The organism is Clostridium sp. KLE 1755 (assembly GCF_000466465.2).
Lineage (GTDB): Bacteria > Bacillota > Clostridia > Lachnospirales > Lachnospiraceae > Eisenbergiella > Eisenbergiella porci.
Window position 1 is genome coordinate 851 of record NZ_KE992737.1, and the last position, 40735, is coordinate 41585.

The following is a 40735-nucleotide window of genomic DNA, read 5'->3' on the forward strand; positions in this document are numbered from 1 at the left end:
GGCAGCTGTCTGAGGAGCCTGCGACGAGTTCCTGCCGTATCAGGGTTGTAAAAACTTCCTTCGGTTACTTTTAGAAACAGCCCAAAACTGAATAGTATCGATGAATCCCCCTCCCCGCCGCCCTCTGCCCCAAGGTCCCATACACCAGGACAGGCCCCCCGCACCGCCGGTAACAGACAGCCCCGCCGCACAGTCCATTGGCTCCGGACATCACCGCCTCCCCCTCAGGAATGAATCCGGCTGCCGGTGTTTTTCTTTTCTATGAAAATCTGGCTGCTTATTCTTTCCTGCAGTTCAGGCACATGGGAAATAATCCCTATCATCCTGTCGCTCTCCACCAGTCCCATCAGCGCGCTGCAGGCCTGATCCAGGGACTCGGAGTCCAGCGCGCCGAAGCCCTCGTCGATGAACAGGGCTTCCACCCGGATTCCCCCGCTCTCCGCCTGGATGACATCGCTCATGCCCAGCGCAAGGGAAAGGGAGGCCTTGAAGCTTTCCCCGCCGGAAAGGGTTTTCACGGAACGGTATTTGCCGGTGTAATAATCCATAACCCGGATTTCCAGGCTGTCCTTGCTTCGTCCGTCGCCCGCCTCCTCCACTCTGGACAGCTCGTACCTGCCTCCCGTCATCCGGCGCAGCCGCAGGTTGGCGGCTTCCAGGATATCCTCAAAATAGCCGGAAAGCACATACTGCTCAAATACCAGCTTGCGGGCATTGTTCCCTGAAGCCATATTGTCCAGATCGCGGATGATGCCATAGGCCTTTTCCCGCTTCTCCATATCGTCCTTTTTCGCCTTCAGGAGCCGCAGGGTACGGGCGGCGTCTGAGGCGGCAATACTGTAGTCCGTGCGCAGACGCTCTCCTTTTCTTTTTTCTTCCCTGAGTTCGTCCCGTTTTAGGGCTAAAGGCGCGGTATCCGTCTCTTCCTTTCCCTTCAGCTCCTCTTCCATATGGGCGCAAAGCTCCGTCAGAGAAGCGGCCTCCATCCGGTAACGGGAGATGCTCTCAGACAGACGCCTTCTTGCTTCTTCCTCAAGAACTGCTTCCAGATAGGCCTCTTCCCCGGAAAATCCGCCGTTTTCCAAAGCAGCCTGCCATTTGCCGCGGGCTTCCCGGCATTCCTTTTCCAAAGCCGCCTTATCCGCGGCCAGCCGCTCCAGATTCTGCCTGCGCACTGTCTGCGCGGTTACCAGGCCTGCATAGCGCTCCGCCTGCTCCTGCACCTGCGCCCGGCTGTGCTGTCCGGCAAAATCCGCCAATGTTTCAGGAAATGCTTCTATCTCACTGTGCAGACGTTTTTCCTCCTCCGCAAGCTGCCGGTTCTGCTCCTCCTGGGCTTCCAGCTCCGCCCGGGCCGCCGCCGCCAGGCCATGTAGCAGGGTCAGCCTGGCGCTGCTTTCCTCATAAGCCTCCTGCAGCCGGTTCAGCTGCTCCTCGTCGGGCACGTCCTCCTCAGCGTGCGCTACCTTCGGATGTTCCAGGGAACCGCAGACAGGACAGGGCTTTCCCTCCTCCACCAACCGGGCCGCAAGCCCGATTACAGCCCTGCGGTACCGGTTCTGCGCCTCGGTCAGAGCCTGCTGTTTCTCCCCTGCCTCCTTTTCCTGGGCAAGGTAATCCGACTGCTGCCTAAGAAGCTTATCCTCCAGCTGTTTCTTACGCTTCTCTCCTGCATCCTGCCGGGCCTTCTGCTCCGCCTGCGCCTGTATGATATCGTAAAACGCAAGCAGCCGTTCCCTGTTTTCATAAAATTCCCTGCAGGACACAAGCCCGGCCTCATCCCTGACGATAGCCTCCTGCTCCGCCTGCTGCTGCCTGGAAAGCGCCGCAACCTGCTTTTCCAGGGAGTTTACCAGCTGGTATTCCGCGCGGATTTCCGCCGCATGCTCCGCACGCTTCAGCCGCTCCTCCTCCTGCTTCATTTCCTCTGCCTTTTCCTTCAGCCTCTCCAGCTTTTCCCGCGTCTCCTGCAGCCTGGCAAAGGATTTTCGGACGCTCTCCGCCTGTTCCATCTGCTTTTCCAGCTCCACAAGCTCCCCATCCACCTTCTCTGCCTGCTTCCCGGCTGCCTTCTCCGCCTCCCGGTACTGTTTTTCCAGCTGTCCGAGCCTTTCCATCAGCAACTCATAAGAATAACCGCCGCCTTCAGTGAGTTCCTTCCAGATCTCATCCTCCGTGGAAAACTGGCGCACATCCTCATCCATCCGGTGACGGTACTCCATCACTTCCTTATACAGGTTATTGGCGTCCTCCCGCAGTCTTGCCGCAAAACGATCATAGAGCGCCGTATCAAAAATCTCCCGGAAAATCCGCGTTTTTTCATTGGGAGAGGCCGTGAGCAGCCGGGCGAATTCGCCCTGGGCGATCATGGAAATCTGCTTGAACTGCCTGTAATCCAGCCGCAGTATTTCCTGGATTTTCCTGGTCACCTCGCTGCTGCCCTCCACAGCGGTCCCGTCCGGCAGTGTGAGCACCGCTTTTTCCCGCTCCTTCGTCATGGCGGCTTTGCCGTTTTTCCGCTTCTTCGGCCGCAAGTATTCCGGGTTCCGGTAAATCCGGTAAACCTCTCCGTTATGCTGCATCACAAGCTCCGCGAAGGTGGGCGTGTCATCCTCCGCAAAGTCGCTGCGCACACTGTTTTTTTCCCGGATTTCCCCGCTCATGTTTCCGTAAAGCGCATAGGTTATGCCGTCAAAAACCGTTGTTTTTCCCGCTCCGGTCTGTCCGGTAATGAGAAAAATGCCGTTTTCCGACAGCTTTGTAAAGTCCACGGTCTGGCTGTCCCGAAAAGGACCCCAGCCGCACAGCGTCAGCGTAATTGGTTTCATTCCTATCCCTCCTGCATATCACAGGCCCGCCTGCAATACTGCATCATCCAGCAGCTTAAAAATTCCTTTCAAACCTGCTCCACCCTCTTCACCGTTTCTTCCGTCACCTGTTTCCTCGCTTCATCCATCTCACTGCCGCGCACCAGGCTGTAAAAATCAGCAAAAAGCTCCGCCGTACTCTTCCTGCGGATGGCATGCCGCTGCATCGCCGACAGCCGAATTTCCTGCTCCCTTTTGGAAAGCACGATCTGACAGATATTGGGGTATACGCTGCGCAGCGTCCCGATGGGATCAATCAGCTCCTCTTCGTTGGTGAGTACGGCCTGAATATAATCCTCCGCCTGCGCGCCCTCCGCGCCCCCCTGCTCCATCAGTTCCTCCAGGCTTCCCCTGATTTTACGGAGCCTGTGAAGGGGAACAAGGGGTCTTTTTTTCACCGAAACCTGTCCCTTTTCCAGAAGCTCCACCACATTGATGCTCTTTTCATGCCCGCATTCCGAAAAGCTGTAGGCCAGCGGCGCTCCCGCATACCACACATTTCCCGGCCCCATCTGCTGCGGCTTGTGAATATGCCCCAGGGCCACATAATCAAAGGGGGCAAAGCAGCGTCCGTCCACGTTGTCAATGCCTCCCACATGAATGGTTGTTTCCGCGTCGGAAAGCTCCGGCTCCCGCTCCTGCCAGGTTACAAAAAAATGGGTGATCAGCACATTTCTTTCCCGCTCATCCAGCTCTTTTGGCAAAAGAGAGGCCACCGCTTCCTCCGTCGTCCTGCAGCCGGCCGCTGCTGGGCGCACAAAGGGCATCAGGTAAAAATTCACCGGGCCGTATTCATCCGTAAGCGTCACCTGCTTCAACGGAGAACGGCTGGCCCCTGCAATATAAAGTCCCTGCTTTTCCAGAATTGCCTCGCCGAAGCCAAGACGCTCCGGCGAATCATGGTTACCCGCGATTACCAGCACCGGAATGCCCTCTGCAAGCAGCTGCGTCAGAAATTCATCCAGCAGCTTCACCGCCTCCGCCGGAGGCACCGCCCTGTCGTAAACATCCCCGGCAATCAGAAAGGCATCCGCCTTTTCCTCTCTGGCCGCTTCCAGCAACTGGTCCAGGATATAACGCTGATCCGGAAGCTGTGAAAAGTCATTCATGCTTTTCCCGATATGAAGATCCCCTGTATGAATCAGTTTCATCTGATTTCTCCTTCCTTTGCCAGCAGGGCAGAGAAGCACAAAGGCATAAGCCCGCCTCCGCTGCCTGTGCAGCGCGTATCTTAACCACGCATCAGGCTCCGGCCTGCACCAGCAGCCGGCCATCCTTCGCATACCAGCGGACGCCGTCCGTAATCACGTAATCCTCGCCGCCGCGCAGTGCTTTTATGAAATCCTGTCCATCAGCCAGCTTCCTTGGAAACGCTGTCCCTCCTCCGAAAATCGTAGTGGAATGGACATCCGATCCGCCCGTCACAGGAAGCCCGTGTTCCTTTGCATAAGCCCTGGCCTGTCCGTCCCAAACCGTGCTTTTATGGGATAAGCTCAGCGGACTGGTATGGGTTGCGTTCAGCCCCTCCACACCGTCCACAAACTCAGGGAACAGCCGTACCTCCGGGATATAAGCCTCCTCCCGGAACGGATGTGCATGAACCACCATGCCGCCCCCTTCCTTTACCAGGCGGTACTGCTCCTTTACATCCGCTTCCTTTATTTCAGGATGCGCCGCCAGCCATTCCGGCGTCAGCCCGTAAACCAGGAATTCCGTCCCGCAAAAGCCGGCCTCCCAGCCGAAGAAAACATCAAGGCCAAGCCTTTCCCCTTCTGCCCTTGCCTCCCGGTAGCCCTTTGCGAATTCCGCCGTCCACTCCTCCCAGGGAAGCGACCTGTCCACCGCCGTATTGCCTCCCCAATTGTGATCCGTCACAAAAATCCCGGTATAGCCCGCCGCCTTACAGGCCCGCGCCATCTGTGCCCCTTCCGCTTTCCCGCAGGCGCTTCCCTGCGAAGTGTGAAGGTGTGTCTCATATAAATAAGGATATGCTTCCCTTATCGTTTCCGTTGTCCATTCTGTCATGACTCTTCCTCCTGTAAAACCTGATGTCCGTTTATCCAACCATTTTTCCTTCTGGCCTGCGCTATCGCTCCACGGCGCTCCAATCACACAGAGCTTCATGTTGTGTAACCCTGCGCAGCTCATCCCGCACTTCCATCAGTGCAAAGCCCAGAAGGTTTTCTCCCCGCCATTTTAACGGGTCCCTGGCCTCCGATGAAGCTGCCGGGAGACGAATCCCCCAGATACCATCAAAAGGACTGGCCTCTGCCAGCACGCTGTCCCCGGTGGAAAGCAGGAAATCGCGCAGCGCCCGGTTTTGACTGAATTTGCACCAGTTGCCGTTCAAAACAATGGAATATTTTGCCCTGTCCCACAGGATCTGATCGAAATTCCGTACCTTCCTCCCCAGCGCCTTAATCCGCTTCGGATCCCGGCTGTCCAAAATCTGTGCGCGAATCTCCCCATCACCAAACAGCTCCGCTTTCGCCGCCATCATGAATTGCTCCATGCAGCAGTAGGTATCCACAACTGACCAGAAGTCCGCCAGCCACCACTGGCTGAAGCAGCTTTGGGTGATATCTCCATTTTCTGTGGGCTGATGTCCCCAAAACAGACAGAAATCATGCTTTATCCCTTCACTGCTTTCCTTTTGAAGCTGAGACAGTGTATATTTGGGCGTCCCTTTGGCTCTCCACAGGGGTATCCAAAACTCACCATGCTCCAATACTTCACCTGTATCCTCGTCCTGCCACCAGCCCTTCCAGGTGATCGGTTCCGGGAACAAAGCCTGATACTCCATCCGTTCCTTCGAAGAAAGGTCTTCCAGCCAAGAGAAAAAACGGTCTATATAATCTTCCCCATAGCCCATTCGCCAGCCAATAGAGTACCGCTCAATTTCCGGATAGGCCAGCCAGGGCGGAGGCATCAGTTTTTTATCTTTTAAGTACATGTACATCATCCTTTCATGTGCCTGAACACTTTCTATTTTATTTTTTCCTGTAAAACTCAATAAGCTCTCCCACATGCTCAGAAAAAATATTTGTACAATAGTATCCTGTTATCATCTTTTCACCTTTTCAGAATCAACTATTCTTTTGCCAGGAAGCCAACTTTTGTACAGTAACCTACGCACAGACCAGCCTGGCTATACGATTCACTGATTCCTCTGTCAGCAGGAAGAAACTTTCATCATTCTATACCCCGGAAATTATACGTTGCCTGTGTTCACGATAAAGTGGCGCAAAAACCAATGTAAATCCGTTTTATTCTTTCAAACTCCATCTAACATAGGCCCATTGTCTTTTCGTATTATCAACATTTTCATCATCTACAGGAGTTCCACATTCCTGATAGACATAAAAATCATAAAGTTTTTCTCTATGCTTATCAAAATAATACTCCGTTCCGTTAATATAAGCATATTTTATTTGTTCCTCTGTAAGTTTACCGCCGTACTCATAACCATCTGGCAGTTCATTAGCGATTGAGGCAATATCTGCAAAATACTCATTGCCATTTATTACAATAACAGGGGCGCTGTCATAAGTTTTTTCATCTTCGTCTGGTTGGCTTATACTACAGGCTGCTGCTGAGAATATCAGGCATAAAATCATCAGTGTACTAATGATTCTTTTCATAGTTAACCTCCGTGTATTTCAATTTTTTGTTCTCCTGACGTTCAAATATCAATATATTACCTCCCAGCAATTCAATTTTTTCTCCCCAATAAGCTGCAAGTTATCACTCTGTAAACTTTCTCTCTATTTCTGCATCTGTTTTATAAAATCCAAAAAGCAAAAATCCCACTCCCACACAAATACCAACAATCAGGGCAGCACTAATTGAGATGTGCAGCCCCAAAAACACTACACTTAAAATTATCTCGATTACTCCCAATATCTTCCCGAGAGAGATGTAGTTATATGGTACTATATTCTGTGCATAGTCCCAGTGCTCCTGGGATTTTCGTGAAGCGGGTGTGTTATACCCATTATGCGACTTCATATCCATTACAGGATGTTTTTTCAATATCCATCCAACCAAAATCATTACAAATGGTATTATTAAATTTAATAACAATAAGGAATACATCGTTTTTCTCCACAAATGCTGGTTTGTCCCGTTTTTGCCGTCCAGTCTTCCATACCGGTCTGATTAAATTCTGAGCCAGCAGCGTTTGGCAATGCTGCAAACTCAACTATCACTATCTCGTTTCCGTCAATATCTTTTAATCGAACCTCATATAATTTCCTGTTTTGAACATTGTTTCTTTCCTTCAAATTAGAAGTTATTGGTAGAATACCATTTCGACTTTCTCCTCGTCCTGCCCACCTGTAAAGGAGAATCCTGCACATAGCCAAAGCCTTGATAAGCCTTGTCAGTCATCATGTGCCAAACTTCTGATTGGATACTTCAACAAACCGCTTGATTAATTCCAATCTATGTATTCTTATAACAAGAAAAACCGAATACTCCACAAAACCAATAAATGTACCGGATAATAAAAATAAAACAACCATTTGTTGAAGAATACATATTTTTCAGACTTTTTTCCATTATAGAATACCTGGATTACAATTCCCGCCAAAATCCAGGAAATTATCGCATAAAAACCATGTAATAAGGCATATCCTGACAAAAATGGATAAGGTGCGTCAACAGGCGCATATCCCGGCACGTTCAATACAAAGAAAACAGCACACATTATTATCCACGCCTGTATTTGTTTTTTTCTATTCCCCCTGCTGAATTTGAATAAGATTGTGGCTATGGGAAGAATCAGGGCACAATCGCAGAGTGTTGATAAAAAAATCAACCCTAAAACAGATAGTATCTTCTGAATTTTATTTAGTCTGCTGTCTAATAGTAATAATATACAGAAACAAATCAGGAAAGTAAAAATAACATTCAACTGAAAGTAACCCATGGCTAACAAATAAGGTATCTCTGAAATTAAAGCGAAAAGAAACAAACGCTTTGCATAATCTCTTTTTGAATGTGTATAGAAATAGCCTTCCACCAGAAAATAGCACATGGTAATTGAAGTAAAATACCCCATATCTTCAAACACTTCATATACTACTGTCCCAGGTGTCATAAGGATATGTGCAATGTGGTTGAACGTCATCAAAACGATTGCCAGATATTTTATTTGGTCTCTATTTAAGATTTTATAATTCTTTTCCATGATAGCTTACCTGCCTTTATATGAAAATTCATTAGGCTGCCTGCGGACAGAATACAGAAAATGAAGCATATCACCATTATAATACCGGGTGATGAATTCATCTTCCCTGCTCATACCAATGCTTTCAGCTACTTTAATCGATGCAAAATTATCTGCTTTAATTATTGAATACACCTTATCCCTGTTCAAATGTTGAAAAGCGTATTCCTTACATCCGCAGGCAGCTTCTTTTGCATATCCATAGTGCCAAAATCTTTCTTTCAATAAATAGCCAATTTCAAGTACTTCTGTATTCTTATATGGCTGTACCGTAAGTCCTGCCTGCCCTATTATTTCATTGGTATCTTTTAATACGGCTGCCCACAAACCAAATCCGTATTTCCTATACCTGTCTGCTTGCCTGTCAAGCCATTCCTGAACATCACTTTCAGAAAAATCATGTTCATAGGCATACATAACTTTTGGATCCTGCAAAATCTCGGCTAAATCATGAAAATCAGCCTGCCCCATTTCTCTCAAAATCAGGCGTTCTGTTTCTAATATCATTATATTCCCCACTTAAAATTCTAAACTATGCCCGCAGCTGCTATCAAGTTTCAGCCGGCTCCTGGTTTATAATCCCGTAAACCGGGAAAAGCGGCTGTTCATTCGACTTTGATATCATACTCCGGCGGAGATTTTATATCAATCGTACAAAATCTGTATTTTTCCTTATGCCCGTAAGCTCCGGGACATATGTAGCAACCGCCTGCAATTTTAACGGCCTGCTTTCTGAAGATTCTTTTCAGTTCATCATACAGCTGTTTAACCGCAGTATTATCATAATACATCGTCGAAATTTCTGTCGGGAAAATAGCGCAGTCTTTGTATATCCCATTAAGATCAATACAAATAAAGGCTGAATTCCCTGCATCTAAAGCGCTGTATCTTTTTATCTCCTGTCCATCAGCGTCCTTGTATTGGTACATCCGCCACAGGCATTCCGCGGACTTGAAAAAAACAAGTATATGCCTGTTTCCCTGGTGGGAACCATGAAAATTAATACCCAGATTTTCAATATCCATGATGTTATTATAAGAAATTTCCCCCGCGTCAGAGTAGGCCGGTACGTAATATATTTCCCATTTGCCTTGAAGCTCCTCAAATACGTTCTGTAAATCTTTTTTTTCTGCAAAAGCCCGAAAACGTCTTATTTTCATATTGATTTTTCCAGCCCCCATAGCCTGATACGCCTTACAGCAAATTATGAACCTTTTAGCCACTTTTCACTATCCGGGAAAATAACAACTCCATACTGGTCCAAAAAACAAGCTCTCAAGTACACCTCTCCCACAGAGGTAAACAAACTCTAATCAGCCCGACTCACCGGGATTTGTACCAATCTATTTATTTCCTAACATTTCCAAAGCGTCTTTCATAGTGATACATCTGGCATATCTATCAGGCCACATAAAATTGTTATAATATTTATAAGCCGCCTCTTTTGAGAAATACTTATTATCAAATGTTGAATTTGTGTACTCCGGAACAATCATATCAAAGCCATGTTCAAAACCACTTTTAATTGTCGCATCAATACAAAAATCAGTTTGCAATCCGACTATCAGAATTTGCTTTTCTTCTCTTTCCTGTAAATATGCAAGAAGCCCCGTTGATACATGAAATGAACTGTTCACAGTCTTACAAAAAATTTTCTCATTTACTTTTGGCTTGAATTCCCCATATATTTCATATGCTTCATCACCTTTTGTAAATCCGGTTCCCGGACCATCATCATGCTGGACATATATGATTTCAACTCCATTTTGTCTTGCTGTTTCAATCAATAGCTTAATATTACGTTTTACCTTTTCAAATTCATATAGTCTATTATCAGTAATTCCATTTTGCGTATCCACAACTAATAAAACCATTTATTTTCTCCATCAAACTCAAATTTTTGCAGTACATTCCGGAATTAAGATTTTTTTTGCAAATCTACCAACGATTTCCGTAACATGACGGTCTTGGGCTGCAAACCCGATAATCTCTTTCATAGCTTCTGTTGTATATCCTTTTGCCCAATATCAACATGTTTCAATATCATATTTTTCATAGCAGTTTAGCAACACTTCACAATCACAATATCCACCCATTTCATGGATTTCTGCTATTACACTTTCTATTTTTTCTGGTGGCAAATTATTTTCAAGCCACTGTTCAGTAAAATGTAAGGTATTATCACAGGCGGTTTTCAATAGTTGTGCTTCCAAATAACGAAAAAGGCTCCGTACCTTTGTTTTACTGAGAATATATTTTTTGTTTTGAGCTGCTTTCCATTTTTTCAGTAATGCTTTTTTCTCTTCTTTTGACAGTTCTGACATGGTATAGTACTCCTTTGCACCAAAATCAATCAGACGGATTTAATCTGTCTATTAAACTGGAACTGTTATTTCCAGAAATTATTTATTTTATCTGGAAGCAAATTTATATCATCTCCCAAAACAGTTACATCATCTTCATCCATTATAGCCGGAACATTAAAATAAACTCCATCACTGTCAATTCCATAAAGTTCTCCATTACCGTTTGAACCTATTATAATATGATCAGGCAAAAAATCCTCAATACAATAATCATCATTAATTTCCTGCAAATCTTCCAAAGTGAAAAATTCAAGCCATGTTTCACCAATATCACCTTGACCACCATTATGCTTTTTCATAAATTCCAAATATTGTTTTGGCAAAACAACATTGTTTATTTGCTTAATCTCATTCCCAATATAAGGTTCATTAAAAACAAAGTTTCCCCATTTATCCATATTTAGGTTCTCCGCTATAATATCAAATCTCTCTCTTGCGTCTCATCTGCCAGAAGACAACTTCTATTGTTTAATCAGGAAATGCTATAAATGAATCCAATTCGTCCTATGGTGCATCTTTGTGTAAAATCTCATATATTTCTGTACACAAACTGCCATAATAATTTTTCATCATTTCTTCCATTTTAAGCTTCGCTCACTTAATATACGCTGTAATTTGAATCGTTCCATTATCGGAAGTCATTTGGAGATATCCCCAGTCAAACAAAAGTGAGCCGTTGTCATCCGTACCTGTGGAAGTCGTTTGATAATGCTCCAACAGTGCGGTATAGTCCGCGTCCGTTGTGTCCTCAAAGGTCACAGTTAAAATAGAATCGTAATCTTTATTATCTTTTATCCCGGAAGAATAATAGGTGTTACCCAATGTGCCAACCGTCATTTCCAAAACATCCGGAATATCTGCATCATCCACCCCCGGAAAAGTGCCGTCCGTTTTTTCATTTCCGGCATTGCAGGCGGTAAAGCTAAGTATTGCACAAAATAAAAGCAGAGTGGCCATGACCTTTTTTCTAACAGACTTCATAAAAATTCTCCTGTTCCCATATTATATTTTGTCGTCCGGCATTCGGACATTTCGCTGTTTTTCCAGTTCAAAAAATATGCCTGTCCGCTTATTCTTCAAGCCCTGGGGAATATTTCACACCAGATAAAAATATCTGCTGAAAAATTCATTCAACCTTTTTAAAAATAACTGTCTTCTCTTTCATGGATATTTTCCCTACCTGATAACCATATTCCGTAAGTTCTTTTTTATAATTCAGGAAAGAGTGATCAAGTGGTATTCCCACAATATCCTGTATTTCTTCAAAAGTCAGCTTAAATGACTGACTGCCTTTTTTCTGTACATACTCCCATAAAGAATCGTATTTACTCATGATTCATTTTCCTTTCTTCTACCAACAATTGTTACATAAAGTATCAAAGGGTGTGTAGATCTTCAAGTATAACTCTATATCCGTCCCCCTCTTTCAAAAATTCTACTTGAATTGTTAAATCATTCCCTACACCGTTTGTTGTCAGGTCATAATCCAGATAAAAACCTCCGCCATCGCTAAAAGGCGCCAAACACTCCTCCTGATACCTGTTTGTTACCAGAACCGGATTGTCCACTTTCAGTACAGGGCGGGTCTCATCTAAGTATCTGAGCGCTAAGATCAGGTCCTGCTCTGATAAGCGGCTGCTATCAAACTGCGCTAAAAAAGAAGAATAATTTTCCGCAGATAATATTCCCAATGCGTGTTCTATAAAAGCAATAAAACTTTCCTGTTCCTTTCCTTTCTCAGCGTATACCATCGCCTGTCCCTCCTTATCACATTTTAAGTAGTAATTCTTCCACTTACGGGCACACCTTCAGCCCATTTCCTACAAAGGAAACCATATCTTCATGGCATTCCGTAATAAGCCATTCATATTTTACACAAACATCATAGCACAAAAAGTCATTATGTTTTGCCGGAATGATCTTAAATTCAGTATCCCTGTATCCTCGTTTATAATATATTTTTTTCGCAGGCAGCGAAGCGTCCAGTACAATCTCTGATTTGTTGAATACACTTCATCCCCCACAGATAAAAACGCAGGGTCAGGATTATTCCATTTTCCCCGAAATCATTTCAGTTCTACAATGACAGACCCCTTCATTGCATCCGCATCCTTCAGTAAACTGCTGTACAGGCTTTTCGATACAGCTTCAAAGCTCAGGCTTTTATCATCTGTCAACACGACAAAGCAGCTGTCTTTCTCAGCATTAGGCATTCTCCCGTTTAACTCCAGCCTGTACTTGTATATGGTATCATCACATTTCCATGTGCCATCCTTCATTTCATAATATGTCTTCATTACTCCGCTGTCTTCGGATTGTTCATAGGTATTAACAATCTCATTTTCTCCGCAGCCGACAAACAACATCAGGCAAACGGCCAATATTGCAAATATTTTTTTATTCATTTCATCCTCTCTTTCCTGCGCTTAATGCCTAAATACCAAACAATCCATTGGATTCACTGCCGCCCGGACATTACAATTTACATATCATTATATATTCTTCTTCATTTTCAGCAACCGTTTGAAATCCGACATTTTTATACATATTCACGGCATAATTGGCTTTTTGGACTGCTAAAGAAGCCTGTTTATAACCATTTTCCCTTAGCAGGGCAAGCATCCTTTTCATTAAAGCCGTACCGATTCCATAGCCTCTGTACTCTTTATATAAGGAAATCGCAAATGACGGGGTTTCGTTATCTATATGGCCGTAATCATCCATAATACGGACCCAGGCGGCGCCGATGATCTGAGCATTCGCCTCTGCAACCAGGCCAAAATCTCCGGCCCTTTTTCCAAACCCGGCTACATACACCTGTAATTCCGGCTTCTTTATTATATTTTTTTCCGGTGGCTGTACTCCCTCCGGAACAAATATTGCCTCATATAAGAAATCCTCTAAAACAGCTGTCTCATTTTCATTTATTTCCCTGATTATATAATTCATTCCATACCTCCGATTATCTGCAATTTAGTAATCCATTCCTGTTTTATCCCCAGATATCTGTAATATCAGAGACTTTCAAAGCTTTCATTTCTTTTTCCATTCAGCAGACATTCAATATCATCAAGCCTTTTATAATATGACTGTCTTGTCCTCTCTAATTCCCTTAGAACGCAGCTTCACGTTCTTTTGCCATTTCAGATAATAAAGTTGGCAGGTCGGGAAAGGTTAAATCTTCTGCGTATTCTGCCCGTTCTATAAGTACTTCAAAATCCATGCTGTCAATCATTTTCCTGCTCCATTCCCGGTTTTCTTCCTGTTGCGAAAGCGCAGGCACACTTTCCTCCGTAAGTCCCAAATCACGGCCGAAAGACCACAATTTCCGCTCCGCCTGTAAGTCAGTAGAACCTTCATAGGGAAAGAAAGAAATAGACATATAATTTTCTCCCTCTTTTGTGCAGTGCATTGTCACTTTGTTAAATTCTCTGTTTTCATCCAGATAAAACAGTAACTCCGCAAAAGTTATTTGCTGCCCGTCTATCTGTGCTGCGGGGTACTCCGCTTTCAGCAAATTCTTATGGTCAGAAGCCATAGGGATATATTTACAGGTAAGTTTTACATCCTCCAGTTCTAAAAGTTGACGGGCAAGGTTCCATTTTTCCTTTGCAAAATTCTCTGTTTCAAGTTTTTCCCACTCCATATCACGATAAAACAGCTTGTCATCGGTATAGTAATACAAACGCCCGTCATACCAGACAGAATAATCTTTCCCGCTTATTTCATAATAGGCCAACGTATATTCTTCTGTTTTATAAACATCAACTATAGAATTAAAATCACTGGAAACAGAATAGCCTTTCCAGTCCCCAAAATCAATTTGATACATGCTTGAAGAAATATCCTCATAAATTGCCTGCGCCTTTTCGCCGGAATATGTCTTTTCTCCAAAAGGCTCCTGTCCCGGCAGCGCAATACAGCCGGTAAGGAAGCAGAACAGACCGCAGATAATACAGATTGCTTTTATTCGCATTTGATTGAATCCTCCAAAGTTTTTGCTTTTTTCCACCGAAAACGGAAGTTAACTGCAAATTGCTCTCAGCCGCAGAAGAGATATCCCCCGATATTTTCTGATTCTTTTAGGGCATACATTTTGCGTCTATACCAATGGAAAAAATCAGCTTTCTCCGTTCATCAAACATTCAATATCAAAAATATGACAACACAATATTCATTATACAACACTCCCCCCGCCATACACAAACTTTTCCTGTAAACTGTTGGAACCATAGAATTTCCATATAATTTTATTATGGATTTCTTTTCCAATCAGTTCTTCCTGTATTCATTATTTCGTGCTATACTAAGGATTTGAGTGAAATGCTAATCAGAGTTTGGAGGGAAAGAAATGTACTCACTTTTACTTGCGCTTATTTATGTGGCTTTTATCAGTCTCGGACTTCCCGATTCGCTTCTTGGTTCGGGCTGGCCTGTTATGCACAGTGACCTGAATGTGCCGATTTCCTTTATGGGAATCGTTTCCATGGTCATTTCAGGAGGAACGATTATCTCAAGTATCCTGTCCGACAGGCTGACAAGAAAATTCGGCACCCGGATTGTAACTGTTGTCAGCGTATTTCTGACAGCGATTGCTTTATTTGGTTTTTCCATTTCAAGCCAGTTCTGGATGCTGATTATTTTCGCAATTCCTTACGGTTTCGGCGCCGGGGCAATTGATGCCGCCCTGAATAACTATGTAGCTATTCATTATACGTCAAGACATATGAGCTGGCTGCATTGCTTCTGGGGCGTGGGAACGATTGTCAGCCCGTTCGTCATGAGCTATGCTTTAACAAATTCTACCTGGAACAACGGCTACCGTATTGTCTCATTCCTGCAGCTGGGCATAGGGGTGCTTTTGCTTGTAACCCTCCCTGTCTGGAAAATTAACGGGCAGAATGCAGATGCGAATGGAGAAAGCATCGGAATAATCGGTGCACTGAAAATCAAAGGCGTTCCGTTTCTTTTAACCGGCTTTTTTGCCTATTGCGCTGTGGAAGCAACTGCGATGTACTGGGCCAGCACTTACCTGGTTGAAGTAAAGGGCATAACAGTAGACCGGGCAGCCCAATTTGCCTCGCTGTTTTACATAGGGCTGACCATCGGCCGGTTTCTCGGCGGTTTTATTATGAATAAGCTTGGTGACAGAAGGATGATTCTTCTCGGCACCTGCATTTTATCCTGCGGGGTTATTTCTTTGATGTTACCCACAGGGAATCAGCTCGTCTCACTTATTGGCTTTATCATTATCGGCTTCGGCTGTGCGCCGGTCTATCCCTGTATTATTCATTCCACACCGGATAATTTCGGCGCGGAATATTCCGGGGCGATTATCGGGATCCAAATGGCAAGCGCCTATGTGGGCTCCACCTTTATGCCGCCGCTGTTTGGGCTTCTGGGCAGCTTAATCAGCTTCAGAATACTTCCCGTGTATCTCGCTGTTTTTATTATATTAATGATAACCATGACAGAACTGACCTTCAAAATCACAGCCAAAAAAGACGGTGGGAACCGTTCATAGGGGCCGCTGCATAAGCCTCCTCGGTGAAGGCTGGTATTGCACTGAAACCTTTCTACAGTAATGCTGAAATTCCCGTTTACAATGCATTCCAGATAAAACAAAAAGCAAGGACACAGCCCCATGCGTTCCCTGTTTTCTTCTTCACTATCAACATTCCGTAGATTGCAATAAAAGTAGTAATTAATTCAATGATTCCCCAGAAAGAAAAACTGAGCGGATGAAACAGCAGACAGATTATTCCACAAGTGATGGCGCCATAGTCTAACCATTGATTTTCTGAAGGATATCTTCTGTCAATTATTTCACAGATAACAGCATAGTTAAAGCCTTCAAAAAACCCCCAGACAATTACAATGAGCGCCATCCCCAGGACCGACACCGGAAAACCGGCCGCCAGCACATCATTGGTTACCAAAATGCTGAAAGGCCGATAACCGTCGAACTGTCCGCTGGCAAAAATATAACAGATCGAGGGGATAAAACATAAAAACGTTCCCACTGCTGCCTTGCCAGCATTCTTTCTGGTTAATCCAAATGCTGTAAATTTTTCCTTCCGCAGAATACAGACAATGGTAATTCCCAGTCCTGCAATTCCAAACTGGACACCTGCATTCAGCAGCAGACGTGGAATAATTGAAATATCACTGTCTTTGACAAAACCCATCAACTGCTCTCTCATTACCGCAAACAAAAGGAAAACTCCTAATGTAACAATTGTTACAATCCACAAATCCACATCCAGTTTTTTCTGTTCTGCACTTAACTGCTTTTTGGCCATACTGCCTCCTCCCAAATATCATGGTTATACATCTTCGCAATAATTCCACGCCGCTTCCAACCTGCCACAGCTTAAAACCATTTGCTGGGAATTGTAAGAAAATAGTCATTTTTCTGCCTGAAACCAAGCTTCTCATAAAATCCCCTGGCCATATCCGTCTGCACCAGCCACTCAGAGCCTTCACAGGCCTGCCTGCATCTTCGCACCAGTTCACTGCCGATGCCTTTGTGTTGAAAAGCAGGCAGCACGGCCAAATCGTAAATGACAGACCTAAAATGCAGATCACTTAAAACCCTTACACATCCAACCAATTTTCCATCCGCCCACGCAGAAAACACAAATGTGGAATGAAGGAAGCCGATATTAAAATTATCAATCATCTCCTGCGTCGTCTCTTCCTCTTTTGCCCAGCCAACCGCAAGAAATAATTGATATAACTCATCACAAGGCAAATTCTTATGCTGTTTATATTCTATGTTCATTTTTATCCCCCTGACCGCAGGCCGCCCTGCGATACTGCATTAACTTATCCTCCAAATATCACTCAAATACCGCTTCGCAGGCAACGGGGCATCAAGCCACAAACCCCTTATAATGGAATCTAAATCCATACTTACTGCCATGCCGGCCTACTTATTTTAAAATACACTTTCCGTTTTTTGTTGCTCCCAGATATTCAACGATTCCCAAATCTTCAAGTTCAGCTAAATATCTTTTTACTCTATCATAGCCAAAACATCGCTGAATAGCTGGTAGTTCTTTTTTACATCATCATCAAGATTATCGTCTTATAAAAGAAAATTTAGTTTTTGTCAGGATCATTAAATAATTTTTGAATTTTTTTCAATTGTTCCAATAACAGCATTATATGTTGATTGATAACCTAATTACGCCTCCCTTATTTTTCAATTATTCAATTACATTGTAATGTAAATAAAAATCTCAGTAAAGAATTTTTTATATAGCATTGTATTTTTCCAACATTAAAATGCAAATTTAATTTTCTAAATTATAAAATGCCGGAATTATCAAAAAAAACGATGTCCGTTTATTCGCACCTGCTCTTTCTAAAAAAACGTGACAAAATATTTATTACGGGGTGACATGCTATTTTACCCTTACATGATATGTTCCATAGAAGGTGGTATCTCAGAAGTCTGTTACATAATTGCTCGCTGAAATAAATCACCTTCTGCTAAAAAGGACTGACACACCACCTTACGTGCGTCAGTCCCAAGAAAATCTTTTTATTCATAAATAGAACAAATAAATATCAGGATATCCATAACCATTCCACAACACATGTTACAGGATAGTCCTTACCCATCCTTCCGGTCCTTCAATTCTTCCCATCTGGATTCCGGTCAGCGTATCATACAGCTTCTGGATAACCGGCCCCATCTCGTCCATGCCGCTGGCAAAGCAGATATCCCTGCCGTGATCCACTACCTTTCCCACGGGGCTGATGACTGCTGCCGTACCGCAAAGTCCGCATTCCGCAAAGTCCTTCAGTTCCTCCAGCTTTACAGGACGTTCCTCCACTTCCATTCCCAGCATATCCTTTGCCACGACTACCAGGGAACGTCTTGTGATGGAAGGCAGGATGCTGTCTGATTTGGGGATGATAATTTTGCCGTCTTTATCTACAAACAGGAAATTTGCGCCTCCTGTTTCTTCCACATAAGTCCTGGTGGCAGGATCCAGATAGAGGTTTTCGTCAAAACCATTGGCATGTGCGGTCACACATGCATGAAGGCTCATGGCATAGTTAAGGCCGGCCTTGATATGTCCGGTTCCATGAGGAGCCGCACGGTCAAAATCACTTACGCACAGGGTCAGAGGCTTTGCGCCGCCCTTAAAGTAAGGCCCTACCGGCGTTACAAAAGCACGGAACTGATATTCCTCCGCAGGCTTAACGCCGATTACCGGAGAGCTTGCAAACATATAGGGACGGATGTAAAGAGTGGCCCCGCTTCCATAAGGGGGAACCCATGCTGCGTTGGCCGTCACAACCTTATCGATGGCGTCCAGGAATCTTTCCTTGGGAAATGCAGGCATCTCCAGACGTTTCGCACTGTCAATCATACGTTCCGCATTCAGATCAGGACGGAAGGTTACAACACGTCCGTCTTCGGTCGTATAAGCTTTCAGCCCCTCAAATATTTCCTGGCAGTACTGCAGGATTCCTGCGCATTCATTCAGCTGAATGGTAGGATCCTCTGTCAGAGTTCCTTCATCCCAGGCCCCGTTCTTATAGTTGGATACATAGCGCTTATCCGTTATGTGATAACCAAATCCCAGATTGGCCCAATCAATATTTTTCTTTTCCATCGCAGCTCACTCCTTTGTTATAAACTTTACTGATTTAATTCATTGAATCCTATTATAGCACTATTTTTTTATCAGTCAAAGATTTTTTTCATCACATAATTCGTGAGCTTAACTCCCTTTCGCACCACCTGCTGTTCCTTCATCACCCGATACCCTCTTTTTTCAAAAAAGGGCCTGGCGGTAATGGATGCATGTGTGGTGAAATACGCTGCGGCGCAGTTTTCTTCCAGCCGGTCACAGAGGGCGCTGGCAATCCCTTTTTTCTGATAATCCTTATGTACATAGAGCCGGTCCAGATATCCGGCCGCATCCATATCCGCGAATCCGACGATTACGCCGTTTTCCTCCGCGACAAAAGTATCATGCTCCAGAAAGGAGCGGTTCCAGGCCGCGGTATCCACCTTGCCGCCGGCCCAGGCATCCAGCTGTTCTTTTGTATAATCCGCAGCGTTTACCTCATGTACCGTATCGTAAAAAAGCGCCGCCATTTCCCGGCAGTCCTCCGGCCGGTATTCCCTGATCTCCATTCCATCCTCCTGTATGCACTGCTGCTACAGCATCTTCCTTTTCCGCAGAATCCGTATCACAATCAGGCACAGCCCCAGCGTAATCAGGCAGATGATCCCGAAGCCAAAGGGCGTATTCGCCAGCGGCATCCATTTTTCATCCACGTTCATTCCGTAAATCCCGGAAATAATCGTGGGGATCGCCATAACGATTGTGATGGACGCCAGGTATTTCATCGCGGTATTCAGCCGGTTGTCAATCACCGCCGAAAGCAGCTCCCTGGTGCCCTTGATGATATCCCGGTAAATCTGGGTCATCTCGATGGCCTGCTGGTTCTCCACCACCACGTCCTCCAGAAGCTCCTGATCCTCCGGGTACTTTTTTATCTTACTGTAGCGCACCAGTCGCTCCAGGACCATTTTGTTGGCGCGCAGGGAGGTGTCAAAATATACCAGGTTGGATTCCAGCTCATGCAGATCGATGAGGTCCACATCCTCCGTATCCCCGCCGATATGCTCCTCAATCTCCTTCCGCCTGCGATCCACAATCCGCAGATAGGACTGGTACAGCACACAGGTCCGCAGAAAAATCTGGTAAATAAAACGGATCTGCTTTTTCGTGCTGAATTCCTTTACCATGTTATCCGCAAAGGATTTTAACACAGGCGTATCCTCCGCACAGACCGAAATCAAAGTATCCCCCGCAAAAATCAAACCAAGAGGGATGGTGGTATACGCCTCCCTCTTGTGTCTGTATTCTATGGACGGTATGTCAAACAGTATCAGTGTATAATCATTGCTCACATCCACACGGGAGCTTTCCTCATCATCCAGCGCCGCCCGGATATCCGCGATATCCACCTGAAATTCCCGCGCCACCAGAAGGCATTCCTCCAGAGAGGGATTCACAAGATTCACCCATGCGCCGGGTCTGAAATCCGTTACTTCGCGAAGCAGATTTTTTTCCGTTACATATCTTCTCATCATAGCCAGGTTCCCCGCTTTATAACTTTAGTAACTGTTCAGTCCCCCTCACAGTTACCATTTTTCTATAATTTCAGAACCATCATAACACAATTATATGTTTTTTTCCAACCGGATTTTACGGGACACGGGCACCTGACGGCAGAACGGAAAGGGACAATAACAGTTCTCAATGCACCTGCTTATCCCTCCGTCCCCTGCTCCATCTGCGCCAAATCCACCATATAAATACAAGGCTTCCCCTCTCTGTCCGATACAAATATCACATGCCTGTTATCCTCCGTAAAGCAGGGATGGGGGTGGGAATCCTGGGGATTGCCGTGCACCGCCCTCCAGGACGTCCCATGGTAGCACAGCTTCCTTTCTTCCCTCTTTTCCACATCCACGAGGTAAATGAAATCATTCTTGATTTCGCCGCCTTCCTCCGGCTGATCCTTCAGCAGATGAATCGGCACATCGCTGCCCTGGGCATCTCCCACCATGTACCGGTTTTTCCGGTCACAGATAAAATGGGCGTAAGGAGAGCAGGGCATAAAAATCTCCTCCTCCATGGTATCCGGATCGATCATACGGATATTCTCCACCTTTTCTCCGGTGGTTTCCCGATAGACAAAGGCCAGCTTTGACCCGTCCGGAAGCCAGAATTCATGAGTCAGAATCAAATCCGAAGGCTGCTGCCTGCAGCAGCGGTAATTGCTCCCATCGCTCTGGACCAGCCACAATCTGGCATCAATGAGATCGTAAGGCCCCTCATGGCAGAACATGATGGTGTCCGGATCCCCGGGACGGATCTGCGCATGCCCGAACCAGCAGTCATCCTCCAGCACCGTATGGAAGCTGCCTGTCTGCAGATCGCAGTAAACGATGCGGCAGTGAGGCTTCGCCTTACAGGTAATCGCAAAAAAGTCCCAGTTTGCCCCCTTCTTCTTCTCCGGCAGGGAATCCCTGCGTGTCTCCACAATGGCAAGGAAACGGTTGTCCTCGCTCATTCCCCAGTTTCCGCCGTTCCAGCCCTCCGGAATGCGGTATACACACTCTCTTTCCAGCGTTTCCAGGGAAAGCTTCCAGATCGCCTGCTCCTGCTGGTAAAAAATATGCTTATCATCCGCCGCAATCAATCCGCCGTAATCGTCCAGCCCTTCCCCTTCCGTCAGCTGCACGGCATCACCCGATGCCAAATCCATAAGATAAAGCTGACGCTCTCCGCTAATTTCCGCACAATACAGCAAATGAGAGCCATCCGTAGTCGTCATACGGTTATAAAAATACATATGGTGACTCACATGATCCGGCTCCGTGAGCCTCACCACCCTCGTCCCCGTCTGTTCATCCGTAAACTCCTGAAACCGATTCTTAATCATATCTCCTGCCGCCATCTTTTCCTCTCCTTATTCTCCCACCCACCGTTTTTTCTATACTCCGAAGGATGTATTAAATGAATATAATATTCCGTAACCGCTCAGCCCGCAGTTGCCTTTCCTACCTCTCCCCGCCGGGATACAGCGTGGATCTGTAAAGTCTCTTTTCCTGGGGCACCGGCTTCCCGGAAGGCATTTTCCCCGGTTCAGGCTCCGTACCGCTGTAAACCCAGGCCGTTTCCCCGGAATAGACGATCACATCCTCCTTTCCCCGGCCGAACAGATCTCCATGCAGCACATAGCCGTCATTTGAAAATGTCACCGCCGCCTCACCGTTTCCGTCATACAGCGCAGGCATCACCCCGCCGCCTCTGCGGTATGCAAGGATATAATCCTTCCCGTCGCCGTTCCAGTTGGAAAGCGCGTCCACAATGGTAAGCCATCCGCTGGTTTTCCGGTCCTCCTTCCAAACCTCCCGGCCGCAGCAGTCCAAAAGGAACATCCCGTCCTTTCCGTCCCACTGGCCCTTATAGCCGTCGCCCCGGCGGATTCTGTCAAGCCCCGCCACCTGCAGCCCCGGCTCTCCCGGCAGGAATTTCCCCAGCGCGATATGCTGGGATTCTATGGAGCCGTCATACCGCCACAGCTCCTCCCCATCCGCGCTGTACAGACAGGTCACGCTTCCGCCCACGGCGATTTCCGGCCTGCCGTCGCCGTTCACATCGCCTACCCAGAGACAGTCCGCATGATCCTCCAGATCATGGCAGGACCACAAAACCCTTCCGTTATGATCCAGCAGATCATAGCCTGCCATCACCTCGTCATAGCCGTCCCCGTTCACATCGGCCGCCCAGGGAAAATGCCCCAGGTTCCCTTCATGGGTCCACAGCACCTCAAACTGCCGGTTCAGCGCCCACATATGAAAATACCGATCCTTTAAAATAATATCCTCCGGCTGCTCCTTCCCCGTCAGATTGGCAATGATGATGCAGTCATGGGCTTCCTCTGCCGGCAGCTCATGGCTCTCCTTCACCGAACCGTCGGCGCCGTCCAGAACCAGGAACTTTTTATCCATCACACACAGGATTTCCAGCCGCCCGTCATGATCGATATCATAAATCTGCGCCGGGAAATCCGAACCGAAGTTTCCAGGCTTTCCCGAGCTGTCGCCCCTCTGCCACAGCAGCTCTCCCGTAAGACGGTACGCGGTGACACAGGTGATCTGATGCGGTACAAAACGATCGTCAATCCCGCTGTCCGCCTGTACAAATACTACCTCCATCCTGCCGTCCCCGTCAATATCCCCCAGAAGGCCCTTGCCGCCTCCTGCTGCCGAAATATCAAAACTGTTTATCAGCTTCGCTTCCATCCCTGCTCCCTTCCGCCTGCTTTAACAGGCATAAAATCCACGTCCGGCCCCGCTATTCCAGCCAGGGCAGCACATCCTTGAAATCACAGTCATCCGCGTAATAAAATTTGGTATAGCAGGGCTGGTTATAACAGTTATTCTGCCAGGCCACCCCGCAGCGGTACATTGTATCATGCATCAGCGTAAATAGCTTGTGCCGTGTCAGCTCTGTATTGATATAAATGCGGATGGCGCTGTCATCCTTTTTCCGAAGCAGCAGCTCCTCCCTGAAATCCCCGAAAATATCCGCTATAAGACAGGGATTTCCCTTCGTGCCGTTGTTTGTCATAGTATCCTCCGGATCCAGCATCACGCCATGGGTATTGTCATTGATTACCCCCGGCTGTACCGTTCCGATGTACTGCGGGCTGTCCAAAATCTGCGTGCTCATATCCGCAGCCCAGCGGATATTGGCGTTGGTTCCGGGCAGCGGCACGTCCAGCTTGTTCCCCTTACAGTCAAACACCTCGTTCACCCACACCTGAAGCCCCCTCGTGTTGGGATCGATTTTCCCCACCATACACCGGCCCAGGTCTTCCGTGGCATATTCCCCGAAAAAAGCCTCCCCGCTGCAGGCATCGCGCAACGCAAAGCCATAAGGCACATGCTCCCCGCCCTCAAACACATTGAAGATCTGCAAGCCCGGCCGATCCGGATCGATTTTTGCCACATGCATGGCGTCCCCGTGCCCCAGCTTGATGCGCAGCCCATCCGGCCGTATGTCACTGCTGCTGTAAAGAAGGGAGCCGTCATGGTCTATCACGGCCGCGCCGTATATGATCTCCATGCATCCGTCGCCGTCCACATCCGCCGTGGAAAGGCTGTGGTTCCCCTGCCCCGCCAGACTTCCATATTCCGGATCCGTCCCTTCCAGCAGATGGACTCCTCCGTCATTAAAAGGATTTGACATGGGCACATGCCCACTGTCCACAAAGAACGTTTCCCGGAACCGGTTTTCAAAAAAATCATACGCAACTACCGTTGTCCTGGTATAATATCCCCGGCAGACGATTAAATACGGACGTTCCCCGTCCAGATAGGCCACGCCTGACAGGAATCTGTCCACCCGGTTGCAGGGTTCTATCCGGGGCATTGCATAATCCCCCCAGATAAGCCCGTCATCCTGCCTTCCCACAGGAAAACGGATCGTCTGCAGCTCTTTGCCGTCCCCTGCAAACATGGTCAGATATTCCGGCCCTTCATAAATGAAGCCCTCAAACTGATCCAGCCTGTTCTTTTCACTTCTGGAGGGCGCATATTCCCTGATAAAAATATCGGCAAGCAAATGCGCATCCTCCTTTGATAAAGGATAAGACACCCTTGGCTTCATGCCCCAGCATTCCTCCAGCGTCCGCGGCCATTCTCCCCTCTTTACCTCAGGGCGCTCCTGCCAGAGCGCGAAAACCTCCGCCATATGCTCTCTGTAATCCGCCGCACTGCAGACATAATTATCCTCATGGGAACAGCCGGCCTCCAAATCCTCCGGCAGCATGGTAATATATTTTTCCTCTTTTACCCTGCCGTCCGCAAAAAAGGTGGTCATCTTCGTCCCTGGAGCCGTTTTGACAGCCATTTCCGCCTTACCGTCCCCATTGAAATCATACACCATAAACTGGGTATAATGCGCGCCGGCCCGGATATTGACTCCCATATCCAGCCGCCATAAAAGCGTCCCGTCCAGCTTATAGCAGTCCAGGTAACACCTGCCTGTATAGCCTTTAATCGATACGTCATGGGAATTGGACGGATCCCACTTTACAATATACTCGTATTCTCCATCCCCGTCCACATCTCCAACGCTCATATCATTGGCATGGTACACATAGCTTTCCCCTGCAGGGGTCACGCCGCCCTCCGGACGCTTCAGCGGCAAATCCAGATATTCCTTCTCCCAGGCCTTCACTTCCTCACAGCGGGCGCCCTCACAGCTGTCCCTGACCGGAGCCACCGCATACCCGTCCCCAGCGCTGCCCGCACTATCCAGATAATTGGTGCTCGTACTGACCTCGGCAATCCGTTCCCCATTCCTGTATACATAAAAATCCGTCCCCGTCATTCCGGTGTCACAGTATCCGGATACTTCCCCCAGAAACAGCCGCCAGCTTAAAAAAATCCCATTTTTTACCGGAACGGCGACCAGTCCCCTGTTCAGCTGCTCCAGCTGCTCGTGGAACACCTTTTTTACCGGCGTCCTGAGAACCCTGCTGCATTCTCCCTCCACGCCGTCCTTCACGCAGGACACCTTCATGTAATGCGGGACATGTGTCGCCCTATGCAGCGTATAGGAGCAGTCCGCCGTCTCCGCCAGCCTGCGGTATTCCATGGACGGCGTATCGCTGTCCGCCCAGTAAACCCGGTAGCACTCCGCCCCGTCTTCCGGCTCCCAGGCAATTGTTGCCGAAGAATCCGTTATTTCCTGTAATCTTATTTCCATCCCTTTTCCCTTCCTTATGTATTTAAATAAGAAAAAAGGAGGCTGCAGAATTCTTCCGACCCTGCAGCCTCCCCTTTATCCGGCCATCCGGCCTGCATTACTATTTATTTTGTCTGATCCGCCTGATACATTTCATTGATTTCAGTAATCAGATCCGCGCCTCCGCGCTGTTCCCAGACTTTAAACTGTTCCTGTAAGCCATTTTCGTCAATCTGTCCGCAGATATACTGGGTTCTCGCCCTGTCCAGGATATCCTTCAGGTCGGTTCCCACTTCTGCGTTGATTTTTGAGCTTACCAGATATCCGGAAGCCGGGTTAAATACCGCAATATCAACGTTTGCAGCCTTAATCGCTTCTTCCTCAATGAGGCGGTCTGATTTTTCCACGGTCTTCATATCCGGTAAATCAGGCACATAGGCAACGGACTGGTTCAGGCCGATTTGCGGTTTTTCCTGAATTTCCTTGTCTGCAAGCAGGTCAACAATATAGCCCTCTTCATTGATTTCATGATCTCTTCCTTCCAGGCCGTTGTCCGCAAGAATTCTCATGTCTTCATCGTTCATCTTGTCCAGATAGGTCAGGCAGTTTTCCACATCCTGCTCTGTCTTGGCTCCTGCCTTGGTAATCAGGAAGCAGCCTGCCGCACCGGAGGTAGCCAGCGTATGAGGCTCTCCGCCTTCTTCCGCCGCAATGCCGCCGATCAGCTTCATGCTTGCATTGCCTTCGCCTGTTACGGAAGGAATCCCTTCTGTTTCAAAATAATCCCATATTCTTCTGGCGTTGTCAAGAACATCCAGGAACATGCCGCACTCGCCATTCTTTACGCCGTCAGTCCAGGTATTGGTCTCGCGGGTTGCCCAATCCTTATAGATAAGGCCGTCATCATACATTTTCTTCATCCACTTCAGGGCTTCCAGATATTCCTCGGTCTGATGGACGGGAACCAGCTTTCCGTCAACTTCCTTCCACTGGTTGCCTGCGCCGAACCATGCCTGGATGATGTCCAGCGGCCCTGTATATTTGCACATGCACAGACCATAGGTATCGTCCTTGCCGTTTCCGTCAGGATCGCCGTAGGTGAACTGATACATCATGTTATAAATATCTTCGATGGTCTTAGGCTCTTCCAGACCCAGCTTCTCAGCCCAGTCCGCACGGTAGCCCAGCCCGTTACGTCCGATGGGCCTGGAACGGTAAACGCCTACCAGCTGACCGTCCACGGTAAATGCCTTACATACATTTTCATTCATCTTGGAAAGGTTGGGGTATTTTTCCTCATCCCATACAAAATCATTCAAATCCCAGAATGCGCCGTCCTTGGCCGCCTGTACGATATTGGCTCCCAGGTCGCTTCCGTAGGTGATTACCATGGGCATATTCGCTTTGTCCATCAGGGTAACGCCCAGGATATCGCTGTAAGAATCGTTGGCTACCCAGTTGAAATCAACATTGATTCCCGTATAATCCTCGGCTGCCTTCAGCACGTCTTCGGAACCAACATTCCCCATGGCTTTTCCATAGATATCAATGCACATGAAAGTGATAGTAGGATTTTCTGTGCTTTCCGCCGCAGCGCTTTCCGCTCCGCCCGCTTCCTGCGAAGCGGCCTGTGTTCCCTCCGCTGCCTGTCCGCTGCCCGTTTCAGCCTTGCTGCCGCAGCCTGCAAGCATGGAAACCGTCATCGCGCCCACTAACAATAAGGATAATAATTTGTTTCGTTTCATTGTTTTCCTCCCTTAAATTATAAACGTTTATGTTAAATCAGCCCTTCACCGCGCCGACCATAACACCTTGGGTAAAGTACTTCTGTACGAACGGGTAAATCAGCAGGATGGGCACGGTTGCCACTACCGTGGTTGCCATCTTAACCGCTTTTTCCGGCGGCTGTCCCATCATTCCCCAGTCAATCGGGGTTCCGTCCGTATTGATTCCGCCGGCCAGGAAGATAATTCTTCTCAGGGCGATCTGCACTACCTCCTTGCTCTTATCGGAAATATAGAGCATTGCGCTGAAGTAGGAATTCCAGTGCCCTACCGCGTAAAACAGGGATACGGACGCGATGGTAGGCTTGGAAAGAGGCAGGATTATTTTCAGGAAAATTCCCAAATCCGAGCTGCCGTCCACTCTCGCCGCTTCCTCCAGCTCCTTGGGGATTCCCTGGAAGTAGTTCTTGATGATAATCATATTGAAGGCGCTGATTGCGCCGGGCAGCCAAAGCGCCCAGAAGCTGTTGGTCAGTCCCAGCGAGCTGACTACCAGATAGCTGGGTACCATACCACCTGAAAAAAGCATGGTGATGATAACCATATTGATGAAAAAGTTACGCCCTCTCAGATAGGAACGGGAAAGCGGATAAGCCAGTGTTGTTGTAAAAAACATATTGATGGCCGTACCGATGACGGTTACAATCACCGAGTTTTTCAGCCCCTTAAACACATCTCCTGTCCGGATGATATATTTATAGGCGTTTAATGAAAATTCCGTGGGAATGATGAAGAACGCCCTCTCCGTCAGTTCACGCTCCGTAGCAAAGGAACCGGCCAGTACATACAGGAACGGAAGGACAGTCACCACTGCGCTCAAACCGACTATGAAATAAATCAAAACCTGTACCGCCTGGTCGCCGGGGCTCCTTTTGATTTTGGAGCCGTTACGCTGTTTTGCCATTGATATCTCCCTCCATTTTAATAGAATCCTGATTCGCCGCACATCTTTGCAATCTTATTGGCCGCCAGCACCATTATCAGGCTGACAACGGATTTGAATACGCCTGCCGCCGTCGCCATGGAATACTGGGCCAGCTTGATGCCTTTATTATATATATAAGTATCGAACACCTCGGATGCCGTATAGTTCAGGTCGTTCTGCATCAGGAAAATCTGCTCATATCCTGTATTCAGGATGGATCCCACCTTCAGAATCAGCATGATTACGATGGTTCCGCGGATGGCGGGCAGCGTAATGTGCCACATCAGCCTCCAGCGTCCAGCGCCGTCGATTCTCGCCGCTTCATACAGCTCCATATCCACACCGGCCAGCGCCGCCAGGAATACGATGGTGCCGTACCCGGTTTCCTTCCATATATTCTGTCCTACAATCAGGCCGTAAAAATACTTGGGCGACGCCAGGACATCCGGCGCAGCGCCCCTGCCCATGATGCTTTCCAGAATCTTGTAAACAATACCGTCCGTGGTGCTGAACAGCTGCTGCGTCAGCGTTGCCACAATAACCAGGGAAATAAAATGCGGTATGTAAATCAGCGTCTGCGACACCCGCTTGTACCCCTGGCATCTGATTTCATTTAACAGAAGCGACAGTAAAATAGGCGCCGGGAAAAAGAAAATCAGACTCAGTATGGAAATGGACAGGGTATTCTTCAACAGCATCGTGAAGTCATAGCCCATAAAAAACTTCTTGAAGTTCGCCAGTCCCACCCATTCACTGGACAGATATGCGCCGATGGCGCTGTCTGCGCTGAAGGGTCTGAAATCCTGGAACGCGATGACGATTCCCGCCATCGGCAGGTAATTGAACACCAGCATATAAAGCACGCCGGGTATTAATAGAATATACAGCCATTTGTGCGCTATCACGAAATGCAGGAACGATTCCTTCTTCTGATAGGGAACAGCGGCTGCCTTCCCTTTTTGTCTGCTCACTAAAAGCCCTCCTCTTCTTTAACTATTGGGATGTGGTGTCCCTTGGTTCGTTTTGTATAGTAATCTAACTACACATGTTTTTCAATGAGGAATATCTTTCCATTTCAGCAAAAATAAAAAGGGAGGCGGAAAGCCCCGTTCTACGGGCTTTCCGCCTCCCTGCTCCTGTCAATAATCATTATCTTTCCCGCCGGAAAGCATATGATTATCATCTTTTGTTACCGTATTTTACAACATGATTATTTTACAGCCGGCTTTTATCCTCCTGGCCTTTATGCTCCTTCCGGTATTTTCCCGGGGTGCTGTCCACATATTTGCTGAAGAAGCGGATAAAATTCTGTGTGTTTGCATAGCTGAGCTGCTCCGATATTTCCGCGATGGAAAGCTCCGTATTCAGCAGCAGCTCTTTTGCAGTTTCCAGTTTTTCCAGGTTCACCAGATCCGTAAAGGTCATATTCCGTTCCGCCTTCAGGATTTTCCAGATATAGCTGGGGTGATAATTCAGCTGCTCAGCGCATTCCGTCAGCGTAATGTCCCCCCTGCGCTCATGCACAAGCTCCATGATCCGCCTGAGTATTTCGGAGGAAGCCTGATAGCGGTACTGCCGCAGCGCTTCGATGGAGGGCTGGACGATCTGGGAATTCATATAGCTCTTGAGCTTGTCGCTTTCACAGATATAGTTCAGCTTCTGGAAAATATCTTCGGAATGGTCCCGAAACACCTGGTTGGCGGACAGGCCCGCGTCCGAAAGCACGGCCAGCACGGCTATCACCAGCCGGTACAGGAAAAAGTTCCTGTCATGACGGGTTATCCCTCTGTTATTCAGGCTGTTGATGAATTTATCCACCAGCTGCGCCGCTTCCTCGCAGTCGCCGTCATTGACCGCTTTGGTGAGCGCATTTTCCATAACATAATCATAGCCGCTTATAATACCGTCGTTCCTGGCGATTTCCTCATAAAAGGTGATATCGCTGTGATCCCTTGGCCCGCTCCCCGTATTCTTGAGCGTTTCCATACATTCATTGTAAGCGGTGCGCAGATATTTCAGCCCCGGAAATACCTGGCTGACGCCGGAAATTAGCGAGCAGCCGAACTCCGTCTCCACAAACTCCGTAAACTCGGTGTGGATGCGCATTGTCTTTTCCCGCAGCTCCTCCTGGGTATTGGCGCCTGTCAGAAGCAGGATCTGTCCGTTCAGGCAAAGCACCGGCGTAATCAGCCCGGCGGCAATCCCTTCCGGCGCCTTCTTCACAATGGTCATGCTCAGCGCTTCATTTTCCAGCTCGCTTTCCTGGTCCGTTTCCCCTTCCAGCATACACACCGCCGTCAGGAGCTGGTATACCCTGGCCCTTGGCAGCTGGAACTGCTCCTGCGCCCCTGCCACCGCCTCCGGCGTCATTTCCCCGCGGATGGTACGGATGATAAACTGCTCCACCAATATCTTCTGCTGGTTCTGCACCATGAGCTGCAGGCTTTCCTTCGTGTCCACAAGCTGTACCACATTTTCCCGGATGGCGGAAAACTCATCCATTTCCTCCGTATCCACCCCCGCAATATCGGATACATACGCGTTCAGGCTCTTCACCGGCTGATACAGGATGCTTGTAAATATCCGGCTGAGGATGAGCAGCACGATGAGCGCGCCCATGATCACCAGGGAAACTCCCAGGATTCTTCCCGCGCCCTCCTTCATCTGCCCCAGATTATAGGCCAGCACATAATTCATGCCGTTGCCCGAGGTGCCGCTGATCCGGATCCTGTATTCACCGCCGCCTTCTATCTTCAGGTTATCTATGCGTTTTTCGTTTTTCAGCTCCTCCGGATGCGCGGAAAAATAATTTTCCAGCACCTCATCGGAAGAATATATGGTCTTTGCATCACTGCTGAATATGCACAGCTCATAACCGGCCAGGTTGCTGTCCAGACGCTGCCTCAACCTGGGAAGGTTCAGCTGCACCATAACGATCTGATCCACCCGGTTCACATTACCCGGCAGCTTCATGATCATCTGGAAGCCGGAAACATCCAGCGTTTTGCTCTGATAAATCCCATTCACATAGGCTGATTTTTCTCCCACATTATTCATCCAGAACAACGTGGAGGGAAACTGCGCCGCTTTTTCCAGAAGCGCGTCAACCTGCTCCTTGTTCCTGGCCTCGCTCAGCCGGTACATGCCGTTATTCGTAAGCACCCAGTCCTGCATGATATTGATGAAGGCATAGCTTCCTACATATTCATCCAGATAGGTAGGCCCCTTCAGCAGATTCTGTGCCTCATTCAGATTGCTGTAATCACTGTAGGGTATGCTTCCCGTCTCCTTCAGCCAGCTCATCTGATCATCCGTGGAAATTTCCCTGTAAAACTGCCGGATCGAAGAAAGCGTAACCTCCACATCATTGCAGATCTGGGCTTCAATCGCTTCCATGGAAAGGTCCGTCTGCCTGGTCACTTCATCCAGATAGACTTTATAGGATATGCTTCCGGCTATCAGAAGCGGAACCACCGCCATGAGCAGAAGCAGCAGGAAAATCCGGTTTTGATATTTTCCGCCGTGCCTGTCCTTCCGTACGGTTTTCATAGGCTCACTCTTTCCCTTCTTCCAAAAAGGAGAAAGCTCAGTCAAAGCTTTCTCCCTTCTGTTTCTTCCAGTGTAAATTCAGAAGCCCTTACACCACGTACCAGACGCGTTTGCCGGCTTCCAAAATATTTGCTGTGCCACCTTAGAGTGTGTCAGGAATGAATTTTCAAACACGCTCTAGTCCGTAAAGTTATCGAAGTAGCCCTGCACCAGGATAACAGGAGTTCCCTTGTCGCCGGAACCGCTCGTCAGGTCGCAGAGAGAACCGATCAGATCGGTAAGCCTTCTGGGGGTAGTTCCCTGAGAAGCCATGTCTCCCACCAGATTCCCCTTCTTACCCTTGATTCTTTCTGAAATCGCTTCCTTCAGCGCATCTCCTGAAAGATCCTTGAAATCGTTGTCTGCCAGATATTTCAGCTTCACTTCGTTGGGAGTTCCTTCCAGGCCTTCCGTATTGGCCACCGCCACACAGGGGTCGGCAAGTTCCCAGATTTTTCCCACAGGATCCTTAAAGGCGCCGTCGCCGTAAACCATTACTTCCACATGCTTTCCGGTTTTCGTAAGAATCTGGTTCTGGATATCATTCACCAGATCCGTACAGTCCCTGGGGAACAGCTTGATGGTGTCCTCCGTGGATTTATTGGAGCCGAGCAGGCCGTATTTTTCATTGCAGCCGCTTCCGTTTACAGGGGATGTAAGAATATCATCCAGACCGCATACCACCTGGGCGCCGCACTCCTTCAGGATCCTCTTGGTGCGCGCTCTCGTATGGATATCACAGTTGAGTACATTCTTTGTATAATCTAAAATCACTCTGGGATTGTTGGCGAAAATAACCTCAACCTCCGCGCCGCATTCACGGATCAGGTCGCTGTAATAAGCCACATAATCCACGCCGGTGAAAGGATGCCTGTTCTCGCCGAACAGCTCCCTGTATTTTTCCAGGGAAAGAACATCGCTGTAGGGATTCACTCCGGCTTCATCCAGCTGATCCTGGGAAACCAGCGCATTGCCCACTTCGTCGCTGGGATAGCTGAGCATCAGCACCACCTTCTTAGCTCCCATAGCGATTCCGCGAAGGCAGATTGCGAAACGGTTCCTGGAAAGGATGGGGAAAATAACTCCGATAGTCTCTCCTCCCAGCTTCTCCTTCACATCCTGCGCAATCGCTGCAACGGATGCATAATTTCCCTGCGCTCTCGCCACAATGGATTCCGTTACGGAGATTACATCTCTGTCCCTTAACTCAAAGCCTTCACTTTCCGCCGCTTCCAGCACGCTGGAAACAACGATATCTGCCAGATTGTCCCCTTCACGGATAATCGGGCAGCGGATTCCTCTTGAAATGGTTCCTACTCTTCTTTCCATAAAATATACCTCTTTTGCTGTTTGCCTTTTATCATTCGCATAAACGCGATCATACGCACCGGCTTCGGTTGCGAAGCGGCCGGCCCGTCAGAAGGCCCTTTTTAGCCTCTCCGGCCCGACAGGAAGCAGGCGCACAAAAATATTATAATATAAAGTTTACGGTTATGGAAGCAGAAATTTATTTATTTTCTGTAATCTCCCTCTTACTGTTTTCTTTCATACTTCAGGAAATGATATGTTGTGTCAAAATAACTCTGTTCATCGCTTTCCGCCGTAATTTCCCATTCACCTGAGGCATCCAGATTGGGAAAGTAAGTATCCGCCTCGTAGGAACGGTCAATTTTGGTCACATGGGCCGTGTCACAGTAAGGAAGCAGCTGGCTGTAAACGCTGTCGCCCCCAATGACATAAACGTCCTTTGTGTCATAATTTTTCAATTCCGCCAAAAGCTCCTCCACAGAATGGACCACTATGGCGTCCTTTACCTGATATTCCGGATTCCGGGTCAGCACGATATTGGTCCTGCCGGCTAACGGCAGCCCTCCAGGAAATGTATCCATTGTTTTCCTTCCCAGCACCACCACTTTTCCTATGGTTTCATTCCTGAACATCTTATGGTCCGCCGGAATCCTTACCAGAAGATCCCCGCGGTATCCGATGGCCCAGTTTTCATCTACTGCAACTATAATATTCATTTTTTCTCCTAACCGCCCGCCGCAGCGGGCCTATCGCAAATTAACTCTTAAATGAGGGAGGCCGGGATATTTTTCCGGCCCATGCTGCCCACTGACAGCCTGACTGCCGCCAGCCTCCCTCCTTCTGCCTGTTTTTCGGTTTTCAGATAGCAATGGGGATTCCCTGAATCTGTTCCCCTGTCACATAATTTTCCACCTTCACATCGTCCCTTGTGAACTGATAAAAATCCTTCACCTCCGGATTGAGCCAGAACGAAGGCGCCGGCAGAGGCTCTCTTTGAATCAGTTCCTTTATAATAGGGATATGCCTGTCATAAATATGGGCGTCCGCAATCACATGCACCAGCTCTCCCGCCTGCATGCCGCATACCTGCGCCAGCATATGGACCAGCACCGCATACTGTACCACATTCCAGTTGTTGGCGGCAAGCACATCCTGGGAACGCTGGTTGAGTATAGCGTTCAGCGTCAGTCTGTCCTCTCCCTTTTTCTGGGTCACATTGAAGGTCATGCTGTAAGCGCAGGGATAAAGGTTCATCTCATGCAGATCCTGATGCACATATATATTCGTCATGATCCGGCGGCTGAAGGGATTATTTTTCAAATCATAAATCACCCTGTCCACCTGATCCATCATGCCTTCCTTATACTGATGCTTCACCCCCAGCTGATAGCCGTAGGCCTTTCCGATGGAACCGTCCTCATCCGCCCACTCATCCCAGATGTGGCTGTGAAGATCATGGATGTTGTTGGATTTACGCTGCCAAATCCACAGAAGCTCATCCGTGGCCGACTTCAGCGCCGTCCTGCGCAGGGTCAGTATGGGAAATTCCCTGGAAAGATCATACCGGTTGACCACGCCGAACTTCTTGATGGTATAGGCCGGCGTGCCGTCCTCCCACCTGGGACGGACCTTCTCCCCTTCGGTGCTCGTTCCGTTCTCCAGGATATCCCTGCACATCTGAATAAATGTTATATCTGCCAGACTCATTCTGCTTTTTTCTCCTGTTCTGTCCTGTAAATTCTGTTTTGTAAAAACTGTTTCATGAACTCAGTTTCTTGAAAGCTGTATGCTGAATTCTGTTTTTAAAATCAGTTTTCCGTTTCCTACTGCCATTTATCACACAACGCATTGATCTGATCCGCCAGCTTCGCCATATCCTTGTTTGCCATACCCTTTCCGTTGCGGATAACCGCCAGAAGCCTCTGCCCGGCGGCCTCCAGTCTCGCATAGACGCTGTTTGCCACCGCTGCCCTGGCCTTCTTTTCCCTGGCTATCGGCGCCGCCTCATATTCCAGAAGGTTATGGAGCAGATCAAACCGTGTTCCGCTGAACGGCGCATAGGTGTCATAGCCATATTCATGGCGCAGGCATTCGGCAAAAGAGGTGCATACCGTATCCTCCCCATGGACGATAAACACCCGCTCCGGCTTCTTTTCAAAACAATTCAGCCACTCAATCAGCCCGTTCTTATCCGCATGGCCGCTCATTCCCTGAAGCGCCTTGATTTCGGCCCGCACATCCACGGACTCCCCGAACAGCTTTACCTCCTGGGCGCCCTCCAGGATATTCCGTCCCAGCGTCCCCACAGACTGATAGCCTACGAAGAGCACGGTACATTCCTCCCGCCACAGATTGTGCTTCAGATGATGCTTGATACGCCCCGCCTCACACATACCCGATGCGGAAATAATCACCTTCGGCGTTTCATCAAAATTAATCGCCCTTGACTCATCGCTGGTGATTGACAGACGCAGTCCCGGAAAAGAAATGGGATTGATTCCTTTACGCACCAGCTCCATAGCCTCTTCATCAAAGCAGTCATAAATATTTTTTTCAAAAATCCCCGTTGCCTCCACGGCCAGCGGACTGTCCACATATACCGGAAAATTGCCGTGGTTTTTCACCAGGCGGTCTTCCTTGATTTTCCACAGGAAATACAGGATTTCCTGGGTTCTTCCCACTGCAAACGAGGGAATCACCACATTGCCTCCCCTGTCAAAGGTCTTCTGCAGCACCTCTGCCAGCCCTGAAATATAATCAGGCCGGTCCGTCCCATGCAGCCGGTCGCCATAGGTGGATTCCATGATCACATAATCGGCGTCCCTGGTAGGATGGGGATCCTTGATGAGCGGCTGGTTTTTGTTCCCGATATCCCCGGAAAAGCACAGCTTCTTCTGAATTCCGTTCTCCTGTGCCCACACTTCAATGCTGGAGGAGCCCAGCAAATGCCCGATGTCCGTAAAACGGATCCTGATTCCGGGACAAACCTCAATTATTTTCTGATAATCACAGGGTACTAAAAGGCCAATGGTGCCCTCCGCATCCTCCATCGTATAAGGCGCTTCATGTTTTTCCGAGCCTGCATGCCGCTTCGCCTTACGGTTCTTCCACTCCGCCTCCTGCTGCTGTATATGGGCACAGTCACGCAGCATAATATCACAAAGCTCCGTTGTCGCCTGGGTTGCAAAAATTTTCCCGCGAAAGCCTCTTGCGTACAGTTGAGGAAGCATCCCCGAATGATCCACATGCGCATGGGTCAGGAACACATAATCAATCATAGCCTCCTGCACCGGCAGTTCCGCATTTTCAAAGGGATTTATCCCCTGTTCCATCCCCCTGTCAACCAGAATATGCTTTCCGGCCGCCTCCAGATAATGGCAGCTGCCCGTTACCTCATGATCCGCTCCGATAAAAATTAGTTTCATGCATACTCCTGTTCTGTGCTTTCCGCACTCAGGCCCTGATTAAGAAATACCGCGCTATCCGCTCTCTGCGTCCCACGCTAAAGACGCAATATCACCCCGCAGGAAACTTTCAAAAGGAAAAATTTCCATACATATAAAAGGCCTGGCGGAACTGATCCGTCAGGCCCTTTTGGCACGGCAGGCCTGCTATCATTAGTATAACATGATATGCGGCCACCGGCAATTTTATTTCAGCAAATCCGCTGTGGTGTAAAACTTATGGTAGATTCCCTTCAGCTCCATCAGCTCGCTGTGGTTTCCTTCCTCCACAATCCCTTCCTCAGTAAGCACAAGGATACGGTCGGAATTCTTGATGCTTGAAAGGCGATGGGCAATAGTAAGCGTTGTCCTTCCCTCCGAAAGCCTGGAAAGTGATTTTGCAACTGCGAATTCACTTTCATTATCAAGGGCTGAGGTAGCTTCATCTAAAATAATAATTGGCGGATTCTTCAGGAATACCCTTGCTATACTGATACGCTGCTTCTGTCCTCCGGAGAGCTTCACACCACGCTCTCCCACATAGGTGTTATAGCCATCCTTCAGTCCCATAATAAACTCATGGGCGCCGGCCTTTTTTGCAGCATCCATCACCTCTTCCTCCGTCGCTCCCGGCCGTCCATAGGCAATGTTTTCATAAACCGTACCTGAGAAAAGGTACACATCCTGCTGAACAATACCGATATTCCTGCGCAGGCTCTTCAGGGTAAAGCTCTTGATATCCTGCCCGTCAATGGTAATACGTCCCGCAGTCACATCATAAAAACGGGGAATCAGGTTGCAGAGCGTGGTCTTTCCGCCGCCGGAAGGCCCTACAATAGCCAGCTTCTCTCCTTTGTGGATAGAAAGATTCAGATTTGTAAACACAATATTGTGATCATCCGGATATTCAAAGCTAACATCCTTAAAGGTAATCTCCCCTTCCGGCGTGCCCATCTCCACAGCCTCCGGCTCATCAAAAATATCTATATCAGCATCCATGATTTGAAGGAATCTCTCAATTCCCGTCATTCCTCGCTGGAACTGCTCTGCAAATTCAATAATACGTCTTATAGTAGCAATCAGCGTTGTCACATACAGCATGAAAGCGACCAAATCCCCGGGGGCAACAAGACCCTTTATCATAAAGAAGCCGCCCGCCACAATTACCGCCAGATACATAACACCGTCAAACATTTTTACTGTAGTCTGGAACAGCGCCATATATTTGTAGGTTTCTCTCTTGATATCCAGAAATTTATTGTTGTCCACCTCAAATTTCCGGTTCTCCATATCCTCATTGGTAAAGGCCTTAACCACCTTCTGTCCCAGAAGGCTGTCCTCAATTCTGGCATTCAGTTCCCCAATCTGGTAACGCTGTTTGCTGAAAGCGCTCCTCATACGGAAATTCAGGGTCATACAGACTCCGGCCATAATCGGTACAAACACGAATACGATCAAAGTAAGCGGCAGGCTTATCTGTGCAAGAATCACGAAGGAAATTACCGTCTTAATCCCCGCAATGAAAAATTCCTCCGGACAATGGTGCGCAAACTCAGTAACATCAAACAGGTCGTTTGTAATACGGCCCATAATCTGTCCCACTTTTGTATTGTTATAATAAGTATTGGAAAGCTTCTGCAAATGATTATAGGCATCGCGGCGCATATCCGTTTCTATCTTTGCCCCCATAACATGACCCATGCCGGCCATATAGTAGCTGGCAAAACAGTCAATCACACGAAGCAGGAAATAAATGAAGCCGAGACCCGCAATGGTCTTTATGGAAAGGGCCGCCAGATCACGCAGCCCTTCATTCGTAATATAACGCATAATCAGCGGAAGAACCAGTTCACATACCGTAGTCATAGACGCGCAGAACAGATCCAGGAACAGCGTCCCCTTATACTTCTTAAAATAAGGCATAAAACGCCGCATTAATTCCTTTGTTCCATATTGTTCGGTTTTCATAATCTCTCCCCTGGAGCGCCTTCATGGCTGCTCCCGTCCTCCTTTGTTTATTTTTATATTTTACTGCTGTTTATTATATTTTACTGCGCTTTCTCCCCGTAAAGCTGCGCACGGAGATAGGCGCTGTTTTTATCAAAATCCACCTGCAGAACATCCATGCCCCGGATGCTTGCATTCGAATAAGTCCCTTCCAGCGGGATGCTCTCCTGCACCAGTTCATAGGTGAGCAGCTTACCCGCCATCAGGCTCAGGCGCATACATTCTGCCTGCGTCAGGTTGGTTGTCAGGTTCGGGAACAGGCCGTCAATCAGGCCGCCCGGATTCGTCACCGCGGCTGCCGGAAGCTTTTTCATTACAGCCGCAAGCACCTTCCTCTGTCTCTCCGTCCTGCCAAAATCCGTACCAATAAACCGGTTGCGGCTGTAAGCAAGCGCCTGAGGGCCGTTCAGATGAATCGTCCCGCTCAGGGAAGTATCCAGATAATCGGTATCTATCGGCATGCCGCGAAGCTCATTATACTCATTCAGGTAAGCGTTGACCCACTTCACTTCATCATTGGTCAGCTCCATATCCACCCCGTTCACCGCATCCACCAGGTTGGCAAATGCCTGGAAATTCACTACCGCATAACGGTTCACATCGATTCCCAGATTCTGCTTCACCGTCTCCAGAAGAAGCTCGGGCCCGCCGAAGGAATAGGCCGCGTTCAGACGGTTGCCCTCTCTTCCCGGAATATCCACATACATATCACGCAGCAGGGAGGTCATATGAATCGTCCTCGTCTTATCACTGATGGAAAGAAGTATCATGGCATCCGATCTTCCTTCATCCCCTGCTGTCCGGGAATCGCTTCCTATAAGCAGGATGTTCACCACACCCTGTTCCTTCAGCGGCTCACCTGCCAGCGTTTCCACACGGCCGTACCTCATTTTGCCATATATATGTCCAACCATTACATACCAGATTCCTCCCAGCACCGCCAGAAGCACAATAAGCAGGGTGAGAAATTTCCTGAAGCCTGACTTTTTCTTTCCGCCGGAATTTTTCTTTTTTCCGGAAGCACCTTTATTTCCTTTCATTCCGCCGCCCTTTTCTTTCTCAGGTTTCTGCTTCTTCGGGGGCTTCCCCAGTTCCGGCCCGGTCCGGTCCGGGAAACTTGGGCCCGCGTTCTTCCGTTTTGCTTCTTTTTTCCCGTGTCTTATGTATCTTTCCTGCGGGTTGTACCCATACTCCTCCTCCGGAAATGGGTCCCTCCGATAACGCCGGTTGGCATATTCCTCTTCATGGGATTCATCTTCAGGATATTCGTTGCCTGAATAATCTTCTGCAGAATAATCTTCATCCGGGTATTCGTCTTCAGGATACTTTTCTTCGGAGTATTCTTCTCCTAGATACCCATCTTCGGGATACTCATCTTCGGGATACTCATCCTCCGGATACTCTTCTTCAGGATACTCCTCCTCTGAATACTCATCCTCCGGATACTCTTCGTCAGAGTATTCTTCTTCCGGATATTCTTCCCCGGCAGTATATCTGCGTTCTGTATTCCTGCTTTCCTGTTTTTCATACCTGGCCACTTCCCGATCCAGAAACTGCTCAAGGCTTCTCTGGATCTGCTCCATTTCATTACCGGATTCTTTACCCACTGGCAGCCTCCTTTATCTTCCGCGGCGGAACCGCCGCAGCCCTATATTAATTCCGCTCCGGCCATGCAGACAGCAATAAGCCCTGTTATCCGTGACGCAAAGCATGTTTGGAAACTCATTCCCATCGTCTGCAAGCCTGCTTTCAGCAAAATTCAAACACGCTTAGTATAGCATACAACCTGCCGAAAACTGAATCGGATTCAGAAAGATTTAAGAATAAATTAAACGGCAATTAAAAAATAACGGCTGTCCGATTTCCGGAAGCCGTTATCTTTTTGTTCTGTGAGAGCGATAGACGGGGCTCGAAC

Annotated in this window: 37 protein-coding genes; 1 reads left to right on the plus strand and 36 read right to left on the minus strand. The window is 47.9% G+C overall.

Annotated features, from left to right (window positions below; genetic code table 11):
- Positions 1-224: 224 nt before the first annotated feature.
- The 18 genes from HMPREF1548_RS18800 to HMPREF1548_RS18885 all read right to left on the minus strand — a co-directional run bounded on the left by HMPREF1548_RS18800 (position 225) and on the right by HMPREF1548_RS18885 (position 14439).
- Positions 225-2828, minus strand: a complete 2604-nt coding sequence (locus tag HMPREF1548_RS18800; protein WP_021638039.1) for an AAA family ATPase — start codon at positions 2826-2828, stop codon at positions 225-227.
- A 68-nt stretch (positions 2829-2896) separates the two neighbouring features.
- Complete coding sequence (locus tag HMPREF1548_RS18805; RefSeq protein WP_021638040.1) at positions 2897-4018, minus strand: exonuclease SbcCD subunit D; 1122 nt, start codon at positions 4016-4018, stop codon at positions 2897-2899.
- A 91-nt stretch (positions 4019-4109) separates the two neighbouring features.
- On the minus strand, positions 4110-4892 hold the full coding sequence (locus HMPREF1548_RS18810) for a PHP-associated domain-containing protein (protein ID WP_051358437.1): 783 nt from the start codon (positions 4890-4892) through the stop codon (positions 4110-4112).
- Between the two features lie 61 nt (positions 4893-4953).
- Positions 4954-5820: a riboflavin biosynthesis intermediates N-glycosidase gene (gene ybiA / locus HMPREF1548_RS18815; RefSeq protein ID WP_035322955.1), complete on the minus strand. Its 867-nt coding sequence runs from the start codon at positions 5818-5820 to the stop codon at positions 4954-4956.
- A 313-nt stretch (positions 5821-6133) separates the two neighbouring features.
- Positions 6134-6508, minus strand: coding sequence for a lipoprotein (locus HMPREF1548_RS18820; RefSeq protein ID WP_021638043.1), 375 nt, complete (start codon positions 6506-6508; stop codon positions 6134-6136).
- 103 nt (positions 6509-6611) lie between these two features.
- Complete coding sequence (locus HMPREF1548_RS18825; protein WP_035322918.1) at positions 6612-6962, minus strand: SdpI family protein; 351 nt, start codon at positions 6960-6962, stop codon at positions 6612-6614.
- A 358-nt stretch (positions 6963-7320) separates the two neighbouring features.
- A complete protein-coding gene (locus tag HMPREF1548_RS18830; RefSeq protein ID WP_021638046.1) occupies positions 7321-8058 on the minus strand; it encodes a TraX family protein in 738 nt (245 codons plus the stop codon).
- A 6-nt stretch (positions 8059-8064) separates the two neighbouring features.
- Positions 8065-8604 (minus strand): GNAT family N-acetyltransferase, encoded by a 540-nt coding sequence (locus HMPREF1548_RS18835; RefSeq protein WP_021638047.1) that lies wholly within the window; start codon positions 8602-8604, stop codon positions 8065-8067.
- A 98-nt stretch (positions 8605-8702) separates the two neighbouring features.
- Positions 8703-9278: a hypothetical protein gene (locus tag HMPREF1548_RS18840; RefSeq protein ID WP_021638048.1), complete on the minus strand. Its 576-nt coding sequence runs from the start codon at positions 9276-9278 to the stop codon at positions 8703-8705.
- 162 nt (positions 9279-9440) lie between these two features.
- Positions 9441-9971, minus strand: a complete 531-nt coding sequence (locus HMPREF1548_RS18845; protein WP_021638049.1) for a cysteine hydrolase family protein — start codon at positions 9969-9971, stop codon at positions 9441-9443.
- A 153-nt stretch (positions 9972-10124) separates the two neighbouring features.
- A complete protein-coding gene (locus HMPREF1548_RS18850; protein ID WP_021638050.1) occupies positions 10125-10421 on the minus strand; it encodes a DUF2695 domain-containing protein in 297 nt (98 codons plus the stop codon).
- A gap of 65 nt (positions 10422-10486) precedes the next feature.
- On the minus strand, positions 10487-10861 hold the full coding sequence (locus HMPREF1548_RS18855; RefSeq protein ID WP_021638051.1) for an SMI1/KNR4 family protein: 375 nt from the start codon (positions 10859-10861) through the stop codon (positions 10487-10489).
- Between the two features lie 196 nt (positions 10862-11057).
- Complete coding sequence (locus HMPREF1548_RS18860; RefSeq protein ID WP_021638052.1) at positions 11058-11444, minus strand: hypothetical protein; 387 nt, start codon at positions 11442-11444, stop codon at positions 11058-11060.
- Between the two features lie 145 nt (positions 11445-11589).
- Positions 11590-11796 (minus strand): hypothetical protein, encoded by a 207-nt coding sequence (locus HMPREF1548_RS18865; protein WP_021638054.1) that lies wholly within the window; start codon positions 11794-11796, stop codon positions 11590-11592.
- Positions 11797-11839: 43 nt separating this feature from the next.
- Positions 11840-12214, minus strand: coding sequence for a DUF7668 domain-containing protein (locus HMPREF1548_RS18870; RefSeq protein WP_021638055.1), 375 nt, complete (start codon positions 12212-12214; stop codon positions 11840-11842).
- A gap of 315 nt (positions 12215-12529) precedes the next feature.
- Positions 12530-12868, minus strand: coding sequence for a hypothetical protein (locus HMPREF1548_RS18875; RefSeq protein WP_021638057.1), 339 nt, complete (start codon positions 12866-12868; stop codon positions 12530-12532).
- A gap of 70 nt (positions 12869-12938) precedes the next feature.
- Positions 12939-13412 (minus strand): GNAT family N-acetyltransferase, encoded by a 474-nt coding sequence (locus tag HMPREF1548_RS18880; protein WP_021638058.1) that lies wholly within the window; start codon positions 13410-13412, stop codon positions 12939-12941.
- Between the two features lie 163 nt (positions 13413-13575).
- Entirely contained in the window at positions 13576-14439 is an 864-nt protein-coding gene (locus HMPREF1548_RS18885; RefSeq protein WP_035322922.1) for a hypothetical protein, read from the minus strand.
- Between the two features lie 375 nt (positions 14440-14814).
- Between HMPREF1548_RS18885 and HMPREF1548_RS18890 the strand changes: the two genes are divergently transcribed.
- Complete coding sequence (locus HMPREF1548_RS18890) at positions 14815-15987, plus strand: MFS transporter (RefSeq protein WP_021638061.1); 1173 nt, start codon at positions 14815-14817, stop codon at positions 15985-15987.
- A 76-nt stretch (positions 15988-16063) separates the two neighbouring features.
- On the opposite strand, the gene HMPREF1548_RS18895 is transcribed toward HMPREF1548_RS18890, so the two are convergent.
- The 18 genes from HMPREF1548_RS18895 to HMPREF1548_RS18980 all read right to left on the minus strand — a co-directional run bounded on the left by HMPREF1548_RS18895 (position 16064) and on the right by HMPREF1548_RS18980 (position 40427).
- Entirely contained in the window at positions 16064-16765 is a 702-nt protein-coding gene (locus HMPREF1548_RS18895) for a hypothetical protein (protein WP_021638062.1), read from the minus strand.
- Positions 16766-16836: 71 nt separating this feature from the next.
- Positions 16837-17247: a GNAT family N-acetyltransferase gene (locus tag HMPREF1548_RS18900; protein WP_021638063.1), complete on the minus strand. Its 411-nt coding sequence runs from the start codon at positions 17245-17247 to the stop codon at positions 16837-16839.
- Positions 17248-18070: 823 nt separating this feature from the next.
- Entirely contained in the window at positions 18071-19096 is a 1026-nt protein-coding gene (locus HMPREF1548_RS18905; protein ID WP_021638065.1) for a branched-chain amino acid aminotransferase, read from the minus strand.
- Between the two features lie 71 nt (positions 19097-19167).
- The gene (locus HMPREF1548_RS18910; RefSeq protein WP_021638066.1) at positions 19168-19623 is read right to left on the minus strand and encodes a GNAT family N-acetyltransferase; all 456 of its coding nucleotides are present in this window, start codon (positions 19621-19623) and stop codon (positions 19168-19170) included.
- A 24-nt stretch (positions 19624-19647) separates the two neighbouring features.
- Entirely contained in the window at positions 19648-20589 is a 942-nt protein-coding gene (locus HMPREF1548_RS18915) for a magnesium transporter CorA family protein (protein WP_021638067.1), read from the minus strand.
- A gap of 179 nt (positions 20590-20768) precedes the next feature.
- Entirely contained in the window at positions 20769-21962 is a 1194-nt protein-coding gene (locus tag HMPREF1548_RS18920) for an oligogalacturonate lyase family protein (protein WP_021638068.1), read from the minus strand.
- A 103-nt stretch (positions 21963-22065) separates the two neighbouring features.
- Complete coding sequence (locus tag HMPREF1548_RS18925; RefSeq protein WP_021638069.1) at positions 22066-23313, minus strand: FG-GAP-like repeat-containing protein; 1248 nt, start codon at positions 23311-23313, stop codon at positions 22066-22068.
- A gap of 52 nt (positions 23314-23365) precedes the next feature.
- Positions 23366-25786 (minus strand): rhamnogalacturonan lyase, encoded by a 2421-nt coding sequence (locus tag HMPREF1548_RS18930; protein ID WP_021638070.1) that lies wholly within the window; start codon positions 25784-25786, stop codon positions 23366-23368.
- A 104-nt stretch (positions 25787-25890) separates the two neighbouring features.
- Positions 25891-27510, minus strand: coding sequence for an extracellular solute-binding protein (locus HMPREF1548_RS18935; RefSeq protein WP_021638071.1), 1620 nt, complete (start codon positions 27508-27510; stop codon positions 25891-25893).
- Between the two features lie 37 nt (positions 27511-27547).
- Positions 27548-28453 carry a carbohydrate ABC transporter permease gene (locus HMPREF1548_RS18940; protein WP_021638072.1) on the minus strand — a complete coding sequence of 302 codons (906 nt, stop codon included), beginning with the start codon at positions 28451-28453 and terminating at the stop codon, positions 27548-27550.
- 17 nt (positions 28454-28470) lie between these two features.
- Entirely contained in the window at positions 28471-29445 is a 975-nt protein-coding gene (locus tag HMPREF1548_RS18945; protein WP_021638073.1) for an ABC transporter permease, read from the minus strand.
- Between the two features lie 244 nt (positions 29446-29689).
- Positions 29690-32023: a helix-turn-helix transcriptional regulator gene (locus tag HMPREF1548_RS18950; protein WP_021638075.1), complete on the minus strand. Its 2334-nt coding sequence runs from the start codon at positions 32021-32023 to the stop codon at positions 29690-29692.
- A gap of 177 nt (positions 32024-32200) precedes the next feature.
- Complete coding sequence (locus HMPREF1548_RS18955; protein ID WP_021638076.1) at positions 32201-33391, minus strand: coenzyme F420-0:L-glutamate ligase; 1191 nt, start codon at positions 33389-33391, stop codon at positions 32201-32203.
- 203 nt (positions 33392-33594) lie between these two features.
- Positions 33595-34086 (minus strand): dihydrofolate reductase, encoded by a 492-nt coding sequence (locus HMPREF1548_RS18960; protein WP_021638077.1) that lies wholly within the window; start codon positions 34084-34086, stop codon positions 33595-33597.
- A gap of 142 nt (positions 34087-34228) precedes the next feature.
- Positions 34229-35077: a thymidylate synthase gene (gene thyA, locus HMPREF1548_RS18965; protein ID WP_021638079.1), complete on the minus strand. Its 849-nt coding sequence runs from the start codon at positions 35075-35077 to the stop codon at positions 34229-34231.
- A 116-nt stretch (positions 35078-35193) separates the two neighbouring features.
- Entirely contained in the window at positions 35194-36795 is a 1602-nt protein-coding gene (locus HMPREF1548_RS18970) for an MBL fold metallo-hydrolase RNA specificity domain-containing protein (protein WP_021638080.1), read from the minus strand.
- Between the two features lie 225 nt (positions 36796-37020).
- Positions 37021-38781, minus strand: a complete 1761-nt coding sequence (locus HMPREF1548_RS18975; RefSeq protein ID WP_021638081.1) for an ABC transporter ATP-binding protein — start codon at positions 38779-38781, stop codon at positions 37021-37023.
- Positions 38782-38861: 80 nt separating this feature from the next.
- Positions 38862-40427, minus strand: a complete 1566-nt coding sequence (locus tag HMPREF1548_RS18980) for an LCP family glycopolymer transferase (RefSeq protein ID WP_035322929.1) — start codon at positions 40425-40427, stop codon at positions 38862-38864.
- Between the last annotated feature and the right edge of the window lie 308 nt (positions 40428-40735).

Excerpts from the sequence above, each read along its gene's own strand:
- HMPREF1548_RS18800 (WP_021638039.1), bottom strand. The coding sequence starts at position 2,828 with ATGAAACCAATTACGCTGACGCTGTGCGGCTGGGGTCCTTTTCGGGAC.
- HMPREF1548_RS18805 (WP_021638040.1), bottom strand. The coding sequence starts at position 4,018 with ATGAAACTGATTCATACAGGGGATCTTCATATCGGGAAAAGCATGAAT.
- HMPREF1548_RS18810 (WP_051358437.1), bottom strand. The coding sequence starts at position 4,892 with ATGACAGAATGGACAACGGAAACGATAAGGGAAGCATATCCTTATTTA.
- ybiA (WP_035322955.1), bottom strand. The coding sequence starts at position 5,820 with ATGTACTTAAAAGATAAAAAACTGATGCCTCCGCCCTGGCTGGCCTAT.
- HMPREF1548_RS18820 (WP_021638043.1), bottom strand. The coding sequence starts at position 6,508 with ATGAAAAGAATCATTAGTACACTGATGATTTTATGCCTGATATTCTCA.
- HMPREF1548_RS18825 (WP_035322918.1), bottom strand. The coding sequence starts at position 6,962 with ATGTATTCCTTATTGTTATTAAATTTAATAATACCATTTGTAATGATT.
- HMPREF1548_RS18830 (WP_021638046.1), bottom strand. The coding sequence starts at position 8,058 with ATGGAAAAGAATTATAAAATCTTAAATAGAGACCAAATAAAATATCTG.
- HMPREF1548_RS18835 (WP_021638047.1), bottom strand. The coding sequence starts at position 8,604 with ATGATATTAGAAACAGAACGCCTGATTTTGAGAGAAATGGGGCAGGCT.
- HMPREF1548_RS18840 (WP_021638048.1), bottom strand. The coding sequence starts at position 9,278 with ATGGGGGCTGGAAAAATCAATATGAAAATAAGACGTTTTCGGGCTTTT.
- HMPREF1548_RS18845 (WP_021638049.1), bottom strand. The coding sequence starts at position 9,971 with ATGGTTTTATTAGTTGTGGATACGCAAAATGGAATTACTGATAATAGA.
- HMPREF1548_RS18850 (WP_021638050.1), bottom strand. The coding sequence starts at position 10,421 with ATGTCAGAACTGTCAAAAGAAGAGAAAAAAGCATTACTGAAAAAATGG.
- HMPREF1548_RS18855 (WP_021638051.1), bottom strand. The coding sequence starts at position 10,861 with ATGGATAAATGGGGAAACTTTGTTTTTAATGAACCTTATATTGGGAAT.
- HMPREF1548_RS18860 (WP_021638052.1), bottom strand. The coding sequence starts at position 11,444 with ATGAAGTCTGTTAGAAAAAAGGTCATGGCCACTCTGCTTTTATTTTGT.
- HMPREF1548_RS18865 (WP_021638054.1), bottom strand. The coding sequence starts at position 11,796 with ATGAGTAAATACGATTCTTTATGGGAGTATGTACAGAAAAAAGGCAGT.
- HMPREF1548_RS18870 (WP_021638055.1), bottom strand. The coding sequence starts at position 12,214 with ATGGTATACGCTGAGAAAGGAAAGGAACAGGAAAGTTTTATTGCTTTT.
- HMPREF1548_RS18875 (WP_021638057.1), bottom strand. The coding sequence starts at position 12,868 with ATGAATAAAAAAATATTTGCAATATTGGCCGTTTGCCTGATGTTGTTT.
- HMPREF1548_RS18880 (WP_021638058.1), bottom strand. The coding sequence starts at position 13,412 with ATGAATTATATAATCAGGGAAATAAATGAAAATGAGACAGCTGTTTTA.
- HMPREF1548_RS18885 (WP_035322922.1), bottom strand. The coding sequence starts at position 14,439 with ATGCGAATAAAAGCAATCTGTATTATCTGCGGTCTGTTCTGCTTCCTT.
- HMPREF1548_RS18890 (WP_021638061.1), top strand. The coding sequence starts at position 14,815 with ATGTACTCACTTTTACTTGCGCTTATTTATGTGGCTTTTATCAGTCTC.
- HMPREF1548_RS18895 (WP_021638062.1), bottom strand. The coding sequence starts at position 16,765 with ATGGCCAAAAAGCAGTTAAGTGCAGAACAGAAAAAACTGGATGTGGAT.
- HMPREF1548_RS18900 (WP_021638063.1), bottom strand. The coding sequence starts at position 17,247 with ATGAACATAGAATATAAACAGCATAAGAATTTGCCTTGTGATGAGTTA.
- HMPREF1548_RS18905 (WP_021638065.1), bottom strand. The coding sequence starts at position 19,096 with ATGGAAAAGAAAAATATTGATTGGGCCAATCTGGGATTTGGTTATCAC.
- HMPREF1548_RS18910 (WP_021638066.1), bottom strand. The coding sequence starts at position 19,623 with ATGGAGATCAGGGAATACCGGCCGGAGGACTGCCGGGAAATGGCGGCG.
- HMPREF1548_RS18915 (WP_021638067.1), bottom strand. The coding sequence starts at position 20,589 with ATGATGAGAAGATATGTAACGGAAAAAAATCTGCTTCGCGAAGTAACG.
- HMPREF1548_RS18920 (WP_021638068.1), bottom strand. The coding sequence starts at position 21,962 with ATGGCGGCAGGAGATATGATTAAGAATCGGTTTCAGGAGTTTACGGAT.
- HMPREF1548_RS18925 (WP_021638069.1), bottom strand. The coding sequence starts at position 23,313 with ATGGAAGCGAAGCTGATAAACAGTTTTGATATTTCGGCAGCAGGAGGC.
- HMPREF1548_RS18930 (WP_021638070.1), bottom strand. The coding sequence starts at position 25,786 with ATGGAAATAAGATTACAGGAAATAACGGATTCTTCGGCAACAATTGCC.
- HMPREF1548_RS18935 (WP_021638071.1), bottom strand. The coding sequence starts at position 27,510 with ATGAAACGAAACAAATTATTATCCTTATTGTTAGTGGGCGCGATGACG.
- HMPREF1548_RS18940 (WP_021638072.1), bottom strand. The coding sequence starts at position 28,453 with ATGGCAAAACAGCGTAACGGCTCCAAAATCAAAAGGAGCCCCGGCGAC.
- HMPREF1548_RS18950 (WP_021638075.1), bottom strand. The coding sequence starts at position 32,023 with ATGAAAACCGTACGGAAGGACAGGCACGGCGGAAAATATCAAAACCGG.
- HMPREF1548_RS18955 (WP_021638076.1), bottom strand. The coding sequence starts at position 33,391 with ATGGAAAGAAGAGTAGGAACCATTTCAAGAGGAATCCGCTGCCCGATT.
- HMPREF1548_RS18960 (WP_021638077.1), bottom strand. The coding sequence starts at position 34,086 with ATGAATATTATAGTTGCAGTAGATGAAAACTGGGCCATCGGATACCGC.
- thyA (WP_021638079.1), bottom strand. The coding sequence starts at position 35,077 with ATGAGTCTGGCAGATATAACATTTATTCAGATGTGCAGGGATATCCTG.
- HMPREF1548_RS18970 (WP_021638080.1), bottom strand. The coding sequence starts at position 36,795 with ATGAAACTAATTTTTATCGGAGCGGATCATGAGGTAACGGGCAGCTGC.
- HMPREF1548_RS18975 (WP_021638081.1), bottom strand. The coding sequence starts at position 38,781 with ATGAAAACCGAACAATATGGAACAAAGGAATTAATGCGGCGTTTTATG.